We start from the raw sequence: 57,671 nt of genomic DNA on the forward strand, positions 1-57,671 counted from the left end.
TGTGTTTCTTTCAACGACAACTTTAATATCTTATCAAATCATCAACTCATTGTCAATAATTTTTTTATTCTTATTCGTTCGCCTCTCAAAAGCGACTTTATTAATATATCATTTCGCAAGAACAGTGTCAACAACTTTTTTTGTTATGATGTGTTTCTTGTGAAGCGACGTTTATTAATATACCACGCTGCATCATGGAATGCAATAGCGTTTTACAATCCAAAATTATCCTCTTAAGATGCGTGCCTATTTCCTCTATATTATATTTAGCTATTCGCCCAGTGTGACACATTTTTAATAATTAGTTCCTTTACATTTGGTAATCAGCAAGACTAACCCGATTATTATCAAATTCGATACCTTCACCTTCCAAGTTCCATCTTTGAATTCTCGCCACCTCTTCATCAGCGATACTAATCTCCCCATTCCTATTCACAACCCGATGCCATGGCAATTGATACTTATCACTCAAGGAATGCAAGATCCTGACTACTTGCCTTGCCGCTCTTGGACTACCAGCCAGCTTTGCAATTTGACCATACGTCATTACTTTCCCCACTGGAATTCCCTTAATAATCACTAGTACATGTTTAGTAAACTCTTCCATGATACTTCCTCCTGTTCAACGAAATTCAACAATTGACTGATTCTGTTCGATTCTATCACGTAGTTCACTAAGCAACTCCAGTACCTTGTCACTCCTCTCTGTTTTATCAATCTTTTTATGTAGAACAGTATATAATGTAACATCGCGCAATCGTAAGAAATACGGTAAATGTATTTCCCAATCAGCAGGTGCCTGATTTGCTTCTTTATAGCCATCCATAAACGCAGTTAAAAACTTTGCTGCAAATTGATTCCGCTTTTCCTGATCCGTAGCAGCATGTTTGGCCATCACTGTGTAATATACTGGTATGGCGATATCTGAAACAAACCACATATAGCAGCTATCATCAAAATCAAATATATGAATGTTCGTCCCATCATAAAAGAAATTCCCAGAATGAACATCATTATGGATAAGTCCATAATTTTCTTTCGTTATTGGCAACTTTTTTATTTGATTAATAAGATCTTTCGCGTTTGCAATTACTTTATCCTCATATACTGGTATATATCGTTCAACAAATAATAACTCGTCTTGCTCCCATGTTTTTCTGTTAAGATCTGGTGCTAATTGGAAATCCTTTGTAGCAGCGTGCATTTGACCAATGCTATTACCCCAAGCACGGAATAAAGACGTATTAAATTGTTCACTATCTATTTTAACAGGCGATCCTTTTACTTTATCGAATAGACTTGCATAGAAATAAGATTGGTCTTCAGCCTGAACGGTCTCAACAAACCTTCCATCCTTCGAGGCATAAATACGTGGTACTTGTAAGTCACTATTGAAAAGATGGGTGACCCAATTCATCTCTGCCAACAATTCAACATGATTTCGATGCGAACTATGCGTTAATCGTAAAATATATGACTTTCCTTTTTTATATACTTCGTACACATAATTTTCAAAATCACCAAGCAACGTATAATTATCTTCAAGTTCAAAACGATTCCAAGTTTCTTTTTTAATTGCTTCCGTTAACACGCTTGCTACGGATTTTTCCATATTTATTCCCCTTTCACTGATCACGTATCATAATTATATATAGAAGAAACATGATTACAGAATATATTTGCTATTGATTACCAATTGCTTATATTCTCGATTAATTATAGAAATATTTTATCATCAAATACCAGAATTAGCTCCAAACAAAAGCCTCTTCGGACAAGTATGTCTAAAGAGGTTATCAAGCAAATGTCGTATTTAATTGTAGTATCATTTATACTCCTCCAGTTTCTTCATCTATAACGCAACATTTCTATTTATTTTAGTCTACGATCATTAATTAACTGTTGAAGTTCAAAGTTATTCATCATACTATTCACCTTCTTTCTATTTATAACAGATCTTAACTTCAGTTACCTGGGACGGCGCTCACTTACAATTTGTTGTATTTCATACTCGTTAAACATCTTTATCAACTCCCTTTTTCTTTGTTAATTTTATTATAGGGAAGATTTAAGATTTTCTTAACGGCAGTTAGAATGAACTTCTATCAGACTACAGGCTGATTTACTTCTCAGACTCCTTAGACTTAAATCGAATGAAACACAAAGTATTAGGAAAGATAAAGGTTAGGAGGGATTAGACATGGAGGTATCTGAACTCAGCTTGAGGATAGCTATTTCTTTTATTGTTTTATTAGCATTAACAAGAGTGATGGGTAGAAAAGAATTGAGTCAAATGACCTTCTTTAATTTTGTCTCAGGCATTGCGATCGGTTCGATTGCAGCAAGTCTAGCTGTCATTCAAGACTTAAGTATTCGAAACGGAATTATAGCATTAGTTGGCTGGGCTGCATTTACACTAGTGACGGGGCTGATCGATATTAAATCAAAATCCGCACGCACCGTACTTGAAGGGCAGCCGCTAATTTTAATTAAAAATGGTCAAGTGATGGAGGATGTGCTAAGAAAAGCACGCTTAGACATGGATGCTTTGAATGCGATATTAAGAAAAAAATATGTTTTCTCTATTTCGGATGTCCAATATGCCATTTTCGAAACAGATGGTAAAATATCCGTCATGAAAAAAGATTACAAGCAGAGTATTACGAAGGCAGATATGAACATTGAAGCAAAACCAAATATAATCTTTGATATCCCTACTACAGTAGTATCAGATGGTAAGATGGACAAAAAAAATCTCGATAAACTAAACCGTGATGAAAAATGGTTAGAAGTGCAATTAGCACAATATGGGGTAACTTCGATTGAAGATGTATTTTTTGCACAGGTACAAACGGACGGAACGTTATATGTAGATCAGAGAAATGATGTAGTCCATTAATGAAAAGAAGTGATGCGCTATTGCACCACTTCTTTAATTTTTTCTAATAACTGTTCAGCTGATATAATCGCTTCTCCGCCTCCTTGTGCTAAGCTATGACTTCCTCCTCCCTTTCCATTGATAATCGGAAGTATGTTTCCAAGCAGTTTTTTCATACTGATGTGTGTTACTGCAGTTCCGCGCCCAAATACGACTTGTAATTTGTCGCCATTTTGGCTAACGAGTATAACAACACCATCTTCTATATGAGCTATAAGTTTGCGCGTTAGAGTTTGCATATCCTTCATCGAATAACCCATAAATGCTTTTGCAACTACAGAATGGTTATTCGCCTGATAAAGTATATCGTTCGCTTGTAAATCAAGCACTGTCGCTTCTGTTTCGGACAATGCTTTTTCAGTATCCTTTTGCTTAGCTAATAGTGCATCAACGGCAGGAGCCAATTCATTTTCCGGTGCACGTAACTTGTGGTTTAACGTTTGTATGACCCGGTGCTTTTGAGCAAGTTGCGCTAGCACTCGACGACCACATACAAAGTGAACCCTTACTTGCTTCCGTTGTTTCTCCCACCCTAGAATCTTAATCGACATTATTTGTCCAGTTGAGTTGGGATGTGTACCACCACAACCGTTATAATCAAACTCTGGAATAATAACTAAACGGATATTTTCGTCTACGGAAAGATTTTTCCTTAAACGATAATTTTTCACTTCTTCTGGTGTAACCCATACAGTTTCTATCGGCCGGTTTTCTAAAATAATTCGATTACATATCTCTTCTATCTTGGTAAGCTCATACTCAGATACTTGTCCTGTCTCTAAATCAATTGTACAAATCTCACTACCTAGATGAAAGCTAACCGTTTTATATCCAAGTATATCTTCAAACGTAGCAGACAATATATGCTGACCTGCGTGTTGCTGCATGTGGTCAAAGCGGCGTTGCCAATCCAGCATACCTGTTACCTCGGATTCATAGAACAACGGCTCTTTTAAATAGTGTCTAATTTGCCCATCAATCATTTCGACATCCAAGACAGGGTACCCATTTAATGTTCCTGTATCATACGGTTGTCCTCCTCCCGTTGGATAGAATGCAGTTTGGTCGAGCGAAACATAATATCTACCTTCCTGATCCTTTCCTTGTTTTATAACTTTTGCTTTGAACTGTTTCTGATAAGCATCTTGATAATATAATTTATTTTCCAAGAATAACTACTCCTTTACCAATAAAAAAGCTTTCTACCGCCTTTATATTCTGTGATAATATAGACGCAACGTTTCTATCTAGTATAAAGGAAGATTCATGTAAAGATAAATTAAAGCGTTACAGAAGTTGATTTAGATAATGGTCACCATGCCTCTAGAACGGGCCCTAATTTATACATTTTCTTAGCAGAAGAAGATGGAACATGGATAAACAAGGCATTATCATAAATTTTAAATTAATTGGCGAATTAAATGGTGTATTCACTACTCCCAAAACATAATATTAATCATAGGATAGCAGTGATAGGAATCAGGGAGGTATAACTAATGCATTATCAAACTGTTTTTTTTCAAACACCATATGAGGGAAAGCCAATTCATTCATCGGATCTTTTAAATACCATTCACCACTGTGCTATATCATGCAACCATATGACAACAATGCTATACAAAAAGCAGGATCTATTTGGTAGAGGTGAGCAGTTAAGTAATTTACAAGATTGCGCCGAAATTTGCGGACTAATGGTCAATTATTTGGCTCTTTCGAGTAAATTTTCAAAAGTATTTTCAAGTGTGTGTGCTTCAGTATGTGAAGTATGTGGAAGTACTTGCATGCAATTTCCTGATCAAGCATCACAGCAATGTGGTCAAACTTGTTTAATTTGCGCCAAAGCATGTCAACAGTTAACTGCTTAACATTTAAAATATTACAGCTTATCTCAAAGGGATAAGCTTTTTTACTTTTTTGCTCTTATGATATTCTTACATTAAGTAATATTTAGAGAGGAAGAATCAAATGAAAAATTCTCAAGTCGTAATCGTCACTGGTGGCGGAAACGGAATTGGAAAGCAAGTAGCCGTATCGTATGCCGAAGCAGGCTATAGTGTAATCATTACTGATGTGGACGAGATTAGTGCAGAACAAACGGTAAATGAAATTAATGCAAAAAATGGACAAGTAGTTTTTGTACATGCTGATTTACGGAAACCAGAAGATATCAAACACTTATTCAAACAAACCATCTCTGAATTTGGCAGCATAGATATCCTGATTAATAATGCTGGTGTTTCCAGATTTAAATCCGTATATGAGCTTACCGTCGAAGAATGGGATGATGTGATCAACACAAATTTACGAGGAACGTTCCTTTGCGCACAAGAAGCAGCTAGATACATGCGCACAAATGTTCATGGTGGTTCAATTGTAAATATTGCATCGACCCGAGCCTTTATGTCTGAAAAAGATTCAGAGGCCTACGCGGCGACTAAAGGCGGAATTGTTGCATTAACCCATGCTCTTGCACTTTCCTTAGGTGATGATCAGATTACAGTTAATTCGATTAGTCCTGGCTGGATTCAAACGAATGACTATGACAAGCTATCAGAAGCTGACCATAAACAACACCCGTCACAACGAGTTGGAAAACCATTAGACATTGCTAGAGCATGCCTGTTCTTAACTGATCTAGAGAACGATTTCATCACCGGCGAAAATATTATTATCGATGGCGGTATGATTCGAAAAATGATTTATGGTGAATAAAGTATGAAAGATGAATGGTCGCTTTTGTGCGCCATTCATCTTTCATTTAGCGATTAGTCCGTATAGAATATATTTTCGTTTGCTCACCATTAAGATAGTAAGCATCATCAGTGTACTCCCAGCCATACTTTTCGTAATAATTTTCCAATTCCGAACAAAGATAAATATGTTCAAAGTCTTTTGATTCACGTATAGCATGAGAAAGAATCACAGCACCATAAGCCTTGCCCCTTAATGGTGGAACTACATACAAACAAGCAAGCCACGGGAATAAATCCTGACGACTGATTAGATCATTTCTGAGCATAGCATAGGAACCCACAATCTCGTTATCGATTACTGCGATATAAAACCGCGGTAATCCATTTCGATTTTCAACTGCATGCACCATGCAATCACGGTAGAACTTATAATTATCGGAACTTCCCCAATGCCTCCAGAAAAACTTTACCGCTTCATCAAAGAGATCTTTCCTTTCATTTACATGATGTATTTCAAGCATCTTAGCTCCCCCCTCTAGAAACATTACTTGTCAATGATAATTTGTTGTTTTATTAATCTTATAGTACAATCACTGAAAATCCAATAAAAATTGCAGGATGTGGATACATTGAAAATAGTCGTTACAGGCGATACACACATGCCAATGCGAGGAAAAAAACTACCTTCTAAGCTTATAGAGTCTTTAAGCAATGCAGATCTTATTTTGCATGTAGGTGATTGGAGCACAATTGAAGTTTATGATGAATTGACAAGATATGCTCCAGTTGAAGGAGTGGTAGGCAACGTAGATCAAGAAGAAATACAGAAAAGATTTGCACAAAAGAAAATCATCACCCTAGATAAGGTGAGAATTGGGTTAACCCACGGACACGGCAAAGGAAAAACTACTGAAAAACGAGCGATAGACATGTTTAAAGATGATGCTGTAGACATTGTTACTTTCGGACATTCGCATATACCTGTTCTACATCACTATAACGACCTTATCACCTTTAATCCCGGCTCCCCAACGGATAAACGACGACAGAACCAATATTCATTCGGAATCATTCAGATTTCTGAAACAGTGGCAATTCAGCATGTTTATTATGACACAAAGGAATGAATTTACAGCGGCGTATTCTTCCTAAAGTTATGGTATGAGTCACGATTGCAGTCATCGTGACTATACTCGTTTTTAAACTTTCAGATTTGCCATACCTAAGTGTGTTTTTTGTCGATATCGTGTATCTGTTCCCGACAAAATAATAAGCAAGATTACCATAACACCCCATTAATACTTTTTTCCTATTGTACCACTTTATTGTCCTTCCGCTATTGGATGTTTGACATTCCATGTACATAGACTTGTTGTTATCCCAACAAATAATACAGCTAATGCAGATAAAAAAAAGGTTTGCGAGGAAAAAAGATAGCCGCCTAGGATGATGACCATACCATCGATCAGCAATATAAGTAAACCAACATTAATACCTGACATATCGGAAACGAATTGTGCGATTAAATCGGTTCCGCCTGTACTCGTCTTAAAACGTAGCATGATGCCGATCCCTAATCCAACTAAGATACCCCCAATAACAGCATTCAATGGGGCATCCAACTCAAACGAAATATGTTGAGCAAGTAGATCTATGGATAAAGAAGAAACTAATAGTCCATGTAAGCTATTAAAAAAGTACGATTTGTAATAAAACCAGGCAATAATGAAAACAGGAATACTAATACATATAATCGTCAGCCCTGTTTCGATATCAAACAAATAGTGGACGATTAAACCTAAGCCAATCACACCACCATCTAAAATTTTAAATGGCGTAAAAAAACCATTAATCCCTATCGATATGAATATGCTACCTATTATAATAATTAATCCTCTACGAAGAAATTCCATCTAATACCACACCTTATGAAAGTACCCTTTTTATAATCTTATGCTTGTACTTTTATAAAAATGGCATTGCACTAGGAATGAATAATTTATTTTGCTATAACATTCTCAAGAAACGCTTTAATTTCTTGTTTGTTTTTTAATTGAATAACCTTTCGCCCCTCACCTTTAGCTAAAAAGTTCGCAAACCTGCTTTGCATTTTTTTCTTTCTAGAACTGTAAGTGGTCACAATAAACTTTAAAAATTTCCAATCCATTTTCTCGGTACACCCTTCTCCCATGTCTACTCTCGTATTCCCCAAGTTCGTTAACCAGCGATTTAATACCCGAAATAGACATAGGTATAGCGGCAGTTCAAGATAAATAATCGTATCTGCTGCTTCAAACCGAATATCAAAAGTACTACTATAATTACCTTCTATAATCCATGACTCATTTCCGACTATTTTTCGCTGTGCGTCTGCAAACTCTTCACGAGGTGCTTCCACCCAACCCGGTTTCCAATGATAAGCATCTAGATGAAATACCTCTATTTCTAATTGTTCTCCCAACCTTCTTGCAAAAGTGGATTTCCCGACACCTGCAGAAATTCCAACAACCATGATCCGTTCCATTTAGGTAGCCCCCTGATTCGATAAGATAGGTATTAATTATAATGCAACATATACTATCAGAAAACTAGTTTCACAATTTTATGTATACAAAAAACTTCCCCCAATTGATAACTTCAAATGCGGGAAGCATAATTGTGTATTATTACATTGGTAACCAGCCAACTTTCCATACTTGTGTAGTCTTGTATTTAATTAGTCACAGAGCTGGATTTGTACCGCTATATAATCTCATGAAACAATTTCTTGGTCTTACAAGTCCGCTAAACTTTGTTCATCAAATAAAGAATTCTTTACGACATACCTCATCCTTTATTATAGCTTTAACAAGTAATACATTGCTTGCAGTCACGAATAGTTCGGGCTGCAATAATCCAACTATATGCAGCTGCAAAAAGCTAACATTCAGTATTATAGAAATTGATTAATACAAGAAATTTTTCTAGAAAATAACTAATTTACTTTCGAAACCTATTTCTCATTAGTATAACTGATATTTTTCCTATCGCCTATGGGTATAAGAATTGTATATTATCCAACACTAAAAAACACGATTATTTGGGGGAAAAAGCATGGAACTACAATTGATAGAAGTATATATCCCAAAAGAAGGACTATCATTATTAAATAAACAAATCGAAAATTTCTCGATTATCTCTCACTGGCACAGTCATAGTTCTGAACAATATGAGTTAATTAAGATTCTTGTTAAGAAAAAACACTCTGAAGAAATTTTAAATTATTTAGAGATGGACTCCAAGTATAATGAGGAACTGCATGCATTGTTATTTTCAGTACAAACATATATTCCAAGGGTCACAGCTGACGAGGAAGAGAAACAAGAAGAAAAGCAACCTGATAATGATAAAAAGGAATTAATGCGCGCTAGCAGACATGAACTATATACGGTTGTAGAGTCATCTAGTAAAATTTCTAGAAGCTTCACATGGTTTTTAGTTTTATCAGCGATTGTAGCAACAGCGGGGATTATGAAAGACAGTGCAGCCGTCGTCATTGGCGCAATGGTAATCGCCCCATTAATTGGACCATTTACATCAGCAGCCTTTGCATCAGTACTAGGCGATTACAAGTTATTACGCAAATCAGTACTTACATCCCTGTATGGTCTATCTGTACCTTTCGCGATTGCCATCCTGTTCGGTGCAATTTTTGAATTACCAACTTACAGTGATGAGTTTATGGCTCGTACTAAAATTGAAATCATGGACATCGTTGTTGCCATTGCAGCTGGGGTAGCCGGCGCATTGTCATTTATAAAACGTGTCTCGGAAGCATTGGTTGGGGTAATGGTTTCGGTAGCCTTACTTCCACCAACTGTTGTTACAGGAATGTTAATCGGTTCAGCAGAGTGGTCCGTTGCATTAACACCACTAATACTTTTACTCGTAAATATTCATTCTATTTTATTGTCGGCAATACTCGTATTTTGGTTCAGTGGCATAAAACCCGTTAACTGGCAAGAAATCCAAATAGCAAATACATCTCGAAAATACGCGCTATTGTTTGTTAGTTTAGTAATTATTATTTTAAGTATTACGATATTTTTTATTTCATTTTAATATAAAAAAGGAGACATCTTGTCCGTTCCAGCAAAATTACCTACTTAACCATCAGTTTGATGGCGACGGATATGTCTCCTCATGTGTTATATATTTTTCATTAATATAGTCAATAAATCCTTCAACATAAAATGGATCAAACTGTGTGCCTGAACACGCTCGTAGTTCTACAATCGCTTCGACAAATGTTTTTGTCTTTTGATAAGGCCTTTCTGTAGTCATCGCATCAAAGGAATCTATAATACAAAGAATTCGTGCAAGCTTTGGGATCTCTAGTTCTTTCAGTCCATGTGGATATCCTCTTCCATCATAACGCTCATGATGTAGCTCAACGCATGGAATTAAATCCTCAAACTTCTTGGTAGCTGCAACGATGTCTTTCCCCCAGGTTACATGCATTTTAACCATTTCCCACTCGGCATCGGTAAGCTTACCCTTTTTATTAATAACGTCTCTTGGAACCTCCAACTTGCCAATGTCATGAATAAGAGCGCCGAGCATTAATGTTTTTCTCTCATGGTCTTTCAAATCAATTAATTTGCTGAATTCTACTGTATATTTGAAGACACGTTTACTATGACGATACGTGTAAATATCTTTTCCAAGAAATAGTTTTAACTGTTGTTCCAATTCTTCTACTGGATAATCTATTGATATGGACTCCATTTCTGTTCCAAATACATGCGTATTGTTTTTACCTTGAGCCTTCGCATAATACATCGCTTGATCTGCCTGACTAAGAAATTCAGAAGAACTAATAATTTCTTCAGAATGTTCAATAATACCAGCTGAAAAAGACAGGCAACCATAAGGAAGTAGCTCTACTCCTTTAAAATACGTATCATTCACTTGTTTTCTTAATTTATCGATAAATACAGATGCTTCTATATCTCTAGTATCTGGCATTAAGATAACAAACTCTTCGCCGCCATATCGAGCGACGACATATCCTTTTGGGTTACACTCTTCCTCTAATCGTTCTCCGAAGAACTTTAATAAACTATCTCCTTGCAAATGCCCAAAGCCATCATTATATTTTTTAAAATCATCAATATCTAGCATTGCTAAACTAAGGGACTGCTTACTATTTTTAATCTCGAATAGTTTTTTATCCAATATTTCTTTAAAGTATCCGTGATTGTTTAATCCGGTTAGATGGTCGATATTTGCCTTATTTGCCACTTCTTGATACAATCTGAAGTGCTGTTTAAAAGCAAAGGAAAGTAACATTGCTATACTGCTAAAAATTATTAGTCCAAATAATGGTTCTGCTTTTAACAAAAAGCTTAAAACAATTGATAATAGCATCGTACTCATGTAGCTTTCTATAGCACCCTTTATGACACCCTTCATAGCACTTATCAAGCTTTCATTTTTTACAATCCAAAAGAAAATACTTATCATAAGAACATTGATAGCAAAATATACGGTGAGTGACAATAGATATGAAAAGAAAAACAATGAATTAACATTTCCTACTAATCCACCAGTTAATATAAATATATAATATGCACTAGTGATCATTAGAGTATAAATAGATAAATTAAATAAATATACCCACCAAGGTAACTTATGATCATACAAGTATTGTATTAAACTTGCTAAAAGTAATACAATTAATGATGTTTCAAGACCAAAAACAAAAACACACCCCAAATAAACGGCAGAATCCATGGAGAGCGCATTTCCTTCTGGAGGCAATAGAATAATAAAATGATTTAATAATAGTACTGTACCAATTAGAGCATATCCCAATACCCAATCCGAGTTGGTTTCAAATGGAAACACACCTATATATATATAAATAAAGGCTGCCATTACAGTCACAATAGTAAAAAACATATTTTTATTTTTAAGATATGTCATAAGTTATCACTCTCATAAGTAGTATTGGGAGAGAGTATCAGCTCTCTCCCACAAAAAATTTACACACCTACAATTTTAAAACCAGATGTTAATGCTGCAATAAGTGATCCAATAATTACGGCATTGATTAGAAGACCTGTAAGTTTGATTCCAACTTTGTTGCTTTCGTTCTTTTTCATCTTAATTCACCTCCCTTAAATGAGGCTCATAAGAAGTTTTATCTGTTTGATTTTTACTTACCATCTTATTTTGAATATAAATGAATATACCAATATTCATTATTACGTCGCCAATACTTATAACCTGACTCTTCGGATATGGGTCCGTTATAGGAATGATATCTCCTAAAAATGCAAGATTTGTAGATTCCGTTATTAGTGCATGCTTTGCATATAATCCTTGTTTTATCGTATCAATGTAAACTGGATCTAATATTATGGAGGCTTCTTCTGATACAGGCATACGCCCGCCATTAACGATCATCACTAAGAAGTTCAAGAAAACACCAGCCATTATGATATTCAATCCCAGATGATCACGATTAATCCATAAAAAGAACAAACCTATTATGTATACTGCCATAAAGACATAGTTACTTATTGATGCTATAAATTGTACACTATTTTGCAAATAAAAAACAGTTACTTGAACTAAAAGTAAAACTGGAAAAATCCACCCCCATTTAAATAAAGGCTTGGACAGCCAGTCCAATTTTCCTTTTCGAAGTAGCCCAACTATAAACGAAATAATAATGCCATCAATCACCATATCTATTACACCTAAATTCTATTTTTTATCGATTAATGTAAGTAAATGTTAATACTCTCTATATTGTACCAGAATTCACTTAAAATTCTATATGTTTTTACAAAATTTTCAATAAAATTTGCTGAATTTCCCAAATGAATAATATTCAATCTAGATATTTGTCGTTATACTTCCTATTATTCACGTAAAGCAGTGAGTTTAATAACGTAATTATTTCTTACAACTAAAAAAACAAGCCATGTTGACTTGTTTCAATTTGTTTGCATTTATAATTATGAATGAGTGCCATCAATGATTGTTCCAATGCTTAATGGTAATTTTATTGTGAAGGTTGTACCTTTACCGAGCTCACTATCTATATAAACCGTTCCACCATGACTTTTTATTATACTAAAACAAATTGCTAATCCTAATCCAGTACCTGTTTTCTTGGTGGTAAAGAATGGTTCGCCAATTTTCCTTAGATCATTTTCTGAAATACCTGGACCTTCATCTTTTACCGATAGGAATGCATGATCACTTGTCTTTTTAGCATAAATTGATATTGTTCCATGTTCCATTATTTCAATTGCATTTTTAATAATATTGATTAGTACTTGTTTCATTTTTGTATCTTCACATTCAATGATCATCTCTTTTGCTTCGAATGCTGTAGTAATCTCAATGCTTTTAATAACAGCCTGTGTATCTAAAAGCATTTTTACATCATTAACTAAGTCTATAAGATTCTGATTTTCGCGTCTCTCTGCATGCGGCTTAGACAATAATAAGAGCTCAGAAGTAATTCGCTCGATTCTATCAAGTTCATTATCGATCACTTCATAGTATCTATCTTTTTGATTGGATTCTTTTATTAATTGGAAAAATCCTTTAATGGTAGTCAAAGGATTACGTATTTCATGACAAATCCCTGCAGCAAACTGACCTGCAAAAGCTAGCTGTTCTGAACGAAGCACTTCATTTTCGACTGATTTTTCTCTATTTATTTGATCCATGATCGATGTTGTTGCTTTATTCTTATCTAATTTATAAAAAGGCGAACGAACTAATGATATATCCGTCATATAATATTCATGATCATGTAACAATTGTGTCAAAGATGATGCTGATAACGTACGCCCATTATAGGCGCATACCGTTATTAATTGATGCTTATGTACGAAAGAATCTGCTTCATGCTCATAGCGATGTAACAACTCAGAGTCTTCGATTCTCACATGTCCCCATACTCGAAGCGGAATGTTCGCTTTTTTAAATGGACTAATTAAATCTGATAGGTTATCAAGCAAAGCATACTCATCTTGACCTGGTTTTTGATAAAAGTTACTAATATCTACGAATTTTATGTTATCAATATCAGTCTTCGAAATGTAAGCTCTAGAAAGGTTATCTTTAAGATATTCGATATTTTGACGTGTATCTAGTAATAGAATCCCTTGGTTATATTTAATTCCTTCTAACACATAACGTAATACACCATCTAAATAATTTTCCATATTACTGTACACATAAATTATATGACTTCCGATAACAAAATTATTGTTATGTACAATACTTGATTCTACATCTTTTTGATTCGATATCATATTTGCTTCCCTTTCCTTTATCATGATAGCTATAGTCCGTATAATTGATAGCAATAATTATAGCAACATTATCCAATAATTAAAAGGTTTGATGACGTTAGAATCTATATCTGTAGAAGAATATTTACTGTAATACTATTGTCCAAGATAAAATTATGTATTTTCAATATATATAGGCTTATATGCAGTTATTTCTGTATACTATATACCCATATTTAAACAAGCAAAAACATTCTGATCAAGTTTATTTAATTTTTTCTACTTTTTCTTATTATACCAACTGATAATGTAAGTAGCGGTATTATTAACCCCACTGTTATAGAAAGCGGGATCCACGTGCTAGTCAAAAATTGATTATAATAAATCACATTTGGGGCAAGTACAACAGCAAATACAACAAGTAAATAAGCTAATGGAATAGTCAATGTCTTATAACTTTTTAAGCTTAGTACTCGACTTGCACCTAAAGCTAGTACATAAAATGTGACTGTAATTTTAAAAAATATTGTAAAGAACCATACGATTGCGACGACAATCTCAATACGTTCTAAAAAGTCTGCAATACTAATTTTCTTACCTAAAACATACGTAGGATATGTATTTCTTATTGTAAAATCTACCCCTAGTATAACTAGGCACATGAATGTGATTATAGTAAGTGTTATGCCGCCTAGTGTTACACCTACAAGAAACCCCTTCCTGGCGTTTTCTGGTCGATTCACATATTTCATAATAGCCAGTAAAATAATAAGTTCAAGGAATGGGTAACCAATTAAAGGAATAACGCCTGCAAACATATCAGCGATATTAGTTTGCAAAATGGGTTGTATCTTTTTCATTTCAGCTCCAGGTATAACAAAAACTAGTAACATGACAAGTGAGATAAACGTGTAAGGGAAAAATATCTCTGATGTACGTCCAAGTACTTCTAACCCCATTCGAACACCGATTAAGCAAGTTAATATCGTTAATAGTAGGATTACTTCCATCGGCGTACCAACTAGAATTTGTGTAGCAATAAAATCCCCCATTCCCCTTAGATTTCCAGCTGCGACAAAAAATATTAACAATATAAACACCAAAGAGATAACCTTGCCAATCCATTTACCGTAAACAAACTCCATCAATTGAAATAAATCTTTCTTTTCGTTTATTTTAAACAGCTGATTGTAGATTAGTACAATACCTATACCAATTAATGTAGCAATAAACACGGAAATCCAGCCATTTTCTTTGCCAAAAGATGTGGCAATTGATGGACCAATTATAATCGCAGTTCCCAACACATTCATAAACACTAATATAGTAAATTGTCTGCCACTTATTTTAACCTCTGTATCCATCATGCTACCTCCCAGTTAACAGACTATCTTTCTTTATATTGCTGTAAAACTTTTGATAATGGCTCTGCAACTGGTTGAAATAAATAATCCATTAACAAGGAGGGATTCGGAATTGGATAGCCTAGTGCTAAAGTAACCGAAAAAAATACAGCAATAAGAAAGCCCATCACAAATGTGATTGATTCCTTTTTCGATTCCGTTTTTTTAACTTTTTTTAATTCGAACCAAAATATAAATACAGAAATTACCATAATACCAATCCCAATAAGCATCATTCATTCCCCTTGTTTTTTTCTGGTATATCTCGCATAAAGCTTTCTGTAGTTGTACCCGTTCTACTGATCTTAAATTCAGTTTCCAACTCTACTTTTACATTTACGAATTCTCGATTCCAGTTTTGCTTTAATTCTTCCCATAGCTTTGGCTGTGAGCGCTTAATTTCCTCCCCAAATCCAAAAATATCACTTTTGAATTCTTTTGCTTTTGTTATACTAGAATTTATTATTTGCTCAGTTCTTTCTTCAAATTTCTGCTCAATCTTTTTGATGTTGGCTTGATCATACAAATCGATATCACATTGAACCTCACCAATATCTGCTTTTATTTTCGTATTAATATTAATCCCTAGTTGGTTATTGATTAACTTAACAGTAATATTCGTCTCTGAATTTGCTACTTCTGCTGAAATTGTTCCACTCTCGCCACATTCCACCCAACCAATCGTATTCGATATGTTATCTGTAATATAATTAAAGCCTTTACTTTCACTTTCATTTAGCCATCCAATTAATTTATCACCTTGAAACACTCCAATATGATTAACATGGACAGTCGTAAGGGGATCAGTAGTTTCCATGTTGTTTAACTTTGCTCCTTGATCTGGGTCACCCTCAACATAAATACCTGTTAAGACAGCTTGTTTTCCTTCACTTGTTAATGAACTAATTAATTCATCTAATTGAACTGCTTTTGTTGGCGCCCATTGGTCCTGTGATGTTTGTAAGCTATCGGATATTTTGTTAGCAGGTACTTTTTCTAAAGGTGTCAACACTTTAATAACTTCTTCCGCTTGCAGACCCTTAGCAATTGCAATAGCGAAGTCTGTACGCATTTCATGATCACGTGATAAAAAATCTAACGCAGGTGCTATACCTTTCTCAGCCATTTCTTGCCCAACGAGAATAATACGTATATGGGATAAATAAACTTTTCTAGGAGTCACCGTCGTAAGCTTTCGAATTGCTTCAAATAACGTTTTACCTGTTGCTGTATAAGTAGTGGTTGCTGTTCTTGTTGTAAGTGCCTTTCCAGCAATTTCTCCTGGATTAATCACTTGTGCGGTTACTTTATAACCATCTTCATGGGTATCGATCCCGATTGCAGTAGCTATAGCGAGCTCACTTAATTCACGTGAACTCCAACAGCCTGTTAAAACAAAACATGATAATATTATTAAAATAATTTTCCCACTTGTTTTGCCAATCATTTTTAACAATGTTCATACCTCATTACTTTGATGGTTTAGGCGGCTTCTGATTCTGTCCTTTTTCACGTTTTATATCTTTCTGATTAATAAGTCTTGGTCTATTTTCAAGCATTTGAAGCGGCATTCGAACTAATGAATCCTTCTGATCCTCCGTATTGAATGGGCCCATCGGTGACAGGTAAGGTATTCCAAACGAACGTAGGCTAGTTAAATGCATGACCATCACGATAATACCTAAGATAATACCGAATAAACCAAAAGTTGCAGCTAGCGTCATAAACAAGAACCTTATTAATCGAACTGAAAATGACATGTTGTAGCTTGGTGAAACAAAGCTGCTAATTGCAGTAAGTGATACCACAATTACCATAATTGCTGAAACGATGCCTGCTTCTACAGCTGCTTGACCTAGAATAAGTGTACCGACGATCGAGATTGCTGACCCAACCGCACGTGGCAGTCTGATTCCTGCTTCACGTAATATTTCAAAGGTGATTTCCATGATTAAAGCTTCCACGTAAGCCGGGAAAGGGACTCCCTCTCGTTGTGCAGCGATACTGATCAAAAGTGTCGTCGGAATCATCTCTTGATGAAAAGTAGTTACTGCTATATAAGCAGATGGTGTTAGCAATGCTAAGAAGAATGCAAAAAATCGTAATAACCTTACTAAACTAGATATATCACTGCGTTGATAATAATCCTCAGGTGATTGAAAAAAATCAACAAATAGAGATGGTACTAATAGTGCGAAAGGTGTACCATCCACTAGAATCGCTACTCTACCTTCTAATATACCTGCACTAATAGCGTCGGGCCTCTCCGAATAATTAATGGTAGGAAATGGTGTGAAGGTTTCGTCTTGTATTAATTGTTCAATATAGCCACTCTCTAATATGCTATCAATGTTAATTTTCTTAAGTCGTGTCTTTACTTCCTTGACAACTCCATCGTCTACGACTCCGTTTAAATAAGCAATAGCTACACCTGTTTGTGTTTTTTTGCCAATGTTTTGTGTTTCAATCCAGAGATTAGGATCTTTAATTCTTCGTCTTATTAAAGCCGTATTTGTTTGAAGTGTTTCCGTAAAGCCATCTTTAGGTCCTCTTACCACTTGTTCAGAACTTGGCTCTTGGATGCCTCGTTGTTCCCATCCTCTTGATCCGACCACTAAAGCTTCCGAGTATCCATCCAGCATGAGGATGGTTTCACCAGCTAATAAATTTTCATATAATTCCTCGAAAGTACTGATTTCTGATAATTCAGCACCTGGTAGTGAACAATCTTTGATTATTTCTAAAAAATTAACTTCTTCTTTTGTAATCTGTTCCCCTAAGTCTACTTCTCGAACATCAATCATCAACGTTTTCATGATAAAATTGTGAACTAAATCTTTGTCAACCAATCCATCGGTAAACAGGATTAATGCTTCCAGTGGATTATCTTTCCCTATCTTAAATTGTCTTGAGACAATATCATTGCTATGTCCCAATGTTTCCATTACTTGCGACAGGTTTTCCTTAACAGAATAATTAATGGGCATGTCATGTTGACTAGCTACCGTTTCAGTTGTAGTCGATTGTCTGCTTTTCCTTCTTTTTATCGATGTGAACCGTCTGCTCATAGATGTACTCCAAACTCTTCATATTATTAGCAGTTTTTTCTGTTTTGGCTTTTTTATGCGAAACTGCGCTATAAAAATAAATTATAAAAGGAAAGAACACTATACCGACCAACTGCAGATGCATTAAAATGTAGATAGTAATATTAGTAATAGAGGTTGTTCAAAAAGGGACCAATAATGACTAACGAGGAGGCGTTTTTATGAAAGTCGAACCATTAACCATAACTCGACTAGCAATGTTCTGGTTGATTTGCTATGTCTATTTCACCATGGGGTATGGAGGACCAGCTTATTTACATATCGCTGTTATTTTAATTACTTGTGTGTTTACATTGAATCATTTTCTACTATTTTCAGCAATTGGTTCTAAACTACTTGTCTTTATTTGTTTAGTTGATGTTTCCATGTCTACTATATTAAATTTTATGTTTCCTGGGACAATTTATTTAATCTTATTCGGCGTAATTGCTGTAACTGTTTCCTTATTTACAGGTAATAAAAAAATCCTTGGTTCCTTCATGGCACTATTTTTTCTAATTTGGCTTATTAACATTGTTATTTCTTATTTGCGTACAAATGAAGTCTTATTATTAGATGATTTGATTAGCTTCTCATTTATCATTTTCGGTTCGATTGTAGGTCGCTTAATTTACCAGTTACATGCTGCCCAAAAACAAATAAAAGATCAATACGGTCAATTAAATGATTCGCATTTTGCATTAAAGGATGCACATGAACAATTACAACATTACTCTAGGCAAGTTGAGGCCTTAACCGTCGTTCAAGAGCGTAATCGAATTGCCAGAGAGATTCATGATACAGTCGGACATAAAATGACCGCACTATTAGTTCAACTAAGGCTAGCAAAGGAATTGCAAAGTCAACAAACTGATCAAGCCAGTGATACACTAGTAACTTGTGAACAATTGGCTAAGGATGCCTTACAGGAAATTCGTCTTTCCGTACAAACCCTTCATGAAAAAGAAGATGACTATAAAGGTGTTATCGCTAACATCCGTGCGATATTAGAAAATTATCAATCTACAACAGGACTAGAGTCTGAATTAGAAATCAAAGGGGATCCGGCGAACATTCCAATATCAATTCAACCTATAATCACTCGAATGATTCAGGAAACCATTACAAATGCCGTACGTCACGGTCAAGCGGAGAATTGTCAAGTAACGATCGACATTGATGCCGATGCAATAACGGTTAGCGTGAAAGATGATGGTGCAGGTGCGAACCATGTTGAGCCTGGATTCGGCTTAATTACAATGCGCGAACGGGTTATCGAGCATGGAGGGAATATTTCGTTTGAAGGCATAGCTGGACAAGGATTCACTGTTCAGGCAAAGTTTCCACAAAAATCGATGAAATGGAAGATTGGTGGTGTATCATGATCAAACTATTAATTGTTGATGATCAACAGCTTATGCGTGATGGATTAGCTTCCATCCTGCAACTAAAACAAGGATTAGAAGTTATCGGTGTTGCCTCAGATGGTTTAGAAGCTTTTGAAAAAGTAAAAGAGTTGCTGCCTGATATCGTATTAATGGATATTCGCATGCCAGGTACCAATGGTGTTGACGGTACAAAACTTATCTATAACACATTTCCCAATGTGAAAATTCTGATGCTGACGACCTTTAAAGATAGTGAATTAATCTTTGATGCTTTAAAAGAAGGAGCAAGTGGATATTTATTAAAGGACATGCCTACAGACGGGATCGTGCAGGCGATTAATACGGTTCATGCTGGTGGTGTAGTGTTACCGCAAGATGTGACTAAACAAATGATGGAAGAAATTAATTACGGAAAATCTCCAGCACATCATCACATCGATGAAAGGTCATCGCTTGTCAAAGCGTTGACAGAAAGAGAAGTAGAAGTATTAAAGTTATTAGGACTTGGCTTAAATAATAAAGAAATTGCTGAAAAGCTATTTATTACCGAAGGAACGGTAAAGAATCATGTATCAAACTTAATAAGTAAGCTCGAAGTCCGCGACCGTACGCAAGCAGCCATTTATGCTGTCCGGTACCGCGTTACCAACTTTGATACATGACTTTTAGCATAGCTAAGCTAGCCCAAACGACAGAGTGATCTGTCGTTTTTTTGTGTCAAAAATCTACCTGAAGCTAGATGGCAAAGCGTATTAAGCTAGTTACAATTTAAGTAATCAAATGATGGAGGCGAGCTTAATCATGTTACAAGTAAAGCAAATATCAAAAAGCTATGGTAAAAAACAGATTGTTGATCACATCTCTTTTTCTGTAAATAAAGGAGAAGCATTTGGACTTTTAGGTCCCAACGGTGCTGGTAAATCCACAACCATATCCATGATTTGCGGACTTATTGATGCTGATCAAGGCGCAATAGAAATTGATGGATTATCGATAAATAAACATACCAACGAGATTAAACGTAAAATCGGCATCGTTCCGCAGGATATCGCCCTTTATCCTACAATGTCTGCACGGGATAATCTTATTTTCTGGGGCAAGATGTATGGTCTATCCTCAAAATCAGCGAAAAACAGAGCAAATCAAGTGCTAGCACTCGTTGGTTTAGAAGAACGTGCAAAAGATAAAATTGAAACATTTTCTGGAGGAATGAAACGCCGAATTAACATTGGAGCTGCATTAATGCATGAGCCTGAACTACTCATAATGGATGAACCAACTGTCGGTATTGATCCGCAATCGAGAAATCATATTTTAGACACAGTCAAGCAATTAAACCAACAAGGGGTCACCGTCATCTACACGAGTCACTATATGGAAGAAGTTGAATTTTTATGTAATCGGATTGGAATCATCGACAACGGACAGATGATTGCAATCGGTACAAAAACAGATTTGTGTAACCGTCTCTCGAATGGATCATTCATTCATTTAACAGTAGCTGATCATAATCAAAAATTAATTGATGAGATAGAAGCATTAGATTGTGTAACAAAAGTCATCAATAAAGAAAATGGAACAACCCTTGAAATAATAGTGCCTGATCCTAAAATAGCACTTGGTCGTATTGTTACGCAGGCTTCTGCGCTCGGTATTAACGTAGTATCTGTCCACGTGAAAGAACCAAATTTAGAATCGTTATTTTTGCAATTAACCGGACGATCATTAAGGGATTAAGGAGGAATTGAAGAATGAGGAGTTTAACGATTGCTGGCAAAGACCTGCTGATTCGGCTAACAGATTGGAAAGGCTTTGTCACTATGCTACTATTACCAGTTATCTTAACCGCCATTTTAGGATCGGCGCTCAGCAGTGCTTTTAGTGATGATGGTGCGTTGCCAGAGACAGTTGTTGGCATTTATGTTGATGATCATGACGAAATGGGCGAAAGATTTGTTGAAGATGTATTGATGAGTGATCAATTAGAAGAACAATTTACTGTACACATGCTAGAAAGTTCGGATCAAATCGAGACACAATTGTTAGAACAATCGATTGATGTTGGTATTCATTTTCCCTCATCATGGTGGGAAGCCTTACTAGAAGGGTCTTCACCTAACGTTAAAATAATGTCTACTGCTGACCAACAATTGCAATCTAATATTGTCCAATCCATGCTCGACTCCTATGTAACCAGAATATCTACTATAGCAATGAGTATCGATACGGTAGTGCATGATATTGCTGCACAAACAAGAAGCACAGCGATTGATCCAAATGCATTCGCATCATCATTACGTATATCTCTTGAAAAAGTGGCTTCTGAAGATATTGAAATAGGCAATAACCAATCTACAGATGAAATTTCCCTAAGTGGTATGCAATATTATGCTGCAGCAATGGGGGCGATGTTTTTATTATTTAACATTACCGTTGGGGCAAAGTCTTTTATAGAAGAGCGATCAACCGAAACATTTGCACGGCTGTTAGTTGCTCCTATAAACAAAAAGACAATTATCATCGGAAAATGGTTAGGCACGTTTTATTTTAGTTTGTTGCAATTTGTTGTGTTTGTGCTGTCCACTCATTTTCTATTTGATGTAAATTGGGGTAGTAACTTATATCAATTGGCTGTAATTGCTGTTACCTATTCCATTTCAGTTGCAGGACTTTCCATGTTAATTGCTACGATATTTACTAGCGAAAAATCAATCGACACGATTGGTGGTTTAGGTATTCAAGTACTTGCACTGTTAGGTGGGTCGATGCTGCCAATTTCTTTATTTCCTGATAGCTTACTTGCACTCGCTAATTTAACACCGAATAAATGGGCTTTATCAAGTCTTCTAGATGTTATGTCAGGAACTACATGGAACTCACTATTATTGCCTATGGCAATATTGTTATTGGTTGGTTTTATATCTATGATTTACGGCTCATTTAAATTAAAAATATAACAAGGAGGACACCAACATGAAAAAAGTATGGGCACTTGCTAGCTTTGAATGGAAGCGTGTATTTGTTAAGCCACAATCCTATTTAATTATGTTTGCCATGCCGTTGTTGTTTACATTTATGTTCGGAAGTTTATTTCAAGGTAGTACTGCTAATCTTCCCACGATAGCGATAGTTGATCAAGAAGATAACAATCTTTCTAGATCACTGATCGATCAATTAGAAGAAAAACAAATGATGGAAATACTCTCCCTATCACTAGAAGAAGCAGAAAAACAGTTCGAAGACAACCAACTTTCAGGCATTATTAACATACAGCAAGGATATCAAGACGCGATTGTTGCAGGTGAGGTACCAACTGTTGCATTTCAGCACGCACCTGCTTTTAATGAAGCGATGACAATCAATCAAATTGTTTCCGATCAAATAAGAAGTGAACGAATGCTTGTCGAAGCATCTATAAGCTGGGGTGAGGCAACTGCTACCTCCTGGGAAAATCAGTATAAAATCTTGTCCAATCAATATGACGAAAGATTCACTATCAGCGAACAAATAACTTTCGCGAAAAATAATCAACCCTCCATGGACAATATCTCATCAAGGTCAGCGGGATTTGCGATTATGTTTGTTATGATCGTTATCATGAGTGTTGCCGGAACACTACTTGATGCTCAAAAAACAGGAGTCTGGCTTCGTTTACTAGCAACACCAACAACACGCTTACAATTATTAAATGGCTATTTACTTGCTTTCTTTCTTATCGGGTGGATGCAATTTGCAATATTAATGTTGTTATCAAGCTGGCTGTTTGATGTATATTGGGGCAACTTAGCTGCGGTTAGTGTATTAGTATCTGCTTTATTGCTCTGTGTTGTCGGGTTAGCCTTATTGATTGGCAGTTTTGCCAAAACCTCTGAGCAACAGTCCGTGCTTGGAAACGTTGTGATCATTTCCACTTGTATGCTAGCAGGGGTCTATTGGCCACTTGAGATTGTACCATCTTTTATGCAAACCATTGCGGAATTTATTCCACAAACGTGGGCAATGAAAGGGTTCAACGAAGTGATTGCACGAGGAGGTTCACTTTTGGACATAACTTTACCAATTATTATCTTACTGGCTTTTTCTGCAGTATTTTTATTAATTGGTTCTTTGCGAGTAAAATTTGATTAATTAGAGTAAAGGTGCTTCTTGCATATAGAAGCACCTTTTGTTTTTAGTAATCTAATTACTTATATATTTACGCTTTTTAGGAATCATATATCTTAAGCCAACATTTGAAACTATACGTACTTATAAGGATTGGTCATATGCATGTAGCAATTGCTCTTTTTGTGATATTTGCAGTTTGGCGCTGGGGAGATTGGAAAAACTGGGAAAAGTATCATGCGGTTATGCTTTATTTTGCAATTGGAAATTTAACTTATAATTTTCTAACTGCTAGCTATTTCCTCTGGCGACTTGACGCAGATTTAATTTCTAATCACACGCTCACAGAAATGTTATACACATTTATCATTTTCCCTGGTTCTGCGATGTTATTTATTTATCATTATCCAAAAAGTCGATGGAAAATAATTCGACATTACGCTTACTGGATATTTATATATGCAGGAATTGAATTAATTATGGTCTTTACTGGGCATATTGAGTACCAATATGGATGGAATTGGTATTGGTCAGCCGGATTTGATGTTTTTATGTTTCCAATGCTGCAGTTGTTCTACAAGCGACCTCTAATTGCATATGTAATATCAGTGCCAATAGCCATTTTCTTTATTTGGTATTTCAATGTTCCAGTTCATCTTCCTGTTGAGGAACGATAGCTTCTTATAGTTGAATACGAATGGAGAACTGATTCATTAAGGTTTGTGCATTCCTCCTATGTTTATTAATTTTCTAACTTGGAAATAGACAAAATATGTAGAAACTATTAGGAGGCTAATCTTGAGAAGCAGATCAATCATTATTTACTTAATCAACATTGTGATCGGTATTGCACAATTAATATTGGGATTACGAATTATACTAAAATTATTTGGAGCAAACAAAACTGCACCTTTTGTGCAATGGATTTATGAAACGAGCGCACCTTTACTTTACCCATTTGAGGGAATCTTCCCATCGGCAGCGTTAGAGGGTAGGTTTGTGATTGAATTTTCCGCACTATTTGCAGTTATTATCTATTCCCTTATCGGGTACTTCTTAACTAAACTTATTATTATGTTTGATGAGAAATAATTTTGTAGGCTTTCTATTTCATGAGATTGCACGGATTTGAATAAAAAGCATTCTTATTTTAACACATTGGACAAGCTCATTTTAGTGACACGATCCACGTGATTTCTGATTTAAAAAGCAGTTATTAGATAAAGCTACTATAAGAATTTGGTACCCATAGAAGCATTCACAAATTCGAAGGAGGTTAAAGGTAATTGTTAACCATAAACCTATTACTCATACTTTTATTAATTGCTCTCACAGCTTTTTTTGTTGCAACCGAATTCGCTATCGTCAAGATTAGAATGTCAAAAATTGATCACTTAATTGCAGAAGGTAAAAAAGGTGCAGTATCAGCAAAAAAAGTAGTTTCACACTTGGATGAATATTTATCAGCATGTCAACTAGGTATTACGGTTACAGCGTTAGGACTTGGTTGGCTTGGTGAACCGACCGTTGAGAAATTACTCCTCCCCCTGTTTGATCAGATTAACTTAAATGAATCACTGACACACCTATTATCGTTTGGCATTGCCTTTGCCTTAGTGACGTTTCTACATGTTGTAGTTGGAGAACTAGCCCCAAAAACAGTTGCTATCCAAAGAGCTGAAGCGATTACCCTTTTTTGTTCTAAGCCAATTATCATCTTTTATAAAATTATGTATCCGTTTATTTGGTTTTTAAACGGATCAGCACGCTTGTTAGTAGGTATATTTGGCCTTAAATCAGCTTCTGAACATGAATTAGCGCATTCAGAGGAAGAGCTTCGTATTTTGTTATCGGAAAGCTATAAAAGTGGGGAAATTAATAAAAATGAATTAAAATACGTAAACAACATTTTTGAATTTGATCAAAGAATTGCGAAAGAGGTCATGGTTCCTCGCACCGGCATTGTTAGTATCTCCATTCATGCAACACTAGAAGATGTGATTAGTATAATTAGGAATGAAAGATACACACGCTATCCGGTAGTCGATGGTGACAAAGATAACATCTTAGGTTTTATTAATATGAAAGAATTCTTATCGGATCAATTTATCCAGGAGAATAACGAATTAGATCTATCCGCTTTTATTAATCCAGTCATTCGTGTCATTGAAACGATTCCCATCCATGATTTATTAGTTAAAATGCAAAAAAAACGAATGCATTTAGCAGTTTTGATTGATGAATATGGCGGTACATCCGGTTTAGTTACAGTCGAAGATATCCTTGAGGAAATCGTTGGCGAAATACTGGATGAGTTCGATGAAGATGAGATCCCAGAAGTACAAAAAATTAATAAGGATCATTATATCCTGGATGCGCGGTTACTTATTGACCATGTGAATAATCTATTAGATATCAAAATTCATGGTGAAGAAATCGACACACTCGGTGGTTGGGTTTTAACAGAAAACACAGATGTGCAAATTGGCTCCATTATTGAAAAGCACGGCTATTTATTTACAGTAAAAGAAAGCGATGGCCACCATATTAAATATGTTGAAGTACAAAAGAAGAAAGCATAAGAATCAGAACTTATGCTTTCAGTTATCATGTAGGCAAGTCAATTTCATTTTACTAATTTATTGTTGTTCACATTCTCTTATTCCCCAAACTCCGTGATTATGAATTTGACTCACTTATCCTTACAAATATTTCTTCTGCACCTTATTCCCTTCGTACGTGAACAGTACATTTTTGTCCTCGATTACCGTTTCCATATGCACCGTTCTCCCCCATAACTGGTGAACGTACGGTAATGTTTTTTCTAAATAAGAAAGATCTAATTCTACACCCTCATAATGATGCTTCAAATACAATTCACCATTATGATAGTAATCGCCATCCTGAACCGTAATATAAGGAAATCCACCGTTCAATCGCATTGTAATTAATTGATCACGTACATTTTCCCAATTTTTATCGGTAATTTTATATTCATTGCCTTGTTTTTGGAACAAGTATAAATCTTCTCTGGCTACAAATTCTTTCGTTAAATAGTTCCGTAAAAAAGAAATGTCTGACTCAATTTCCCTCACTTCAAACATCTTCTCTCTACCTGTCCCCGGATCTACCCCGAAACGCCGCATTTCTTCTGTTGGGTTATTAAAGCGCTCTTCAATATCCTCAAACATTTTCACCCCTAAGTAATAGGGATTAATTTGTGTCTTAGAAGGTTGCACGACACCAGCATTTAATGAAGAAAATTCAATTGCCTCCCCACTCGTCAAATCCATCTCACGCAATATCCGTTGATGCCAATAGGATGCCCAGCCTTCGTTCATAATTTTTGTTTCTAACTGGGGCCAGAAATAGAGCATTTCCTCTCGCATCATCGTTAAAATATCTCGTTGCCAATCTTCAAGGTTGCGACTGTATTCTTCTATGAAAAGGAGGATATCTTTTTCAGGTCGTGGTGGGAGCTTTTTCTTCTTTTTCTTCGCAGGTGTCTTTGGCTCTTTATCATCTAATTTCCACAAATCATCATATGGTGTCGATCTTTCTGGTAAATCGTTTTCATCATAAAACTCATCTTCCCAATCAAATTGGGGCTTCATCAGTCTAGGGTCAATATGCTCCTGAATGGCAAGTACTGCATCAAGAAATGATTCCACTTCCTCAATACCATGCATTTTCTCGTATGCCGCGATTCGATCAGCGGTGGCAGACATGCTATCTACCATATCACGATTCGTATTTTGAAAACGGGCATTGTTTTTAAAAAAATCACAGTGAGCTAAAACGTGGGCAACAATCAGCTTGTTCTGAATTAAACTGTTGGAATTAAGTAGAAATGCATAGCACGGATTTGAATTAATTACTAACTCGTAAATTTTACTAAGACCTAAATCATACTGCAACTTCATTTTGTGAAACTGCTTTCCGAAGCTCCAATGAGAAAATCGAGATGGCATACCGTAAGCACCAAACGTATAAATAATCTCCGGCGGACAAACCTCATAGCGCATTGGATAAAAGTCCAAACCAAAACCTTCAGCAATTTCAGTGATTTCTTCTATCGCTCGTTCCAATTGTTGCTGATCTCCTTGTTTCAAATACGATCTCCCCTTTTGATGTATTATCTATACTATATGACCGAAGCAAAAGGATGATGATATTTTAACGTGAACGAGCTAGAAAATGGATGTTTTTTTATCCTTATACAACTAAAAATAACCGGACATTAGTCCGGTTATTTTTATCTAACATCCTATTTAAATTGTGCTCTCTTCGTAATGGTTGTTTGCTATACCCAACAAGCTGAGGAGCAAACCTGATTGAGCGGCCATATAAGCGCTTATTTCGCTTGAATTTTCAGTTTCGAAGATTTGACGACGGCCACCGCAGTGCATGCCTCCTCTACAGCGCCTGTTTAGCACTGTGTCAAAGTTTAGCTATTCTACGAAGTAACAACAATATGTTAGAAATCATCCTTAGAACTATTAGGACCCGCCGCTGTTAAAATAGATATTTTTCAAACTTACCGGCTTTTCACTAATAAATTAACTGCCTCTTTTACAAAAGCTTCACTGTCTTCGCCGTCTTCTTCTGCTTTTCGCACACATTCTACCAAATTAGAACTGACAATCACACCCATTGTCCGATCAATTGCCGTTCTTGTTGCAGAAAGCTGTGTGATCACATCTTTACAATCTGATTGTTGTTCCATCATTTTTAAAATACCACGAAGTTGCCCTTCAATCCGCTTCACTCTATTTTTCATTTGATCTGTATATTCCAATTGGTAGTCCTCCCTTATTTGCCTTTACAACCACAGTCCATCAAGGAATAACCGGTCACTCGATATCCTTTATTATGCAATATCCGTACTGCCAAGTTCCGCTCGGTTGAATCAGATGCAATTAAGTGAATCTCTTTTTCCGGTATATCTCGGTAATGTCGATTTAAATAGGCGACAGGCATCAGTATCGATCCTTTAACCTCTTGTCTAAATGATTCATTATAATCTCTTATATCAAGCTTAACATTAATCGTTTCCAGCTGGTTACTGCTTATATCTATACATGGAATACCTATTACAGGTACAAATCTCGTATATAACATATACATGATGAATCCTATAAAAATAATTAGGATCGCAATGATCATGCTTCATCCCCCATTACTTTTCGTTTTGACATTCATCATCATATGCCCTTAAGGGTATAAATGTCAACTAGGCTGTTTAAAATTTATACGAAAGGCAGGGCGATATTACGTCCTGCCTTTCGAGCATTATGCTTTTTTCACTTGCTTATAATAATATACTAAGGTTTCCATCCCTTTTGTAAAATTCTCTAATGGGAAACTCTCATTTGGTGAATGCAGGCGATCGCCAGGTGTACCAAACCCTAAAAGAACTACTGGAATCTGAAATAACGAATCAATCCATTCAACGACCGGAATTGATCCACCCATACGTACATAAACAACATCTTTGCCAAACCCTTGTTTATAGCTTGTAGCAGCCTGTTCAATTAGTGGATTATTCGGGTCTACTTTATAGGCTTTTGCTGAAAGTGGCTCACGTTTAATTTCTAGCGTTACTCCTGCTGGTACGTGGCGCTTTAAATGGTCAACGAGCAAATTTTGGATTTTCTCCGGATCCTGCCCTGGTACGAGACGACACGTAAGTTTGGCTGTTGCGGATGATGGGATGATTGTTTTCGTTCCTTCTCCTTGATAGCCACTAAACATTCCATTTATTTCAAGAGTCGGTCGGGCCATGGTGTGTTCCATTGCTGTATACCCTTGTTCCGAGACTGTTTCTGGAATCCCCAAACTAGTGTAGTCTTCTCCAGGAACCTCGTTAATTAATTGGCGCTCCTCAGTAGATAACGGCTCAACGTCATCATAAAAGCCGTCAACCTGTACTACCTCATTCTGATCCTTCATGGAGGCAAGCAAATGAGCCATAGCAATTGCCGGGTTTCGAACCGCACCACCATATACACCAGAGTGCAAATCGTTATCTGGTCCATGTAATGTAAACTCTAATCCTGTAAATCCTTTCAGTCCGTAAAGAATCGTTGGTTGATCGTTAGCTACCATTCCAGAATCTGAAATCACACAAAAGTCAGCAGCAAATTGCTGTTTTTTATCGTTAAGAATTTCGTATAGATTTTCACTGCCGATCTCTTCTTCTCCTTCAATACACACTTTCACATTAATTGGTAACTTGCCATCTGTTTTCATTAACGCTTCAAAAACAGCTAAATGCATGAACACTTGGCCTTTATCGTCACTTGCCCCGCGAGCATAAAGACGCCCATCACGAACTTCTGGCTTAAATGGTTCACTTTTCCACAATTCTAATGGGTCTGCTGGTTGTACATCGTAGTGCCCATAAAATAAAACAGTTGGTGCATCCGCACCTGCCCCGTTCCAAGCACCATATACTAGTGGATGACCTTTGGTCTCTTGTACCTCTACTTCTGAAAATCCAATTTCATTTAAATAATCGGCAACAAAAGTAGCTGCTTTTGCTACGTCTGGTTTATGTATACTGTCTGTACTTACACTCGGAATAGCAAGGAATTCATTTAGTTTTGCTAATAAGCGGTCTTCGTTTTCTTTTAAATAATTAATTGCTTCGTTTGTCATTTTGTTCACTTCCCTATTATTTTTCTACTACGTATAGTATAGCACTTCTTCTATGAATCATTAATGCAAAGACATTATGTATAAGTTCTAGTTTACCAAAACAGGTGCTAATTTTCGCACGTAAATGCTTAGAATGCTAAGGTTACTATGTAAAACCCTTTTATATAGCTACGAGACATCTAATTGTTTATAGAACAAAAGCGCAGAACGCCGGTTAGCGACGTACGGAAGTGAGGGAAGTCTCGCTAGTCGCTGGCCGTGGCTAATGCTTAATGTTATCCACATTTAGATATTTTATAATTTCCTGGCTATGCAATAAAAAAACAGCTCCCTTACAAAAGGAACTGCTTTCTTCTTATTCCATCGCCTGTTTTAAATCCTCAATCAAATCTTCAATATCTTCTATACCGACAGATATACGGATTAGACCATCCGTAATACCTAATTGCTGACGTCGTTCTCTAGGGATAGAAGCATGTGTCATTTTAGCTGGTATAGAAATTAAACTTTCAACTGCACCGAGGCTTTCTGCTAAAGTGAAGTATTTTACTTTAGAGAGCACTTTGTCTGCTTTTTCTCCACTTCCAACATCAAATGATATCATGCCACCAAAGCCACTTGCTTGGGCTTTTGCAGTGTCATGTCCTTTATGATTTTGTCTACCCGGATAATATATCGTTGATACTTGTGGATGATTTTCAAGAAATTCAACAAGTTGATGTGCGTTTTTCTCGATTGCTTCCATACGTATACCAAGTGTTTTAATGCCGCGCATTAACAGCCAAGAATCCTGTGGTCCTAATACACCACCAACAGAATTTTGGATAAAATGAAGGTCTTCTGCGAGCTGTTCGGAATTAACTACAACTAACCCTGAAACAACATCACTGTGACCACCAATATATTTAGTTGCACTGTGGAGTACAATATCCGCACCAAGGTCTATCGGATTTTGCCAATAAGGCGTAGCAAAAGTATTATCGACGATTAATAATAAATCGTTTGCTTTGGCTATTTCGGACATTTTCTTAAGATCTGTAATTTTAAGCAAAGGATTTGTAGGTGTTTCAATAAATAGTGCTTTTGTATTTGGTTGGATTGCTTCTTTTACTTTTTCCGGATTACTCGTATCTACAAATGTATGGTCTAGATTGAAGCGATTTAAAACTTTTGTCGTTAATCGGTACGACCCGCCATACACGTCATCGGTCATAAGGATATGGTCTCCTGCGTTCAATAGCATCATTACTGATGTGATTGCAGCCATCCCCGATCCAAATGCAAAGCCTGTTTTCCCGTTTTCCAGCTCCGCAATCACGGTTTCTAACGCATGCCTGGTTGGGTTACCTGTTCGCGAATATTCGTAGCCACTATGCTTTCCAGCGGCTTCCTGCTTATATGTGCTTACTTGGTAAATCGGAACGGAAACAGCACCAGTTTTCTCGTCGCCAGTGATTCCGGCATGTATCATTTTCGTCTTACGTTTCATCCTATTACCTCCTGCAAGAATCAGATCCAAATTGATATATTTTCTTACTTAAATAACGCTCACTGCTATCTGGAAAGATTGTTACGATGTTAGTTCCTGCTTTTGCTCGATATGCTTCCTGCAAAGCAGCATAAAAGGCCGCACCGGAAGAGCTCCCGACAAGGAGTCCCTCTTTTGCTGCTAACTGTCTCACATAATTAAACGCATCATTGTCGGATACGGTGTGTATCGCATCAAAGTAATTCCGGTCCATATATGCAGGTAAAAACTCCATTCCGATCCCTTCCGTTTCGTGAGGGCCCGCTTCGCCACCGGCTATGATGGAGCCTTCTGGTTCAACAATCACCGTTTTAACTTGGGCATTTTGCTCCTTTAAGTAGCGGGCTGTGCCCATAAACGTTCCACCCGTACCAGCACCTGCAACGAATACACCTACATCCCCGTTAAGGTCCTGCCAAATTTCTGGTCCCAACGTCTTATAGTAGGCGCTTGGATTTGCAGGATTACCGAATTGTTGTGGGCAATAACTATTAGGAATTTCTTTAATAAGTGCTTGTGCTTTATCAATTGCACCACGCATTCCATCTTCTGTAGGTGTGTGGACGATTTTTGCACCTAATGCTTTCATAAGTTCTTGTTTTTCAATACTGAATTTCTCAGGAACACAGAAAATCACTTGAACGTTTTTATCTATTGCTGCAAGCGCGAGGCCAATGCCCGTATTACCTGCCGTAGGCTCAATAATGGTGCCGCCTGCGCGAATTTTTCCAGACTCCAGTGCATCAGCAATCAATTCTAAGCCTAACCGGTCTTTGATACTGCCACCTGGATTGTAAAATTCTAATTTAGCAAAGAGTCGAACCCCTTCTGGTAAGGAAAACTTCGTAATTTCCAACAAGGGAGTATTGCCGATTAATGCATGGGTATTACGATATAATGCCATAGTTAGTTTCCTCTATTCAGCAAACACAATGTGCCATTCGTCTTTTCCATCAAGCATGTTAGCTGCGATCTCTTTCGCACCTTCTAGGCTGTGGTTTGCCGCCCATCCGCACTGTACTTCGTTACATGCTGGAACCTCAGTTGCTTCAAGTACATCGTTTAAAGTTTTTTCTAACGCCGCAGTTACATCTTCAAATTGATCATTATTCAATACAGACAAGTAAAAGCCGGTTTGACAACCCATCGGACTAATATCCAGTACATTACTCATATGGTTACGAATATTCTCAGCCATTAAATGCTCAATCGAATGTAATCCAGCCATCTCCATATGATCCTTATTTGGTTGGCAAAAACGAATATCATATTTATATACTTTATCGTTATGTTGACCAGTAGTAACTCCTACCAATCGCACGTATGGTGCACTAACTTTCGTATGATCTAGATTAAAGCTTTCTACGTTCATTTTTTTTACCAAAACATCCATCTCCCTTTATTGTTTTTCTGCTACGATTAACCATGCAAAGTCGTTCATTTGCTTAAAGGTAACATAAAAACCATTGTTTTCAAATATCTTTTGTAATTCAGAACGAAATGGATAATATTCCGTTTGCAGATCATGAAGCAAATTCATATGACCATTTTCCTCTGCCTGTTTCCACAAGTTCTGCTTCGTTTCTTCATTCTCATATAAAGTATCTGCAAAGACGACCTTACCATTCTCAGGTAGCAATTGATAAAATCCTGCGATCGCTTTATCTTTTTCATCGTTTGTTAAGTGATGAAAAGCATAGCTACTTACAATAGTAAAGATCGGTATTTCAGGTGTTGGATAGGTTAGAAAATCACCATCATGGACGGTTATATCCGGAAATTTTATATTAGTAGCGTGTCGCATAGCTTCAGACGGTTCTACACCGACAACAAAGTGTCCAGCATCTAATAATTTTTTAGATAAATTACCTGTTCCAACACCAAATTCTAAGACATTTCCCTCTGCATGATACACGACCTCTGATAATATTTGATCATAATTTTCAAAAACAGCTCGGTACTGTGGATCATGCCCAGCTACCGTTTTATCATATGATGTTGCCCATTTATCAAACAAATCAACGAATTCTCGACCCAATTGATTCATCTCCCATATGTTTTGAATTTAATTCCTATTAATACACTATGTTTTATCGGGATTAATGGTAATAATATAGCATACAAAATGGGCGTCATCAAGAAATTAAATTCTTGGCATGGAACGAAATCGCAGAGCGCCGGTTAGCGACGTACGGAGGTGAGGGAAGTCTCGCTAGTCGCTGGCCGTGGCTTTTATAATTTCCTGGCAATAAAAAAGCGAGGGCTATTTGCCCCCGCTATCTTAGTTATTGAACATCTGGAAAGATTCGGTCAACCATCTCACCAAACTGATCAAAGAAACCTTCGACTGGTCTTCCATTATCAAAATCATTCACGTAGTTGTTTGATAAATCAACAAAATCTGGATTAGTCGAAACATAAACGTTGTCGATATTGTTGTCAATAGATTTCACAATCTGCGTAATTTGTTGCTCGATTCGGTCACTTACTTCACCATTACCATTTATTTCAGCTGCTACATAGGCATTATTATTCGTTGTTAATACATATGCACTATCTACTTGTTTGATTTCACTTGTTATTCGATCAGCAGCTTGATCAGATACTTGGTACTCATCCATATTTTTGTTCGTGTTTAAACGAGCATTATTATTTGGATTTTTAGTGTCCGTTTGATTCGTTCTGTTGTTGATTTCTTGCACGTTTATATCATCATTATTATTTGGGTAACGCGTATTTTTCGCATTGTCATCATCTCGATACGTATCGATATTGCTACCGAAGCGAATATTATCGGCAGTGTTGTTGTTATCTAATCGTGCATTGGATCCATTCTGATAACGATTGTTTCTCGTATTTTCACCCAAATGTGCATTATCATCCGCACCATATCGAACGTTAGTTGTATCTCCATATGGATACTGGTTCTTTGCACCCGTATATGACGGATAATCGGTAGTGCTATTAAACCTTGTTTGTTCCACTCCATTATCTAACCCTTGATTTGCTTCTTCGTTCATACCATTGGCACATGCAGTAAGTGTTACAGATGCTACGACTGTTAACCCCATTGCTTTCCAATTCATCGGCATAAAGCCCTCCTTTATCAAAGGTACATGATTAGTTTGGGTATTGACCGAGAAATTATTCTAAATACCTTTAGAACAAACATTGGAACATAAGTTAATTCTGTCCCATACACTGTAAATCCATAGACCACGTAAAGTTTTGGAAACAACACCAATAATGTATCAACATGGAACAACTTATTCTGCTCATACTAATTTTAACCCTTTAAAAGAAAGAGGGGCTCTTAAATGTATATCCCGGATTATGATAAAGCTTTATATTTTACACTTTGGGGTCAATGGGATGATTTGCTTGTCCTTATGGTAAGAACAAATGACGACCTATTATCAAAGAAGATTGAAGGATTTTTACATGCATTCCATTACACATCCAATGAGCAAAATGTAATGACAAGGCATGAGGAATTACTTCACTATATTGATCACGCCATGGGACATACACCTATTGCTATTATGGAAGTATAAGGCATAAAATCAGCTGACTCTCTAGGGTGAGAGTCAGCTTTGTTAGGTAAATATTCTCGATTCTGGTTCTGATTGAAAAACTCTGCAATCATCTTCTGTAAGCATTTTTCACTTCTTATTTGTTCCTATCGATGTTACTAATTAATGCTTCCACTAACAACTGTGATTTCAACGCTTCTTGGCCATCGATTTCAGGTCGCTTGTCGTTTACTACCGCGCCGATAAAGTGATGAATACAGTCCTTAAAACCTCTTGTCTCTAAGATTGTTTCCCACGATCCCGGTGTTTCCGTTGTGATTTGTTGGTTACTTTCCACTTCTAAAGTATTCATATTGCGTACACGTACAATCTTATCGTTTGTTATTAATTCCAATTGTTCTAAACTTGAACCCGCTTGACGATGCATCGATGAAGTAAAAAATTGGCCCGCTTTTTGAAAGCTATGATGCGTGAACAAGAGTTGATTATAACTATTAATTTTATTAAATTGATCAGTTAGTTTGATATCACCATTGCCAAGCCAACGTAATGTGTCTACAACATGCAAATAATCATCAAGCATCGTAAAGCTATAATCATTTGGTCCAACGTCATTTGGACGGTGTTTTTCCATATGTACGACATCAAATGTACCTGCTAACGCTTTGGCTTTAAGATACATAGGTGCAAAACGACGATTAAACCCAACCATTAGTTTGCGGTTATTTTTTTCGCTAATCTCGACTAATTGCTCGGCATCGATCCCATTTGCTGCTAAAGGCTTGTCTACATATACATCAACACCATTACTTAACAAAAAGGAAACAACTTCGAAATGTGACTCTGTCGAGCTGTGAACAAATATAGCGTCACAGGCTTCTTGCAGTGACGTTAAACTATCAAAGCTATTAATTCGATATTGTTGGCAAATTCGCTCGCGTTTTTCTTTGTTCGGAGTGAATGCCCCTACGAATACCCAATCAAGTTCTTTCGTCAAAATTGGAAGGTAAGCCTTTTGTGCAATTCCTCCAAGACCCACTAACCCAATCCGGATCTTACTCTGCATATAATTTCCCCCTTTTTAGTCGCTATTTTGTTTTTCATATAAATAATCAATTGGAACAGCAAGACCTACCTTTCCTTCTTCTTCATTATTCTGAGTAGCAAACACAACCCCTATCACGTTACCTTCACTATTTATAACCGGGCTACCACTATTGCCACGGTATACGGGTGCACGCAACATCAGTACTGGCTCATCCCAACTATCAAGTTGCGTATATCCAATGATTTCTCCTTCATTTGCGATGCCCTGGAATCTTAACGGATTACCTATAAAGTAAAAGTGCTCGTTAGCTGTAAAAGTTGTTTCCTCAGCTAAGTTTAGATGAGGTAAATCTTCACCTTCTACTTGTAAAACTGCTAAATCAATTTCGGGATAGCTTGCTACGATCTCTGCATCAAATAAACCTTGTTCAGGAAAAGCAGCCAAAATCGTCGTTTCATCCTCGATCACGTGATGGTTCGTAATGATGGTACCGTCTGCTGATATCGCAAAACCTGTACCTTTACTATTACCGGCCTCGATGACAACAACTGCCTCCTTGTATTTACTAACTGTATCATTGGTTGATAATTTAGCAGATGTAATTAAAAAATCAATAGCTGGAATTGAAAATGTTTGTGGGATGATTGCAAATACTTGAATAAACATCGCAATTGCAATTAACCAAAATGCCCATTTCGGAAAAGGACGCTTCGGCTTTGAAGGTTCTTGTTGTTTAAGCAGCGATTTTTTTCGTTCTTCTTCTATGAGCTGTAAAAGTTCCTCGTCATCAATTTCCTCATATAAGTCATCATCGATAATATCACGATGCTTGTCATCTTCCTTAACCATTCGTTCACCTCAAGTTTAACGGATCGTTAATTTGTAATACATAAGCCACTTGCTAGTGCTAGTGGCTTATGTATTATTTTACATTGCTGATTGATTTAACTTTCCTTGTTGCATCTCGTACATATGATAATAAAGTCCTTTTGCTTGTAATAATTGTTCATGATCTCCGTGTTCTTTTATTGTACCATGATCAAGCACAAAGATTTGATCCGCTTGTTGAATCGTTGATAAACGGTGGGCAATAACTAACGTAGTTCTGCCTCTTTTTAGTACTTCTAATGCAGCTTGAATCATACTTTCTGTTTCTGTATCAATATTTGCCGTTGCTTCATCAAGAATAAGGATAGAAGGGTCAAACGCAAGCGCACGTGCAAACGAAATCAATTGCCTTTCTCCCATTGATAATGTGGTAGCTCCTTCATTAACAGGTTCATCATAGCCCATTGGCAGCTTACTAATAAACCGATCAGCTCCAACAGTCTCCAATGCTTTTATTGCAATTTCCCGGGAAATATCCGTATCATTCATAGTCACATTGGATAAGATCGTGCCTGTAAATAAGAATGGATCTTGCAGCACAATCCCCATATGCTGTCTCACCTGCTGTCTGGAAAGTTGGCTAATATCTGTTTCATCTATCGTGATCGTACCTTGTTGCGGATCATAGAAACGAAATAACAAATTCATAATCGAGCTTTTACCTGACCCGGTGTGACCTACAAAGGCAGCCGTTTGTCCAGCAGGGATATCTAATTGAATATCCTGTAAAACGTACTCCTTCGCATCATACGCAAAAGATACATTATTAAACTTCACATGTCCTTTGTAACGATCCACAGCAGTGTGGTCTACTTGTTCTCCTTCATGATCAATTAACTCAAATACTCTACTAGATGCGACTCGTGCCTGCTCTAGCAATGGTAACTGATTAACAATATCGTTAACAGGATTAAATAACCGTGTTAGGTAATCAACAAACGCATAAAGTACCCCTACCGTGACAACGCCTTCCAACCCTATAGAAGATGATCCGAAATACCAAATAAATGTAACGAATGCTAGGTTCCTTAATACAGTAACTAAATTGTGTGAAGTTAAGGCACTCAAACGAACAAGTTTTTTATGATACACAAATTGTCGCTGATTTAACTCCTCAAACTCATCGCTAATATAGCGTTCTTTGCGAAATGCTTGAATAATCGACATCCCACGTATTGATTCATTGATCTTGCCATTAATTTCGCTAACTGTAGAACGAATAACTTTATTATACTTTGTTCCAAAATGTTTATAAACCTTCATCCATAAATAAATGATCGGCAATATAATAAAACAAATCAATGCGAGTCGAGCATCTAAGAATAATAAAGCAACATAAATCCCAGCCATATATATTACGCTAGTTACAAACACGGACAAGACTCGCTCATATAAATCACGTATTGCCTCTGTATCATTTGTTATTCTTGCAACTATTTTTCCAGCCGGGCGATTGACATAATAGTTAATCGGCACCTTTTGGGTATGCTCAAACACATCATTTCGCATTTTCTGCACAATTCGATTGGACGCTTTTTGAAGTAAAAATGTCTTTCCAAATTGGAAAACGGACGCAACAAGAAGTAACGAAATATAAAGTGCAATCAACCAAAATATTGGACGTTGCTCTGGTCGGAAAAACCCTTGCAATTCAGCTAGTGTTATTTTTTCAGCGACTACTTGTATCGTTTCGTTTGGTAGCTTTATTGTTAAGATTCCGTTGTCTATTTGGCGAGTTCCTTGGAATGGAACCTCTTCTTTTACCCAATAATAATCACGCTCTACCTGAACAATTGATGAAGCGGGTAAAGATGATTGTTGCTCACGATCTGCTCGATCAGCTCTGATATAATAATCGCCCTTAAAGCGTGCTGAATTTCCCTGATCTTGTTCAACCTCGTACCAGATTGCTTCTATGCCTGTTAAGTGATTATCAATAATCCGCTTCGCTATTAATGGACCCATCAATTCAAGACTAACTGCAATTACTAAACAAATTAAGCCTAAAATTATTGTTTTCTTATAATGGAGAGCATATTGAAACAATCTTTTTTCTGTCGTTGCCTTCATCAGGAGAACACCTCCTGTTCTTTAAGCTGTTGTAACTTATACTGGCTAGCATACCAACCGTTCTGTTCCATGAGCTTTTCATGGTTACCAATTTCTACAATACAGCCTTCTTCAAGCACAATAATTTGATCGGCGTGCTGTATTCCAGAAATACGATGGGCAATAATAAAGGTTGTTTTCTCTTGTCGTTCCTTTTTTAAATGTGCAATGATATTAGATTCTGTTTTTCCATCTACAGCGGACAATGCATCATCTAATATTAAGATATCCGGATTTTTAATAAACGCACGAGCAAGCGCTACACGTTGCTTTTGTCCACCGGATAATGTTACACCACTCTCACCGACCATGGTATCAAGACCCTTTGGTAAGTGCTTCATGTCATCTAAAAAATGTGCCAAATCCATAACGCGATAAATCTCTTTATCAGTTGCATCACTTTTTCCAAATTGTATATTCTCTCTAACCGTTTTAGAGAATAGGATTTGCTCTTGTGGTACATAACCAATCCATGAACGAGTATCATCCATACGTAAATCTTGGATTGGGACACCCGAAATAGTAAGATTCCCCTCGATCCCCGGATACTCCCGCAACAGTTGCTTCACAAGCGTGGTTTTCCCTGCACCTGTTTTGCCAACAATACCTATCGTTTGTCCTCTGGCAACCGTTAGCTGAACCTGCTTAAGTTGTTTTACCTCTGTGTCTGGATAACTAAAACTAACATTGTCAAAAACAATATCACCCGGTTTGGATAATGCTACTGCCTGATTTGGATCTGTTACGTCGGCGGGGTAGTTTAATGTTTCATAAACCCGATCTAAGGATGCATTGCCTCGCTGCATAACATTAATCAATTCTCCAACAGCAAACATCGGCCAAATTAACATACCTAAGTACACGTTGAAAGAGACGAGTTCTCCAAGTGTAATTGTGTTGTTAAATACAAAGAAAGCTCCGTAACCTAGTCCAATCGTATACGAGATTCCGACTAACACCTTCATCGTCGGCTCAAACATTGCATCAACCTTGGCAACAGAAAGGTTCTTTTGATAAACGTCTTCAGTCATGTTTTGAAAACGTCTTTCATCCTGTTTTTCCTGAACGAACGCGCGGATCACACGGACACCTCGAATCGATTCGAGCACATCATTATTCATATCACTAAATGCTGCCTGCGCTCGCATAAAACGTTCGTGTATAATATTTCCGTATTTATGCATTACCACTGCCATAATCGGCAGTGGAATTAAAGCTGCAATGGTAAGCTTCCAGCTAATTGTAAAACCCATTACTGCAATGATGATAAACATAAAGATACTTGAATCAACTAAAGTTAAAATTCCAAAGCCTGTAGTCATCGCGATTGCTTTTAAATCATTCGTTGCTTTGGCCATCAAGTCTCCAGTACGATACCGGTTATAAAATGTCGGTGACATTTTCAAGAAGTGATTCATTAAATTAGAACGCATCGTTTTTTCCATAATAGCGGAACCACTAAATAACGTATAATCCCACAGAAAAGAGATGGTATAACTTGAAATAATAATGCAAGCATAGATTCCTAATAGCTGCAATATTCTTTCTGTCGTTAATGTTTGGTATTGGATTTCATCGATCGCAAGTCCCACCAATTTCGGTGGGATGATATCGATGAAACTTGCAACGATTAAAGCAACAATAGCAAACGTATACCTTTTCCAATATTTTTTAAAAAACCAACTTATTTTTTTAAACACCATAAACATGTGAGCGCACCTTCAATCTTTTTTTCTATAAATACGTGTTCAATAAAGTTCCATTTTTAGCAACGAGAAGATTGGATGAGGCTAGAAAAATAGGACCGGAGCGTAGACAAAACCTACGGGAGGACCAGATTTTTCTGCTGAATCCATTATTCGATGTCAATTTGCTACTTGAGTAATCATCGTGATCGAAATGGGAACTTTTTGAATCCACCTCTATCACTATCCGCTTTCTTTCCATTCTTCTATTAGTGCTTCTTTTCTGATTTTTTGTAACATTATCCTCTTCCTTTCATAATTAGCCTTTTTTTTAGTTTCTTGAAATTACAAAAACAAATTTGTCGATAACTGGAAAACTTCTATTTTCTTTAAATTTAACAATACAAAAAAATGAATATCGGTTAAGGCAAACTCGCCTAAGTTTATTCCAGTTAAATATCACCTGTAGCATGCTTATCACCTGTTTCTCTATTTAATTCTGTTACTATCCGCCTTCATCCCTTTCACTTACAACACCCTGAACTTTTGCTCTTACAATTAACATTAAAGAAACTCCCTTCTTATTTTGAAAATATATATTATAAAAACTAAGAGCTTTACTCCCTTGTTTTCATAAATAAAAATAAAAAAAACGCATGCGTCCCCGGACGCATGCGTTTTCGCATAATAAAAAGGCCACGGACAATAAGCGTGACCTTGTTCATAACTGAAATAAAATAAGTGCACTAAAATGGGGAATATCCCCAATGTTTAGTTACAAATTATAATCCGAGCGTAAGGAGGTCACATGTAAATATGAAGTTCTGATGTTTTTCGCTTTAACAATCATTAGTTTTTTCATTTTCGTGACCTCCTCTCTTATTTGTGCTTTCTTATTATATTATTTCTTAACATGGTAAGTCAACAATATTTTTACCATTTTAACAAAATTTAACTATAAACTGTAAAAGTGATTATCAGTTGAAAATACATCCATCTACCTATATGATTATAACAACAACTTCATAACCCTATATAACTGAGTCAATTTCATAATTACCTTATACAGCCATCTTCATCCATATATAGTTCGGAGATGGTTTAATCCAACTATATATGGATGAAGATGGTTAAAAATCAATATTATGAAATTGACTAAACTACATAACAAAGGAGACTTGGTGTAATATGTTGCTAGATGATATTTTAACCTTTAACCAGAATTTTGTAGAAGAAAAACAATATCTACCTTATGAAACTGATGTATTTCCAAACAAACGCATGGTCATCTTCACGTGTATGGACTCTAGGTTATTAGAGTTACTTCCAAAAGCATTAAACTTAAAAAACGGTGACACTAAAATAGTAAAAAACGCAGGTGCGATACTTAATGATCACTATGACAGTATTATGAAAAGCTTGCTCGTTGCTGTTTATGCCTTAAAGGCTGATGAAATACTTGTAATCGGACACCGAAGTTGCGGAATGCATAATTTCAGCAAAGAAAAGATCGTGGAGCAAATGGATTCTCGAGGTGTACGGGAAACTGCGTTGCAGGAGATAGAAAAGGACGGTATTGATTTGGATCAATGGCTATCTGGCTTTTCTTCAGTCGAAGAATCTGTTGAAAATAGTGTAGACGTCATCCGAACCCATCCCCTGTTACCAAATGATGTCCCTGTTCACGGACTCGTCATTGATCCCGCTACCGGGAAGTTAGATTTAGTTAAGAATGGTTATTAGATCAAACGGACAAGGTGCTGAATAGTCGGTAAGGCACCACTTGAGGATTCCAGGCTAATATAGTTACACAAGAAAACCTTGCCCCATTGAGACAAGGTTTTCTTAACATTACAGTGTATCTTCTGTTTCTTTGGCTTGGTAAAAGCCGTGATATTCTTTACTTCCTTCGATATCATCGGCCGCTAACCCAGCAAGCACGTGGACACGAAGAATAAGACCTTCTAGTTTGTTTTCTGCACTAATAACTGCTAAAGGAAATTTTGATTCTAATGCCTTTGGAATTAAATCACTAACGTACTCCTCTTTATTGACCGTTGTCACCTGGGTATCAAGTACGTCCTCTAATGATTTCTTTTGTTTAAGACCATCGATCGCTGCGTCAATTGTCACAATTCCTTTCAGGTGTCTGCTCCGATCTACAACAAACACACTAGACACGCCATTTTCTTGCATTTCCTTTATAGCCACGTTCAAACCGTCCTTCATTGAAACAAGCGCATTTGGCTTAATCATAACATGATCAGCTTGAAGAATTTTTGAACGATCAATATCCTTTATGAATTCAGAAATATAGTCATTTGCTGGTGCATCGATAATTTCCTCTGGCGTACCTACTTGGACCACTTTTCCATCCTTCATCACGGCTACACGGTCGCCTAGTTTAAATGCTTCATTAACATCGTGTGTAATGAAAATAATCGTCTTTTTCAATCGTTCTTGTATGTCTAAAAGCTCTAGTTGCATGTCTCTACGAATTAATGGATCCAAAGCACTAAACGGTTCATCCATCAATAAAATATCTGGATCATTAGCTAAAGCCCGTGCAAGTCCAACCCTCTGCTGCATACCACCAGACAGCTCCTCTGGATATTTGTCCTCATAGCCCTTTAAACCTACTATTTCAATATTGTTTTGAGCAATCTTCTGCCGCTCTTCTGTTGGAACGTTTTTTATTTCTAATCCATACACTACATTTTCTAGCACAGTACGGTGATTAAACAAGCCAAAATGTTGAAACACCATTGCTATTTTATCTTGTCTGAATTTTTTCAATTGACTTGAATTGTATTCTACAATGTTTTCATCATCAACATAAATTGCTCCACCGGTCGGCTTGTTAAGCAAGTTAAAGCAACGAATTAAAGTTGATTTCCCACTTCCCGACAGACCCATAATCACAAAAATTTCGCCCTCTTTTATTTCCATCGAAGCATTATACACACCAACTGTATGTCCTGTTTCAGCTAATATATCTTCTTTCGACATGCCATCTTGAATCATCGGAATAATCGACTTTGGTTTCGAGCCAAAAATCTTGGAAACATGATCTATTTTAATTTTATTAGCCATTATTTCGCCCTCCTATGTTTCTGGAATCGATCGGCAACTCCACCTGTTACTCGATCAATAATGATGGCTAAAAATACAATACTGATACCTGCTTCAAAGCCTAGACCGATATCAATCCGATTAATTGATATTAATACTTGCTCGCCTAAACCTTGTGCACCTACCATGGAAGCAATAACTACCATTGCCAATGCCATCATTGTTGTTTGGTTAACCCCAGCCATTATCGTCGGTAAAGCTTGAGGTAATTGTACTTTTGTTAACATTTGCCATCTAGATGAACCAAAGGATTGTGCTGATTCTATTACCTCAGGATCAACTCCCCTAAGTGCAAGTTCCGTTAGCCGTATTACTGGTGGCAATGCATAAATTAAAGTCGCAAATATAGCAGAAACATTTCCTAATCCAAAAAAGAAAATTGCAGGAATTAAATAAACAAAGCTTGGCATCGTCTGCATTGCATCTAATATCGGCCTCATAACCGCAGAAAAACCTTTACTAAATGCCATCCATACTCCGATTGGAATACCGATGATTAAACAGATTAACACAGAAGACAACACAATTGAAATTGTCATCATCAATGCTTCCCAAAGCCCAAATGTCCCTACTAAAAATATAAAGGCTGCGTAGATGATACCCGAAAGAACCGATTTGAAATACCAGCCAAGCAGGAAGATTAAAATAATAAATACCCACCAAGGCAGAAAATTTAAAAACCACTCAATTCCATTAATAGTACGAGAAGATATAAAAAAGATAAAATCAAATAATGGTTCTAAAGTTTCATCTAAAAAACCTACAATGTTCGATACGTATTCACCTAAATCACTTCTAATCTCTGGAAAATTATTCATAGCGGAAACTGATGTTAAATCAGTTTATTTCACCTCACATTTTCTATTGTCATACCTGTAGTTTTCCCAATAGTGTTTAGCTTATTAATGAGTTTTTGAAACAAAAAAAGTAGCTGACCATCATAACCAGCTACTTTTTGGTTAATTATTCTAATGCTTCGGTAACTTTTTCCACTATATCTTCTGGTAGCCACTCTGTCCAAATATCTTGGTGCTGTTTTAACCACCATACTGCAGCAGCGTCCGCATCTGCATCTTGTTCAAGCATATAAATCAAAGCTTCTTCTGTTAGTGCACTGCTTGTCTCATAATTTTGTAAGAATTCATACACTTCTGGTGCTTTTTCTGGAAAATCCTTATAAACTGCAACTACAACATCATTCGGAGGAAATTTCGTTCCCTTCGTCTCATTCCAAGTTGCTTCATCGTAAGCTGGTTCTTCTAATAATCTTAAATCATATTGAGCTGTTGCCGCTGTTGGAGACCAGTAATAACCAACCCAACCTTCACCAGCGTTATATGCATCTGCTAGTGACGCAACAATTGCAGCATCAGAACCAGGCATAAAATTATTGAATGTTTCACCTAAACCATAATAATCAAACTTTTCATCAATTGTCTCAGCAACGGCCCAACCACTTGGTGCATTAATTAAACGACCTTTTCCTGGATCTTCTGGGTCTTCAAAAACTTCAGGATAATTTTTTAAATCCTCTACAGTTCTTAAATCCGGAGCAAGTGGTTCAATACCCCGTTCTTCATCGCCCTCTATCACATAAGCTGGAACATAAAGCCCTTGTGTATTGTCATTAAAGTTTGTTGAGACTGTTTCAAAATCGCCTGCCTCTGTAGCTTCTTCATAAACCTCTCTAACATTATCTGTCCACACTTCCATATAGACATTAATATCACCTTCACGTAGACCTTGAATAGTTGCAGCAGTTGAACCAGGTTTCACTTCTGTATCATAGCCATAACCATTTTCAATAATAAATTGCGCTATACTATTATGGAACCTAATACTATCCCAACCAGCGTCTGCAAGTGTAATAGTCTCAATTTCCGTTTCGTCAGCTCCACCACATGCTGTTAAAAAAATTAGTAACACAGTAGAAAATAAAATAATCAGTTTCTTCATGTTAATGCCTCCTCTTCTTTTTGTTGAAAGTACTCTTAATATGACTTTTTTCTATGGAATTATTCGAAAAGATAGAACTCTTTCCAATTAATATTCCACACACATCGATCATGCTCACCTATGAGCATGATCGATTGCATTTCTTTTATGTAACTTAGAACACGTACATTTTGTTTCGGCGGAATTTGTTTAACTCCGTTTTCCTATAGTTTACGATATTCTCTGCACTCGGATATTCTTAATAATTCATCATAAAACGTTAGATTCCTTTACATAAGAGGTGCTTTTTCATTTCTTTTTAAAAATCCAGAAAACAAAAATGACAGGTTACCTTCTTGGGCACCTATCATCATTGTGAACAAAATTGATTCGAAGTATGATTTTTAAAGCCTTGGATCTACTGGCTCTGCATCCATTGCAATTGTAGCTAATACACATTCATGAATTCTGTCTAACGATTCACGCTCAACAAACCGTTGTATTCCCTCAACCCCAAGGGCAAATTCCTTTAAAGCGAGCTTTTGCTTTTTACCAGTTTGTCTACTTTTCAACCTACTTAGATTCTCGGGTAGTAAATAATCCATTCCATAGATGATATTTAAATACTTCCTGCCCCGAACTTTAATCGCTGGTTGCAATAACTTCCCTTTATTCCTTGTTATAAAATATTCTGGTTTAATAACGATTCCTTCGTGTCCTTCACGCGTCATATTCTCCCACCACTGAATAACTTCCGCTTCACTAGTTTGATCATCAATACATTTAAATTCTGTTTCCACGAATAGATTCGAGATGTTTGCAAATTCGCGATTTTTCTCCATATGCCATACGTGTGTTTCGTGAAAAAATGTTTGCTTGCTATGGGCAAGCACATGAAATGGCGCAATTTGAATATCAGAGATTGCTTCGATATCCCAGCAGTATTTTTGAAATACCTTCTCAAATACCTCGGCATGTGCTAACTTTTGTTGATACTCTGCAAGCCATGTTGCTAGCTCCTCATTATTACTAGATGCGGCCATTAATTTATCTACTAACTGCTTCCGGTCCATGCTTGCATTTTCTGCAACATGTGCATATTGACTGCTAATTAATTGCTGGGCTTTCAAGTTCCAAGGCATGATTTCTGTGTCTAAGAGCACAAAATCGGTATCGTATTTATCAAAATAACCGTTAGCTACAAAATCTTTATTTATTTTTTCGATTACTTGACTTTCTATATGATCGTCAAAAAAACGTCTGCCTTTTCTTGAGTAAATCACACCTAATGTATCAAAACCAATCCATTTTTTTGCTGCTTCTCTATCTTTAAATAGTAACAATACCGCTCTACTACCCATGTGTTTTTTCTCTGCGACCATCTTTTCTACACCGTGGCTCCGGTAATAATCAATTGCCTCCTGTGGATGCTCCAAGTAATCATTCAATGCAGATGCTTGTGGTGTTGGTGTCATCGTCGGTGGAATATAAACGAGCTGCTCTAATGGAACGGTAAAGTGTGACGTTGTATCAATTGCAGCTTTTACAAATTCCTTTTGTACACGAATATTGCCAATTGCTTTTGTATCAACAGCATACCCATGAATATATTTTTCGATATTCGGTGGGTCCAAGCGTTTGCGCTCCCATTCGGATAACGGATGATCATCGGTACCCGAATAGTTTTCTTTAGCATTTACAGAAACAATTGCTTTTTCTGGATAGCGAAGTGCTGTTAACTTACCACCGAATACAGCGCCTTGATCAATATTAATCGTATTATTTATTTCAAGTGGGTGTGGTCTTGGATCATGTCCCCATACAATTAATGCGCTTGATTGATGACCTGTGGTCCAGTCTTTTCGAATCGGCTTACCGTTATCATCTGTACCGTCCGTGTCCCCGTAGCGACAAAAATCACTTACCTGATACGATGTTTTCCCAATAAACGCATCCTTAATTCCAGCATGCGCACATACTAATGTATCGACACCATTTTTCTTAAAAACATAATGAGATGGCGCTTCAAGAAGCATGTCCTTTATTTTCTCTTTAATCGCTTCCGTTTGCTTCTTACCATGCTTTTGCTCATAAACTGCAAATTCTTCTGCGACTTTTTCGTCGCCATGACTCAAGGTAACCTTTCTTCCATCTAACCAGCGTGCTATTTTCCAACCATGATTACTGTCAATCATTGAAGCCAATTTATGCTCCATATGCCGTAAAAAGAAAAGCATCGTGTCCAATGATTGTGGTCCACGACTCATCACATCGCCGATTGAAACGAATGTACGACCGTCTGGATGCTCATAAAGTCCCGCTTGATTTTGCTCATAACCAAGTGTTTCTAACAACTGAATCAGCTCATCATAACAGCCATGAATATCACCAATAATATCGATGCCACTTCCAATATCCTGTTCAACTGGATTGTTTTGCCGTACAAGATTAAGATCCGTCGTATCCTTTATAAAGAAAACCGAACGGTAGCCTTCTTTTTTTATAAAACGTTTTTCTCTTTTAAACACTTGATATTGTTGTTTAATCCGGTTCTTCCCTCTTGAATCATCTCTAGATTCATCTCTTGCTTTTAATGTATCTACATCTACGTCTAGCACTAGTGCTACGATTGGTAGATTATGCTTGTTCGCCAATGCCACATATCTTTTGCGGTCATCCGGATACAGGTGTGTAGCATCAATAAAGGTTAATTTATTTAATCGGCATCTTGCCTCAATTAGCGTATCCATCATAGCGAAGGCTTCTTTTGATATCATTTGATACGTTTCAAAAATACGATCCGCCTCATCCTTTGGCCTCGCGCTCCAGTCGATAAAATCAACATTACTCACTAAGCGCCGAAACTGATCAGAACTAACGATTTCTGAATCCTCAATTTTGTTATCTTTGACAAGTGTACGTAATAAAGTCGTTTTACCACTGTTCGAAGGTCCAACTAGTAAGACAATGCCTGCGTGAGGTAGTTGTAGCCTCATACCTGATCCTCCCCTCTAATAAAGGTACACATTTGAGTTGGTTGACCAAAACTTGGGTGCTCCTCACCAATCCCATCAAAGTGGAGGCGATACGGGTGCTGTTCGGTTGCAGCAGTGCAACACGCTTGGAACTGATTTCTTGTCCACTCAAATCGATGATCACTGTGCCGGTATGCTTGGTCGAGTTCATAAACGTTGTTATATTCACTATTTGGTGTAGTAATAATTAAAGCTCGCGGCTGATACTTTTGCAAAATTGTTTGGATAATCTTCGGCAATCTATATTCATCAATGTGCTCGATTACCTCACAAAGAATGATTACATCTTTATTCACTAAACGTTGATCGAAATAATATAACGATCCCCATACCGGTGTTGGCGAAACGAAACCTACCTCTGATTCACCATGTTCAAACCGTGCGATTGCTCTCGTCGTCGCAGTCTCCGATGGCTCAACAGCTAGAATCTCTTCCACACCTGATACGAAGCCTAGCTTGTATGCTAGCTTTCCTTCTCCTGATCCAAAATCTACAATACTTTTCCGATCAGTTAACTGCTGAACAGTTTCTGCTATCTTTTGATAACGAAGCTCATTCAAACGTACCTTTGGCGTTGTTTCTTGCTGTTCCACCTTGTCCTCTAATTGGCTATATAGTTCTTTAAAACGAAGAGCACGTCGAATGATCATATCCTTCGATGGATGTTGATCTAGCCAGCCTTCTCCATACCTTTGAAGCTTATCGATTTCCTTTTCATCAATATAGTAATGCTTATAGTTATCCAAAACTGGAATTAATACAAATAGTTGGCGCAGCCCTGTTTGCAATGTAGTTGTCCCGTGAATGTTTATGTATCTAACATGATTTGTTGTCTTTAAAGAAAAATCATAATCTAGCTCTCGCTTTTCAATATCAATTTCATAGCCAAGCGGTTCAAACAAGTTAGTAATCTGTTCATCTGAAAGATCCGTAGAAACTGGTCCAAAGCCAAATGTGAAAGGAAAACAATGCTTTACCCATGCTTGATATTCTTCCTTTGTATTACCATTCAACGCAGTAGCAAGCGCTGAGCGTATTAGTGAGGTAAAAATACTACTAACGGCGAATTCGCGATCATTAATATAATGGGTAATGTCATAAGCATTGTTGTTATTTTTAACTAGTTCGATTGAATCTGGCGTCACGAAAATCGTAGCCTCTACTTCTGATGGCATGAACTTACTGTAAAACATTCTTACTAGATGGCCCTTTGATTCTCGTTCATAGAGATTAGTTGGATTTTTGGCTAATAAAAAGGAAAGAACTTGTACATTTTCTCCCGTAGCATGTATCGTCAACTGCATACAATCACCTCTTACTTTTTAGTATATTTTGTAAAATACTAACGTTACTATATCATATTTAAGTGTCCATCTACATAGAAAGCAAAGTCAGATTTTTTTGGACTACTTCCTCTTTTTTATCATACATATAACCATATACAAGCTTATAAAAGGAGCAGGATAGCAAATGAGAACATCATTCGCTTTACTTGGATTAATATTAGTAATGGTTGTGATGGCTTTTCTTAACGGACAGGACATTACTGATGATCAAACGCAAGCCACCATTTATAGCAGTCAAGATAATCTAGAAGCATCTGCAAATGCGGAAGGACAAGAAACGGTTGTACATGCTTTTAATTCATTAGAATGGGTACTTGAGGACACTAATACGGTTGGTGAGTATATAGTAGAAACTTACCAAGAATATGAAATCTATACAGATGAAAATGGGACGGTAATACAAGAACTGCCAACAGCGAATTTTCAGTATTTACGGTTTCGCGAATAATCATGAACTACACAGACACCGTGACTCTTAATTAGCCAAGTTCGACAATTACAAGCACTAGTGTTTAAATAACTAACAGCTATTCAGATGACGCCATACCGATGATATAAAAAACAGACTAAATCCTAATTCGATTTGGTCTGTTTTTCGTATGTTCCCATGAACGTTTACTGTTTGGGAATACGTCTCTCTATAAGCACAAATGACATGATTCTAAGCACGACTGGATAGACCGCGGCAAGTATGAGCAGCGGGCCTAATATACCGAATTGGTTCCAGAACGACACCCAAATGATTAAAGCGAGCATTAATAATGCTCTGATGTTGCCAGCTTCACCGTTTACCTGCTTCCATGATGTCCACATCGTTTTATTTTCCATTAGTAGTTTATCAAAGCAGGCACTATGAAAAGGACGTAAGCGAAATAAACTTGTTCCGGTAACGAGCTGATCTCTCTTCTTAATTTCTTTATGGCAATATTTACATATATGTAATTTCATAGTATTAATCCCTTCTCTATCTTTATATCTTTTCCATTATAACAAGTTTTAGTTAAAAAATAATGTTGTTTGTCTTTAATGCTTGATTTCTAATTATAAAGATGATAATTTATAGTAGTTCACCTGTTGAACTATTTACACATTAAACTATCTAGACGGAGGGAATTCCGTGGTACAAAGAGATACACATGAAATTATAGAGCTGTACACTTCGACGATGAATGAAGTAAACCGACGGATTAGTGTCATTATGAATGAAGAAGTACACCAAGAGCTTACGACCGACCAATTTTCCACACTTTGTTACTTGCGGGCAAATCAGCCATGCACGAGCACCGACATTGCACATGAGTTTTCAATCGGAAAAAGCGCCGTCACCGCCCAAGTAAACCGCTTGTTTGATCGTGGTTTTATTACGAGAACAAGAGATCACGATGATCGCAGGATTGTCTATTTATCGTTAACAGAGGAAGGCAGTACTATTGTACAAGAAGGTAAAGAAAGGCTGTATGAAGTATTGGGGAACATTCTTTCTGATTTTTCACAAGAAGATATCGAACACTTTATTCAGACATTACAAAAACTAGTGCACAGCATTAGAGAGAAATATTAGGGGGATATATATGCGTAAAATTATTCAATTCCGTTGGCCGATTTTTGCTATCTGGATTGTAGCAGCAGTAGGCTTATTATTGTTTTCACCAAACCTACAAGATTTAGTAAGAGAAAAAGGACAAATAGGGGTGCCAGAAGGCTATTCTTCATCCGAAGCATCTGCATTATTAGAGCAAATGTCTGAGGACAATGCAGCAGACACAATTAGTGGTGTACTCGTCTTTCATGACGACAACGGCATTGATGAAACTGGAAAACAAGAAATTGCAGATGGAATTGAGGAATTAAAAGATCAACAAGTAGCACTCGGCATCTCCAATATTCTTGCTTTCAGTGATGATCCACGTATTGAGGATCAGGTTATATCAGAAGATGGCACAACGATTCTCGTACCAATGGATGTTTCTGTGAAGGATAGAACAATCATCGAATCGAGAGATGATGTGTACGCCGCTACAGAATCTATTAGTGTAGAACACTTAATGACTGGTGAAGCGTATATATCCGAGGATATTGTCATCAATTCAGAGGAAGGTCTGAAGAAAACCGAATATATTACAGTAGGTTTCATTCTAATCATTCTATTTGCTGTATTCCGTTCACTTGTTGCACCATTTATTCCTCTATTAACGGTTGGAATAAGTTATTTGGCTGCACAAGGTATTGTTTCTATTTTGGCAGACACAGTTAACTTCCCGTTATCAACGTTCACACAAATCTTTATGGTTGCCGTTATGTTCGGGATCGGAACCGACTATTGTATCTTGCTTATAAGTCGATTCAAAGAGGAATTAGCAAAACATGAATCAACCAAAGAAGCTGTACTTGCTACGTATAAAGCAGCAGGGAAAACCGTATTCTTTTCCGGATTAGCAGTATTAATTGGTTTTTCAACAATTGGTTTATCAACGTTTTCTTTATATAAATCAGCAGTTGCTGTGGCAGTAGGGGTAGCCGTTGTACTTGTTGCATTAGCTACACTCGTACCATTTTTCTTAGTCGTATTAGGTAATAAGTTGTTTTGGCCATTCCACCAAAATATCGCACATAACGAGAGTAAGTTATGGGGTGCGGTTGGTACATTTTCATGGATGCGCCCTGTGGTCGCACTGCTAATCGTATTAGTAATTACTGTGCCTAGTATTCTCACTTTTGATAACCAAAAATCATACAACTCGCTAGAAGAGATTGGTGATGACTATGGTTCTGTTAAAGCATTTAATTGGTTAGCAGACAGTGTCGGACCAGGTGAAGCAATGCCGGCAACGCTCGTACTTGAAACAGATGATGCGATTGACTCGGCAGCAGAATTTCAAGACATCGAGATTATTTCGGGTCGCCTTGAAAATATTGATGGCGTAAAATCCGTCCGAAGTGCTACGCGTCCAACCGGGGAAATTATTGACGATTTTAAAGTAACGAGCCAAACTGATCAACTCGGAGATGGTATCGGCCAAAGTGCTGATGGTGTTGATCAAATTCAAACCGGGCTTTCAGAAGCTGCCCAACAGTTAACAGGCTCTCTGCCACAACTACAGGAAGCTGAAAACGGTGTTGATCAATTACTAGATGGCACGAAGGAAGCGAACAATGGTATCGGTGATATTCACGACGCCCTTAGCCAAATAGAAGACGGCATTGCTGCAAGCGCAAGTGGTGCTGGTGAAATAAAGAGCAATCTACAAACCATTGTCGACAATTTAAATCAAACGATTGCCGGTAACGAAGAATTATTAACTGGATATCAGGGTATTGCAGCTGGACTAGGTCCTATCGTTCAAGGGTATCAAGGCTATGCGGGCGTATTATCTAGTTCATTACAAAGCTTAGAACAAGCTGAAGACAATAATACTAGCTTAGAAACAGATGAAGATTTTCAAGATGCCAAGAATCAATTAAGTTCTGTCGTTAATGGAACAGATGACGGTCTAAGCATCAGTCAACGAACTGCAAAGTTAGAAAAACAAGTGCTGGGTGGTATCACAAAAGCAAACACCGGATTTGCTCAGTCAGTTGAAGGTCAAAAGCAACTCGTAGCTGGGTTAACGCAACTCATCGGTGCGCTTGATCAGTTGCAATCAGGCTTAAATGAAGCAGCAAATGGACAAGAGCAGGTTGTTAATGGCATTCCTAGCCTACAAGCAGGGTTAACGCAGATTTATGGTGGTCAGGAAGAATTAAAAACTGCCTTTAGCGACATGCACGAGCAAATGGGTGAACTAGCCGACGGGTTAACACAGAGTTCCGATGGCCTAGCACAAATATCTGAAGGGCTCGGAGAAGTAGAAAGCTATTTAAGCAACTTCTCTCAAGAAGGAACAATGACATACGTTAGTATTCCGGAAGAAGCAATTGAAAATGAAGCGTTTCTTGAGGGAATAGCACCATATTTATCTACAGATAAAACGATTACGACATTTGAAATTGTATTAGATGAGAGCCCATATTTAACTAGCTCTGTTAATCTGATAGACGAAATCAGTGAAGTTGCAGAAGAAGCGCGCGAAGGTACCTCCTTTGCAGATGCAACACAAGCAATTGGCGGTATTAGTAGTACAAATAATGATTTACAAAATATCTCTGATGCCGATTATAATCGCACCGTATTCTTGATGCTCGCTGGTATTTTCGTCATCCTAGTTATCTTGTTACGTTCAATCATTATGCCGTTATATTTAATTGGTTCATTAGTCTTAACCTACTATACATCAATGGGTATATCGGAGCTAATTTATGTTAATATGCTTGGCTTCGAAGGTGTCAGCTGGGCCGTTCCATTCTTTGCTTTCGTCATCCTCGTTGCATTAGGAATCGATTATAGTATCTTCTTAATGGATCGATTTAGTGAAAACAAAGCTATGACAATTAAAGACGCCTTACTTTCCGCAATGAAAAATATGGGAACAGTTATTATATCTGCTGCGGTCATTCTCGGTGGAACATTTGCAGCGATGATGCCGTCTGGCGTACTATCGTTACTACAAATTGCTACCGTTGTACTAACAGGATTATTCCTATACGCATTCATCATGCTTCCGTTGTTTGTACCAGTAATGGTCAAATTATTCGGTAAAGCAAACTGGTGGCCGTTTCACAGACAACAAGACTAAATAATATTCAGAAGACCTCGTTCCATAGTGAACGAGGTCTTTTTCGTTTCTAGCTGTTTGTCAGGAATACAATGCTAAACGCTGATAGAAAGATAATCACAATCATCACGATTAGCTTAATAAACCCTTTTTTAGTTAATGATTTATCTTCATTCGTGTCTTTTCTTATTACAAGAAAGATAGCTATAAAGCTAACAACAAACATTATAGGAAAAAAATATTGTGTCATGGAAATCCCCCATTTTATTATTTAATATACCCTCGATAAAATAACAAAAGATACAAATACAGTCACAATTAATAAGCAAGTTAAAATTTGGATTGCTTCTAATCCAGTTAAACTAATAACCTCAAATTGTAGTAAAGTGGTTAACACAATCGAATAACCAACAAAGGCAATAAAAGCAAAAAACATTCCTTTTTGGCGAATCATCCTCATTCGCTCATCCTTTTGTATAAACTGAGGATAAAGATAAGACAAGGAAAATGACATGATTGCCATCGACAATATGATGTAGGAGATGATCGGTGGTGCTGCTTCGGACATGATTGCAGCTACAATTAGAAAAGCCCCCATCAACAAAAACAAACATCCAAAGATAAAATACGCGATTCGATTATACATTTTGTATCACCTCTTCTATTTTTTTATTTGGTCTTCATCATCGAGGATAAAAATCTGTTCAACATGCGCATGAAACAATTTCGCCATATGCAAAGCAAGTGGCAGGGAAGGATTGTACTTTCCTTTTTCAATCGATATAATCGTTTGTCTGGACACCCCTAATTCCCTAGCTAAACTATCCTGAGAATAGTTGTGTGCGGAACGAAATTGCTTTACATTATTTTTCAATCGACTCCCTCACCTTCTCTATAACAATAGTATAAATGTAAAGTAAACTTTACGTCAAGTGTACTTTACATTTAGTTCTCAAAAAGACTGTTTTCGAAAAGTTTGTTGCTATTACACAGACGGTCGAATCACGGTGTATTAGTTTGACAGGAATAAGCGGACTCCCCAGCTCTTATTAACAAATAAACGACCATAGCTTCATCAATTTCACTCAAATAAGTGCACTGGAGGCCGCACAATTCAAATTTCACCTTTTTTTGTCATAGATTAGCGTACTGGTGGCCGCTCACATTCTGCTTCATTCGACCACTGAGAGTCTTCCACTCCCCTAATAAAAAAGATGCAGGGTTCACCTGCACCTGCACCTTAAGCTTTATTTCCCAACTTCTTTAATAATTTTTACCACCGAATCCTTCGCCTGGTAGCTTTCATAGTTTCTCATACTGTTCAAAATTTCAGTCTTACCTTGCTTCAATTGTTTTAATTCCTCCAACAGACGATCACCCGTCAATTGCTCCTCTTCTAACATGTTAGCATATCCTTGTTTCTTGAAAGATTTTGCATTTAGAATTTGGTCTCCACGGCTAGAACTTAGTGGTAGCGGTATGAGTAACATCGGCTTTTTCAATGCAAGAAATTCAAAAATCGCATTCGATCCAGCACGGGAAAGAACAAAATCCGTCGCTGCAAATATATCACTCAATTCTTGATTTACATAGTCAAACTGCGCGTATCCTTCAACCCGTAATGATTCATCAACATTACCTTTTCCACATAAGTGAATGATTTGAAACTCTTTTAATAAGTTAGGAAGCTGCTCACGTACTGCTTGATTAATCCGTTGGGCACCGCCACTCCCCCCCATGATCAACAATACTGGTTTGTCATTAGGCTTTAGCTTAGTAATATCCAATCCTTTTTGCTTGCTGCCTCGGAAAAGCTGATTACGGACGACAGCACCTGCCCACTCCGATTTTTCCTCTGGTACATACTGCATTGTTTCAGGGAACGTTGTTAACACTTTTTTTGCAAGTGGGATGGCAATTTTATTCGCAAGGCCGGGTGTAATATCTGATTCATGAATAACTGCAGGAATTCTTCGTAACCATGCAGCAACTAAAACAGGCACTGAAACAAAGCCTCCTTTAGAAAAAACAACAGAAGGCTTACGCTTGCCTAATATTCGAAAAGCTTGAAGCGTTCCTTTTATGACTTTAAAGGGATCCTTCATATTTTCAATTGATAAGTATCGACGCAATTTACCTGTCGAGATTGGATGATAGGTTACGCCATCCAGTTGGCTGATTAGTTCTTTCTCAATTCCATTTTTAGAT

Annotated in this window: 54 protein-coding genes (1 of these 54 running past the window's edge); 18 read left to right on the forward strand and 36 right to left on the reverse strand. The window is 37.0% G+C overall.

Annotated features, from left to right (window positions below; translation table 11 throughout):
* Positions 1–310: 310 nt before the first annotated feature.
* Both ACI6MV_RS11870 and ACI6MV_RS11875 read right to left on the reverse strand, forming a co-directional pair.
* Positions 311–607, reverse strand: a complete 297-nt coding sequence (locus tag ACI6MV_RS11870; RefSeq protein WP_407270517.1) for an MGMT family protein — start codon at positions 605–607, stop codon at positions 311–313.
* Between the two features lie 15 nt (positions 608–622).
* Positions 623–1,612: a phosphotransferase enzyme family protein gene (locus ACI6MV_RS11875; protein ID WP_407270518.1), complete on the reverse strand. Its 990-nt coding sequence runs from the start codon at positions 1,610–1,612 to the stop codon at positions 623–625.
* 588 nt (positions 1,613–2,200) lie between these two features.
* Between ACI6MV_RS11875 and ACI6MV_RS11880 the strand changes: the two genes are divergently transcribed.
* Positions 2,201–2,899, forward strand: a complete 699-nt coding sequence (locus tag ACI6MV_RS11880) for a YetF domain-containing protein (protein WP_407270519.1) — start codon at positions 2,201–2,203, stop codon at positions 2,897–2,899.
* A gap of 17 nt (positions 2,900–2,916) precedes the next feature.
* Here the strand turns inward: ACI6MV_RS11880 and ACI6MV_RS11885 are convergent, their stop codons facing one another.
* Complete coding sequence (locus tag ACI6MV_RS11885) at positions 2,917–4,107, reverse strand: alanyl-tRNA editing protein (RefSeq protein ID WP_407270520.1); 1,191 nt, start codon at positions 4,105–4,107, stop codon at positions 2,917–2,919.
* Positions 4,108–4,434: 327 nt separating this feature from the next.
* Here ACI6MV_RS11885 and ACI6MV_RS11890 point away from each other — a divergent pair, with 327 nt between their 5' ends.
* Positions 4,435–4,803: a four-helix bundle copper-binding protein gene (locus tag ACI6MV_RS11890; RefSeq protein ID WP_407270521.1), complete on the forward strand. Its 369-nt coding sequence runs from the start codon at positions 4,435–4,437 to the stop codon at positions 4,801–4,803.
* Between the two features lie 100 nt (positions 4,804–4,903).
* Entirely contained in the window at positions 4,904–5,650 is a 747-nt protein-coding gene (locus ACI6MV_RS11895; protein WP_407270522.1) for an SDR family NAD(P)-dependent oxidoreductase, read from the forward strand.
* Between the two features lie 46 nt (positions 5,651–5,696).
* Here ACI6MV_RS11895 and ACI6MV_RS11900 read toward each other — a convergent pair whose 3' ends face one another.
* Positions 5,697–6,152, reverse strand: coding sequence for a GNAT family N-acetyltransferase (locus tag ACI6MV_RS11900; protein WP_407270523.1), 456 nt, complete (start codon positions 6,150–6,152; stop codon positions 5,697–5,699).
* Positions 6,153–6,251: 99 nt separating this feature from the next.
* Between ACI6MV_RS11900 and ACI6MV_RS11905 the strand changes: the two genes are divergently transcribed.
* Positions 6,252–6,758, forward strand: a complete 507-nt coding sequence (locus ACI6MV_RS11905; RefSeq protein ID WP_407270524.1) for a metallophosphoesterase family protein — start codon at positions 6,252–6,254, stop codon at positions 6,756–6,758.
* Between the two features lie 195 nt (positions 6,759–6,953).
* Here ACI6MV_RS11905 and ACI6MV_RS11910 read toward each other — a convergent pair whose 3' ends face one another.
* Together ACI6MV_RS11910 and ACI6MV_RS11915 are read right to left on the reverse strand one after the other, a co-directional pair.
* Positions 6,954–7,544, reverse strand: coding sequence for a YitT family protein (locus ACI6MV_RS11910; RefSeq protein WP_407270525.1), 591 nt, complete (start codon positions 7,542–7,544; stop codon positions 6,954–6,956).
* Positions 7,545–7,630: 86 nt separating this feature from the next.
* Entirely contained in the window at positions 7,631–8,155 is a 525-nt protein-coding gene (locus ACI6MV_RS11915) for a P-loop NTPase family protein (protein WP_407270526.1), read from the reverse strand.
* Positions 8,156–8,724: 569 nt separating this feature from the next.
* Here ACI6MV_RS11915 and ACI6MV_RS11920 point away from each other — a divergent pair.
* Positions 8,725–9,732: a TIGR00341 family protein gene (locus tag ACI6MV_RS11920; RefSeq protein ID WP_407270527.1), complete on the forward strand. Its 1,008-nt coding sequence runs from the start codon at positions 8,725–8,727 to the stop codon at positions 9,730–9,732.
* Positions 9,733–9,783: 51 nt separating this feature from the next.
* Here the strand turns inward: ACI6MV_RS11920 and ACI6MV_RS11925 are convergent, their stop codons facing one another.
* From ACI6MV_RS11925 to ACI6MV_RS11955, 7 genes are all read right to left on the reverse strand, one after another.
* Positions 9,784–11,598, reverse strand: coding sequence for a bifunctional diguanylate cyclase/phosphohydrolase (locus tag ACI6MV_RS11925; protein ID WP_407270528.1), 1,815 nt, complete (start codon positions 11,596–11,598; stop codon positions 9,784–9,786).
* Positions 11,599–11,778: 180 nt separating this feature from the next.
* Positions 11,779–12,366, reverse strand: coding sequence for a DUF5317 domain-containing protein (locus ACI6MV_RS11930; protein ID WP_407270529.1), 588 nt, complete (start codon positions 12,364–12,366; stop codon positions 11,779–11,781).
* 272 nt (positions 12,367–12,638) lie between these two features.
* Positions 12,639–13,976, reverse strand: a complete 1,338-nt coding sequence (locus tag ACI6MV_RS11935; RefSeq protein ID WP_407270530.1) for an ATP-binding protein — start codon at positions 13,974–13,976, stop codon at positions 12,639–12,641.
* Positions 13,977–14,200: 224 nt separating this feature from the next.
* Positions 14,201–15,295, reverse strand: coding sequence for a GerAB/ArcD/ProY family transporter (locus tag ACI6MV_RS11940; RefSeq protein ID WP_407270531.1), 1,095 nt, complete (start codon positions 15,293–15,295; stop codon positions 14,201–14,203).
* A gap of 23 nt (positions 15,296–15,318) precedes the next feature.
* Entirely contained in the window at positions 15,319–15,567 is a 249-nt protein-coding gene (locus tag ACI6MV_RS11945) for a hypothetical protein (protein WP_407270532.1), read from the reverse strand.
* A complete protein-coding gene (locus ACI6MV_RS11950; protein ID WP_407270603.1) occupies positions 15,567–16,781 on the reverse strand; it encodes a Ger(x)C family spore germination protein in 1,215 nt (404 codons plus the stop codon). The genes ACI6MV_RS11945 and ACI6MV_RS11950 overlap by 1 nt, the downstream gene beginning before the upstream one ends.
* Positions 16,782–16,803: 22 nt before the next feature.
* A complete protein-coding gene (locus ACI6MV_RS11955; RefSeq protein WP_407270533.1) occupies positions 16,804–18,402 on the reverse strand; it encodes a spore germination protein in 1,599 nt (532 codons plus the stop codon).
* A gap of 200 nt (positions 18,403–18,602) precedes the next feature.
* On the opposite strand from ACI6MV_RS11955, the gene ACI6MV_RS11960 reads away from it, so the two are divergent.
* The 8 genes from ACI6MV_RS11960 to ACI6MV_RS11995 all read left to right on the forward strand — a co-directional run bounded on the left by ACI6MV_RS11960 (position 18,603) and on the right by ACI6MV_RS11995 (position 26,494).
* Positions 18,603–19,805, forward strand: coding sequence for a sensor histidine kinase (locus ACI6MV_RS11960; RefSeq protein WP_407270534.1), 1,203 nt, complete (start codon positions 18,603–18,605; stop codon positions 19,803–19,805).
* The gene (locus ACI6MV_RS11965; RefSeq protein ID WP_407270535.1) at positions 19,802–20,470 is read left to right on the forward strand and encodes a response regulator transcription factor; all 669 of its coding nucleotides are present in this window, start codon (positions 19,802–19,804) and stop codon (positions 20,468–20,470) included. The genes ACI6MV_RS11960 and ACI6MV_RS11965 overlap by 4 nt, the downstream gene beginning before the upstream one ends.
* 139 nt (positions 20,471–20,609) lie before the next feature.
* Entirely contained in the window at positions 20,610–21,545 is a 936-nt protein-coding gene (locus ACI6MV_RS11970; protein ID WP_407270536.1) for an ABC transporter ATP-binding protein, read from the forward strand.
* 14 nt (positions 21,546–21,559) lie between these two features.
* A complete protein-coding gene (locus tag ACI6MV_RS11975) occupies positions 21,560–22,765 on the forward strand; it encodes an ABC transporter permease (RefSeq protein WP_407270537.1) in 1,206 nt (401 codons plus the stop codon).
* Between the two features lie 16 nt (positions 22,766–22,781).
* The gene (locus tag ACI6MV_RS11980; RefSeq protein WP_407270538.1) at positions 22,782–23,936 is read left to right on the forward strand and encodes an ABC transporter permease; all 1,155 of its coding nucleotides are present in this window, start codon (positions 22,782–22,784) and stop codon (positions 23,934–23,936) included.
* 137 nt (positions 23,937–24,073) lie between these two features.
* Positions 24,074–24,589, forward strand: a complete 516-nt coding sequence (locus tag ACI6MV_RS11985; protein WP_407270539.1) for a CBO0543 family protein — start codon at positions 24,074–24,076, stop codon at positions 24,587–24,589.
* 121 nt (positions 24,590–24,710) lie between these two features.
* The gene (locus ACI6MV_RS11990; protein WP_407270540.1) at positions 24,711–25,004 is read left to right on the forward strand and encodes a YggT family protein; all 294 of its coding nucleotides are present in this window, start codon (positions 24,711–24,713) and stop codon (positions 25,002–25,004) included.
* Between the two features lie 194 nt (positions 25,005–25,198).
* Positions 25,199–26,494, forward strand: a complete 1,296-nt coding sequence (locus ACI6MV_RS11995; protein ID WP_407270541.1) for a hemolysin family protein — start codon at positions 25,199–25,201, stop codon at positions 26,492–26,494.
* A gap of 120 nt (positions 26,495–26,614) precedes the next feature.
* Here ACI6MV_RS11995 and ACI6MV_RS12000 read toward each other — a convergent pair whose 3' ends face one another.
* The 9 genes from ACI6MV_RS12000 to ACI6MV_RS12040 all read right to left on the reverse strand — a co-directional run bounded on the left by ACI6MV_RS12000 (position 26,615) and on the right by ACI6MV_RS12040 (position 35,186).
* Positions 26,615–28,024, reverse strand: coding sequence for a SpoVR family protein (locus ACI6MV_RS12000; RefSeq protein ID WP_407270542.1), 1,410 nt, complete (start codon positions 28,022–28,024; stop codon positions 26,615–26,617).
* A gap of 425 nt (positions 28,025–28,449) precedes the next feature.
* Positions 28,450–28,710, reverse strand: coding sequence for a metal-sensitive transcriptional regulator (locus ACI6MV_RS12005; protein ID WP_407270543.1), 261 nt, complete (start codon positions 28,708–28,710; stop codon positions 28,450–28,452).
* Positions 28,711–28,724: 14 nt separating this feature from the next.
* A complete protein-coding gene (locus tag ACI6MV_RS12010) occupies positions 28,725–29,078 on the reverse strand; it encodes a rhodanese-like domain-containing protein (protein WP_407270544.1) in 354 nt (117 codons plus the stop codon).
* 126 nt (positions 29,079–29,204) lie between these two features.
* The gene (locus ACI6MV_RS12015; RefSeq protein WP_407270545.1) at positions 29,205–30,572 is read right to left on the reverse strand and encodes a dipeptidase; all 1,368 of its coding nucleotides are present in this window, start codon (positions 30,570–30,572) and stop codon (positions 29,205–29,207) included.
* A 355-nt stretch (positions 30,573–30,927) separates the two neighbouring features.
* A complete protein-coding gene (locus ACI6MV_RS12020) occupies positions 30,928–32,061 on the reverse strand; it encodes a bifunctional cystathionine gamma-lyase/homocysteine desulfhydrase (RefSeq protein WP_407270546.1) in 1,134 nt (377 codons plus the stop codon).
* 4 nt (positions 32,062–32,065) lie between these two features.
* Positions 32,066–33,004: a PLP-dependent cysteine synthase family protein gene (locus ACI6MV_RS12025; RefSeq protein ID WP_407270547.1), complete on the reverse strand. Its 939-nt coding sequence runs from the start codon at positions 33,002–33,004 to the stop codon at positions 32,066–32,068.
* Positions 33,005–33,016: 12 nt separating this feature from the next.
* Positions 33,017–33,484 (reverse strand): S-ribosylhomocysteine lyase, encoded by a 468-nt coding sequence (locus tag ACI6MV_RS12030; protein WP_407270548.1) that lies wholly within the window; start codon positions 33,482–33,484, stop codon positions 33,017–33,019.
* A 15-nt stretch (positions 33,485–33,499) separates the two neighbouring features.
* Complete coding sequence (locus ACI6MV_RS12035; protein ID WP_407270549.1) at positions 33,500–34,147, reverse strand: class I SAM-dependent DNA methyltransferase; 648 nt, start codon at positions 34,145–34,147, stop codon at positions 33,500–33,502.
* Positions 34,148–34,385: 238 nt separating this feature from the next.
* On the reverse strand, positions 34,386–35,186 hold the full coding sequence (locus tag ACI6MV_RS12040; RefSeq protein ID WP_407270550.1) for a YhcN/YlaJ family sporulation lipoprotein: 801 nt from the start codon (positions 35,184–35,186) through the stop codon (positions 34,386–34,388).
* A 231-nt stretch (positions 35,187–35,417) separates the two neighbouring features.
* Between ACI6MV_RS12040 and ACI6MV_RS12045 the strand changes: the two genes are divergently transcribed.
* Complete coding sequence (locus ACI6MV_RS12045; protein WP_407270551.1) at positions 35,418–35,654, forward strand: YhdB family protein; 237 nt, start codon at positions 35,418–35,420, stop codon at positions 35,652–35,654.
* Between the two features lie 115 nt (positions 35,655–35,769).
* On the opposite strand, the gene ACI6MV_RS12050 is transcribed toward ACI6MV_RS12045, so the two are convergent.
* From ACI6MV_RS12050 to ACI6MV_RS12065, 4 genes are all read right to left on the reverse strand, one after another.
* Entirely contained in the window at positions 35,770–36,699 is a 930-nt protein-coding gene (locus ACI6MV_RS12050) for a Gfo/Idh/MocA family protein (protein ID WP_407270552.1), read from the reverse strand.
* A 15-nt stretch (positions 36,700–36,714) separates the two neighbouring features.
* Entirely contained in the window at positions 36,715–37,530 is an 816-nt protein-coding gene (locus ACI6MV_RS12055) for a S1C family serine protease (protein WP_407270553.1), read from the reverse strand.
* Between the two features lie 78 nt (positions 37,531–37,608).
* Positions 37,609–39,639 carry an ABC transporter ATP-binding protein gene (locus tag ACI6MV_RS12060; protein ID WP_407270554.1) on the reverse strand — a complete coding sequence of 677 codons (2,031 nt, stop codon included), beginning with the start codon at positions 39,637–39,639 and terminating at the stop codon, positions 37,609–37,611.
* A complete protein-coding gene (locus ACI6MV_RS12065) occupies positions 39,639–41,387 on the reverse strand; it encodes an ABC transporter ATP-binding protein (protein WP_407270555.1) in 1,749 nt (582 codons plus the stop codon). The genes ACI6MV_RS12060 and ACI6MV_RS12065 overlap by 1 nt, the downstream gene beginning before the upstream one ends.
* Before the next feature lie 1,164 nt (positions 41,388–42,551).
* Between ACI6MV_RS12065 and ACI6MV_RS12070 the strand changes: the two genes are divergently transcribed.
* Positions 42,552–43,106: a beta-class carbonic anhydrase gene (locus ACI6MV_RS12070; RefSeq protein ID WP_407270556.1), complete on the forward strand. Its 555-nt coding sequence runs from the start codon at positions 42,552–42,554 to the stop codon at positions 43,104–43,106.
* A 108-nt stretch (positions 43,107–43,214) separates the two neighbouring features.
* Here the strand turns inward: ACI6MV_RS12070 and ACI6MV_RS12075 are convergent, their stop codons facing one another.
* The 5 genes from ACI6MV_RS12075 to ACI6MV_RS12095 all read right to left on the reverse strand — a co-directional run bounded on the left by ACI6MV_RS12075 (position 43,215) and on the right by ACI6MV_RS12095 (position 50,769).
* Entirely contained in the window at positions 43,215–44,456 is a 1,242-nt protein-coding gene (locus ACI6MV_RS12075) for a quaternary amine ABC transporter ATP-binding protein (RefSeq protein ID WP_407270557.1), read from the reverse strand.
* Complete coding sequence (locus ACI6MV_RS12080) at positions 44,456–45,313, reverse strand: ABC transporter permease (protein ID WP_407270558.1); 858 nt, start codon at positions 45,311–45,313, stop codon at positions 44,456–44,458. The genes ACI6MV_RS12075 and ACI6MV_RS12080 overlap by 1 nt, the downstream gene beginning before the upstream one ends.
* A 145-nt stretch (positions 45,314–45,458) precedes the next feature.
* The gene (locus ACI6MV_RS12085; RefSeq protein WP_407270559.1) at positions 45,459–46,451 is read right to left on the reverse strand and encodes an ABC transporter substrate-binding protein; all 993 of its coding nucleotides are present in this window, start codon (positions 46,449–46,451) and stop codon (positions 45,459–45,461) included.
* A 383-nt stretch (positions 46,452–46,834) separates the two neighbouring features.
* Positions 46,835–49,426 carry a polynucleotide kinase-phosphatase gene (locus tag ACI6MV_RS12090; protein ID WP_407270560.1) on the reverse strand — a complete coding sequence of 864 codons (2,592 nt, stop codon included), beginning with the start codon at positions 49,424–49,426 and terminating at the stop codon, positions 46,835–46,837.
* Entirely contained in the window at positions 49,423–50,769 is a 1,347-nt protein-coding gene (locus ACI6MV_RS12095) for a 3' terminal RNA ribose 2'-O-methyltransferase Hen1 (protein WP_407270561.1), read from the reverse strand. Before ACI6MV_RS12095 ends, ACI6MV_RS12090 begins: the two co-directional genes overlap by 4 nt.
* 166 nt (positions 50,770–50,935) lie before the next feature.
* Between ACI6MV_RS12095 and ACI6MV_RS12100 the strand changes: the two genes are divergently transcribed.
* The gene (locus ACI6MV_RS12100; protein ID WP_407270562.1) at positions 50,936–51,259 is read left to right on the forward strand and encodes a hypothetical protein; all 324 of its coding nucleotides are present in this window, start codon (positions 50,936–50,938) and stop codon (positions 51,257–51,259) included.
* Positions 51,260–51,426: 167 nt separating this feature from the next.
* Here the strand turns inward: ACI6MV_RS12100 and ACI6MV_RS12105 are convergent, their stop codons facing one another.
* Positions 51,427–51,759, reverse strand: a complete 333-nt coding sequence (locus tag ACI6MV_RS12105) for a hypothetical protein (protein ID WP_407270563.1) — start codon at positions 51,757–51,759, stop codon at positions 51,427–51,429.
* A gap of 169 nt (positions 51,760–51,928) precedes the next feature.
* Between ACI6MV_RS12105 and ACI6MV_RS12110 the strand changes: the two genes are divergently transcribed.
* Positions 51,929–52,372: a MarR family winged helix-turn-helix transcriptional regulator gene (locus tag ACI6MV_RS12110; protein WP_407270564.1), complete on the forward strand. Its 444-nt coding sequence runs from the start codon at positions 51,929–51,931 to the stop codon at positions 52,370–52,372.
* Positions 52,373–52,382: 10 nt separating this feature from the next.
* Positions 52,383–55,484 carry an MMPL family transporter gene (locus ACI6MV_RS12115; RefSeq protein ID WP_407270565.1) on the forward strand — a complete coding sequence of 1,034 codons (3,102 nt, stop codon included), beginning with the start codon at positions 52,383–52,385 and terminating at the stop codon, positions 55,482–55,484.
* 49 nt (positions 55,485–55,533) lie between these two features.
* Here the strand turns inward: ACI6MV_RS12115 and ACI6MV_RS12120 are convergent, their stop codons facing one another.
* From ACI6MV_RS12120 to ACI6MV_RS12135, 4 genes are all read right to left on the reverse strand, one after another.
* Positions 55,534–55,713 (reverse strand): hypothetical protein, encoded by a 180-nt coding sequence (locus tag ACI6MV_RS12120; RefSeq protein WP_407270566.1) that lies wholly within the window; start codon positions 55,711–55,713, stop codon positions 55,534–55,536.
* 21 nt (positions 55,714–55,734) lie between these two features.
* Positions 55,735–56,109: a permease gene (locus tag ACI6MV_RS12125; RefSeq protein ID WP_407270567.1), complete on the reverse strand. Its 375-nt coding sequence runs from the start codon at positions 56,107–56,109 to the stop codon at positions 55,735–55,737.
* A 15-nt stretch (positions 56,110–56,124) separates the two neighbouring features.
* Positions 56,125–56,337, reverse strand: a complete 213-nt coding sequence (locus ACI6MV_RS12130) for a helix-turn-helix transcriptional regulator (RefSeq protein ID WP_407270568.1) — start codon at positions 56,335–56,337, stop codon at positions 56,125–56,127.
* A 373-nt stretch (positions 56,338–56,710) separates the two neighbouring features.
* On the reverse strand, positions 56,711–57,671 hold the 3' portion of the coding sequence (locus tag ACI6MV_RS12135) for an undecaprenyldiphospho-muramoylpentapeptide beta-N-acetylglucosaminyltransferase (RefSeq protein WP_407270569.1). Its footprint extends 113 nt past the window's final position; only the last 961 of its 1,074 coding nucleotides appear in the window; its start codon lies off the right edge, out of view — the gene reads right to left on this strand; its stop codon occupies positions 56,711–56,713.

Source organism: Radiobacillus sp. PE A8.2 (assembly GCF_045635475.1).
In the GTDB taxonomy this organism is placed as follows: Bacteria; Bacillota; Bacilli; order Bacillales; family Amphibacillaceae; genus JBJGXI01.

Bases quoted from the DNA above. Each gene is read 5' to 3' on its own strand.
- ACI6MV_RS11870 (WP_407270517.1), bottom strand. From the start codon at position 607: ATGGAAGAGTTTACTAAACATGTACTAGTGATTATTAAGGGAATTCCA.
- ACI6MV_RS11875 (WP_407270518.1), bottom strand. From the start codon at position 1,612: ATGGAAAAATCCGTAGCAAGCGTGTTAACGGAAGCAATTAAAAAAGAA.
- ACI6MV_RS11880 (WP_407270519.1), top strand. From the start codon at position 2,201: ATGGAGGTATCTGAACTCAGCTTGAGGATAGCTATTTCTTTTATTGTT.
- ACI6MV_RS11890 (WP_407270521.1), top strand. From the start codon at position 4,435: ATGCATTATCAAACTGTTTTTTTTCAAACACCATATGAGGGAAAGCCA.
- ACI6MV_RS11895 (WP_407270522.1), top strand. From the start codon at position 4,904: ATGAAAAATTCTCAAGTCGTAATCGTCACTGGTGGCGGAAACGGAATT.
- ACI6MV_RS11900 (WP_407270523.1), bottom strand. From the start codon at position 6,152: ATGCTTGAAATACATCATGTAAATGAAAGGAAAGATCTCTTTGATGAA.
- ACI6MV_RS11910 (WP_407270525.1), bottom strand. From the start codon at position 7,544: ATGGAATTTCTTCGTAGAGGATTAATTATTATAATAGGTAGCATATTC.
- ACI6MV_RS11915 (WP_407270526.1), bottom strand. From the start codon at position 8,155: ATGGAACGGATCATGGTTGTTGGAATTTCTGCAGGTGTCGGGAAATCC.
- ACI6MV_RS11920 (WP_407270527.1), top strand. From the start codon at position 8,725: ATGGAACTACAATTGATAGAAGTATATATCCCAAAAGAAGGACTATCA.
- ACI6MV_RS11925 (WP_407270528.1), bottom strand. From the start codon at position 11,598: ATGACATATCTTAAAAATAAAAATATGTTTTTTACTATTGTGACTGTA.
- ACI6MV_RS11930 (WP_407270529.1), bottom strand. From the start codon at position 12,366: ATGGTGATTGATGGCATTATTATTTCGTTTATAGTTGGGCTACTTCGA.
- ACI6MV_RS11935 (WP_407270530.1), bottom strand. From the start codon at position 13,976: ATGATAAAGGAAAGGGAAGCAAATATGATATCGAATCAAAAAGATGTA.
- ACI6MV_RS11940 (WP_407270531.1), bottom strand. From the start codon at position 15,295: ATGGATACAGAGGTTAAAATAAGTGGCAGACAATTTACTATATTAGTG.
- ACI6MV_RS11945 (WP_407270532.1), bottom strand. From the start codon at position 15,567: ATGCTTATTGGGATTGGTATTATGGTAATTTCTGTATTTATATTTTGG.
- ACI6MV_RS11950 (WP_407270603.1), bottom strand. From the start codon at position 16,781: ATGATTGGCAAAACAAGTGGGAAAATTATTTTAATAATATTATCATGT.
- ACI6MV_RS11955 (WP_407270533.1), bottom strand. From the start codon at position 18,402: ATGAGCAGACGGTTCACATCGATAAAAAGAAGGAAAAGCAGACAATCG.
- ACI6MV_RS11960 (WP_407270534.1), top strand. From the start codon at position 18,603: ATGAAAGTCGAACCATTAACCATAACTCGACTAGCAATGTTCTGGTTG.
- ACI6MV_RS11965 (WP_407270535.1), top strand. From the start codon at position 19,802: ATGATCAAACTATTAATTGTTGATGATCAACAGCTTATGCGTGATGGA.
- ACI6MV_RS11970 (WP_407270536.1), top strand. From the start codon at position 20,610: ATGTTACAAGTAAAGCAAATATCAAAAAGCTATGGTAAAAAACAGATT.
- ACI6MV_RS11975 (WP_407270537.1), top strand. From the start codon at position 21,560: ATGAGGAGTTTAACGATTGCTGGCAAAGACCTGCTGATTCGGCTAACA.
- ACI6MV_RS11980 (WP_407270538.1), top strand. From the start codon at position 22,782: ATGAAAAAAGTATGGGCACTTGCTAGCTTTGAATGGAAGCGTGTATTT.
- ACI6MV_RS11985 (WP_407270539.1), top strand. From the start codon at position 24,074: ATGCATGTAGCAATTGCTCTTTTTGTGATATTTGCAGTTTGGCGCTGG.
- ACI6MV_RS12010 (WP_407270544.1), bottom strand. From the start codon at position 29,078: ATGATCATTGCGATCCTAATTATTTTTATAGGATTCATCATGTATATG.
- ACI6MV_RS12015 (WP_407270545.1), bottom strand. From the start codon at position 30,572: ATGACAAACGAAGCAATTAATTATTTAAAAGAAAACGAAGACCGCTTA.
- ACI6MV_RS12020 (WP_407270546.1), bottom strand. From the start codon at position 32,061: ATGAAACGTAAGACGAAAATGATACATGCCGGAATCACTGGCGACGAG.
- ACI6MV_RS12025 (WP_407270547.1), bottom strand. From the start codon at position 33,004: ATGGCATTATATCGTAATACCCATGCATTAATCGGCAATACTCCCTTG.
- ACI6MV_RS12035 (WP_407270549.1), bottom strand. From the start codon at position 34,147: ATGAATCAATTGGGTCGAGAATTCGTTGATTTGTTTGATAAATGGGCA.
- ACI6MV_RS12040 (WP_407270550.1), bottom strand. From the start codon at position 35,186: ATGAATTGGAAAGCAATGGGGTTAACAGTCGTAGCATCTGTAACACTT.
- ACI6MV_RS12045 (WP_407270551.1), top strand. From the start codon at position 35,418: ATGTATATCCCGGATTATGATAAAGCTTTATATTTTACACTTTGGGGT.
- ACI6MV_RS12050 (WP_407270552.1), bottom strand. From the start codon at position 36,699: ATGCAGAGTAAGATCCGGATTGGGTTAGTGGGTCTTGGAGGAATTGCA.
- ACI6MV_RS12055 (WP_407270553.1), bottom strand. From the start codon at position 37,530: ATGGTTAAGGAAGATGACAAGCATCGTGATATTATCGATGATGACTTA.
- ACI6MV_RS12060 (WP_407270554.1), bottom strand. From the start codon at position 39,639: ATGAAGGCAACGACAGAAAAAAGATTGTTTCAATATGCTCTCCATTAT.
- ACI6MV_RS12065 (WP_407270555.1), bottom strand. From the start codon at position 41,387: ATGTTTATGGTGTTTAAAAAAATAAGTTGGTTTTTTAAAAAATATTGG.
- ACI6MV_RS12070 (WP_407270556.1), top strand. From the start codon at position 42,552: ATGTTGCTAGATGATATTTTAACCTTTAACCAGAATTTTGTAGAAGAA.
- ACI6MV_RS12075 (WP_407270557.1), bottom strand. From the start codon at position 44,456: ATGGCTAATAAAATTAAAATAGATCATGTTTCCAAGATTTTTGGCTCG.
- ACI6MV_RS12080 (WP_407270558.1), bottom strand. From the start codon at position 45,313: ATGAATAATTTTCCAGAGATTAGAAGTGATTTAGGTGAATACGTATCG.
- ACI6MV_RS12085 (WP_407270559.1), bottom strand. From the start codon at position 46,451: ATGAAGAAACTGATTATTTTATTTTCTACTGTGTTACTAATTTTTTTA.
- ACI6MV_RS12090 (WP_407270560.1), bottom strand. From the start codon at position 49,426: ATGAGGCTACAACTACCTCACGCAGGCATTGTCTTACTAGTTGGACCT.
- ACI6MV_RS12095 (WP_407270561.1), bottom strand. From the start codon at position 50,769: ATGCAGTTGACGATACATGCTACGGGAGAAAATGTACAAGTTCTTTCC.
- ACI6MV_RS12100 (WP_407270562.1), top strand. From the start codon at position 50,936: ATGAGAACATCATTCGCTTTACTTGGATTAATATTAGTAATGGTTGTG.
- ACI6MV_RS12105 (WP_407270563.1), bottom strand. From the start codon at position 51,759: ATGAAATTACATATATGTAAATATTGCCATAAAGAAATTAAGAAGAGA.
- ACI6MV_RS12115 (WP_407270565.1), top strand. From the start codon at position 52,383: ATGCGTAAAATTATTCAATTCCGTTGGCCGATTTTTGCTATCTGGATT.
- ACI6MV_RS12120 (WP_407270566.1), bottom strand. From the start codon at position 55,713: ATGACACAATATTTTTTTCCTATAATGTTTGTTGTTAGCTTTATAGCT.
- ACI6MV_RS12125 (WP_407270567.1), bottom strand. From the start codon at position 56,109: ATGTATAATCGAATCGCGTATTTTATCTTTGGATGTTTGTTTTTGTTG.